Genomic DNA, 57671 nt, shown 5'->3' with positions numbered 1-57671 from the left:
TGGATACCGTATCCAGCGGGCATTGGAGCTTTTGCAATCAGGACATTATATGGTGTACGAAGTTAGTGAGATGACAGGGTTCCGTAATGCGACGTACTTTAGTCAGGTCTTTAAGATGTTAACCGGGAAAAGCCCATCTGAAGTCGGTTGAGGTGGAAGAATTGCCAGTTAAGTAAGATGAAGATTCGGGATTCTAAGTCAGACCAAGTTAGGTAAGCGTACCGAATAGAGCATTATATAGTGGAGATGAGGCAAGGCGGGTATGGAATATAGCCTAAACGGAGTAGATGGTGTTGTTCAATATTAAGTACGAAAGGTGTGAGAGGGGCAAGATGATCATTGATGACCAGGAGTATCGAGTCAAAGGGATGCAATATACTATTCGTTCAGCCGTGGAAAAGGATGCTGTTACCTTATGTTCACTTAATGTGCAGCTGGACGGGGAAACGGAAAACATGGATCGTGAAGCAGGAGAAGCATACATGGATGCTGCGGGTTTCAAAGAGCTCATTCGCATGGACACAGAAAAGCGCAACAATCTGTTTCTGGTTACTGTGACATCAGGTAACATTAAAGGTACTTGCAACGAAAGATAAGGCAGTACAATTTTATGAAGCAAATGGTTTTGAAAGAGAAGGTGTTCTAAAAAAGGATAGAAAGCATGCGGATGGGCTATATTACGATACGTTAATTATGGGAAGGTCTAACGATGGCATGAATCGGATAGAGGCATAAGAACGTCCGTTTTGAAGATTGGAATGTGAATCACGTATTAACGGAGATCGTGGTATCCATATCAATGGATGAGGGTGCACGATAAATTTAAGCCAGCGTAGGATGACTAGACGTATAGAATTTATTCTCATATATATGTCGGATACTTAGAGTAGATTTGAAACATGAATTTATTTAAGGTGGCTTCATATCGTTGAATGAGATACAAGTATGCGGAAGATGAGACTTTAGCAGAGATGAATAGGGATATTTTACAAGTTGTAAACAGGATCTGCGTATGATATATTCTAATTCCGGCCAAGAAAACACACTTTAAAAAGTGAGGCAAGCAAATGAAAACAAGCTTCGAAAGAAACTTAAAAAAAGAGCTTGCAAAGTTGGATCGGAAATGATATGATATAAAAGTTGTTGAGGGGAAATGAACTCGACTTCGAAACAAGTTTGATCTTTGAAAACTGAACAACGAGTGAGTAAACATTCTGCTTGCAGAATGAACGCGAAAGTATGAGACAAGCCTTGGCTTGGATCGACTGGAGCACAAATGAGATTTTAATCTCGTCAGATTCAAAATGAGCTTATCGCTCTTTTCAATACCCCGATGAGTTTGACAGCGTTTAACGACGCTGACCAAATTCATCTTCATTGGAGAGTTTGATCCTGGCTCAGGACGAACGCTGGCGGCATGCCTAATACATGCAAGTCGAGCGGACTTGAAGAGAAGCTTGCTTCTCGGACGGTTAGCGGCGGACGGGTGAGTAACACGTAGGCAACCTGCCCTCAAGCTTGGGACAACTACCGGAAACGGTAGCTAATACCGAATACTTGTTTTCTTCGCCTGAAGGGAACTGGAAAGACGGAGCAATCTGTCACTTGGGGATGGGCCTGCGGCGCATTAGCTAGTTGGTGAGGTAACGGCTCACCAAGGCGACGATGCGTAGCCGACCTGAGAGGGTGATCGGCCACACTGGGACTGAGACACGGCCCAGACTCCTACGGGAGGCAGCAGTAGGGAATCTTCCGCAATGGGCGAAAGCCTGACGGAGCAATGCCGCGTGAGTGATGAAGGTTTTCGGATCGTAAAGCTCTGTTGCCAGGGAAGAACGCTTGGGAGAGTAACTGCTCTCAAGGTGACGGTACCTGAGAAGAAAGCCCCGGCTAACTACGTGCCAGCAGCCGCGGTAATACGTAGGGGGCAAGCGTTGTCCGGAATTATTGGGCGTAAAGCGCGCGCAGGCGGTCATGTAAGTCTGGTGTTTAATCCCGGGGCTCAACCCCGGATCGCACTGGAAACTGTGTGACTTGAGTGCAGAAGAGGAGAGTGGAATTCCACGTGTAGCGGTGAAATGCGTAGATATGTGGAGGAACACCAGTGGCGAAGGCGACTCTCTGGGCTGTAACTGACGCTGAGGCGCGAAAGCGTGGGGAGCAAACAGGATTAGATACCCTGGTAGTCCACGCCGTAAACGATGAGTGCTAGGTGTTAGGGGTTTCGATACCCTTGGTGCCGAAGTTAACACATTAAGCACTCCGCCTGGGGAGTACGGTCGCAAGACTGAAACTCAAAGGAATTGACGGGGACCCGCACAAGCAGTGGAGTATGTGGTTTAATTCGAAGCAACGCGAAGAACCTTACCAGGTCTTGACATCCAACTAACGAAGCAGAGATGCATCAGGTGCCCTTCGGGGAAAGTTGAGACAGGTGGTGCATGGTTGTCGTCAGCTCGTGTCGTGAGATGTTGGGTTAAGTCCCGCAACGAGCGCAACCCTTATATTTAGTTGCCAGCACTTCGGGTGGGCACTCTAGATAGACTGCCGGTGACAAACCGGAGGAAGGTGGGGATGACGTCAAATCATCATGCCCCTTATGACCTGGGCTACACACGTACTACAATGGCCGGTACAACGGGCAGCGAAATCGCGAGATGGAGCCAATCCCAACAAAGCCGGTCTCAGTTCGGATTGCAGGCTGCAACTCGCCTGCATGAAGTCGGAATTGCTAGTAATCGCGGATCAGCATGCCGCGGTGAATACGTTCCCGGGTCTTGTACACACCGCCCGTCACACCACGAGAGTTTATAACACCCGAAGTCGGTGGGGTAACCGCAAGGAGCCAGCCGCCGAAGGTGGGATAGATGATTGGGGTGAAGTCGTAACAAGGTAGCCGTATCGGAAGGTGCGGCTGGATCACCTCCTTTCTATGGAGAATCGTTTCCCGCGTGGAAACATTCAAAAGTCTTCAGGAAGTATGCTTCCGAAGCGAGCTTTACTTCGTAAAGCTTTCAACTCACTCGTTGCTCAGTTTTGAGAGCTCAAACTCTCAACACTTCTCGTTTATTCGACCGACACTTCTTGTGAACGGCCCGAATGAAACGATTTGTTCTTTGAAAACTAGATATCGAAACGAAACAAACGCGAATTAGAACATTCCTTTAAGCTGATCTTGTGTAAACAAGTGAAGTGTTTTATAAGGTAGATTGCTGGAGCGAGTGATCGAAATAGAGCGACTTTTGGATTTGCGCAAGCAAACCAAGCGGAGCGACAGCTCGAACACGAGCGTCATGGTTAAGCTACTAAGAGCACACGGAGGATGCCTAGGCGCTAGGAGCCGATGAAGGACGTGGCGAACAACGAAACTGCCTCGGGGAGCTGTAAGCAAGCTTTGATCCGGGGATGTCCGAATGGGGAAACCCAGCTGGGGTAATATCCAGTTACTCACAACTGAATACATAGGTTGTGTAGAGGCATACCAAGGGAACTGAAACATCTAAGTACCTTGAGGAAGAGAAAACAATAGTGATTCCGTCAGTAGCGGCGAGCGAACGCGGAGAAGCCCAAACCAAGGGGCTTGCTCTTTGGGGTTGTGGGACGTCTCACATGGAGTTACAAAGGAACCGGTTAAGCGAAGAGGTCTGGAAAGGCCCGCCAAAGAAGGTAAAAGCCCTGTAGTTGAAAGTTGGTTCCCTCCGAGACGGATCCCGAGTAGTGCGGGGCACGTGAAACCCCGTATGAATCCGGCAGGACCATCTGCCAAGGCTAAATACTTCCTAGCGACCGATAGTGAAGCAGTACCGTGAGGGAAAGGTGAAAAGCACCCCGGAAGGGGAGTGAAATAGAACCTGAAACCGTGTGCTTACAAAAAGTCAGAGCCCGTTTTAGGGGTGATGGCGTGCCTTTTGTAGAATGAACCGGCGAGTTACGTTCCTGTGCAAGGTTAAGGTGAAGAGCCGGAGCCGCAGCGAAAGCGAGTCTGAATAGGGCGCCATAGTACGTGGACGTAGACCCGAAACCGGGTGATCTACCCCTGTCCAGGGTGAAGGTGCGGTAACACGCACTGGAGGCCCGAACCCACGCATGTTGAAAAATGCGGGGATGAGGTGGGGGTAGCGGAGAAATTCCAATCGAACTCGGAGATAGCTGGTTCTCCCCGAAATAGCTTTAGGGCTAGCCTCGGAAAACAGAGTCGTGGAGGTAGAGCACTGATTGGGTGCGGGGCCCGCAAGGGTTACCAAGCTCAGTCAAACTCCGAATGCCATAGACTTACTTCCGGGAGTCAGACAGTGAGTGCTAAGATCCATTGTCAAAAGGGAAACAGCCCAGACCATCAGCTAAGGTCCCCAAGTGTGTGTTAAGTGGGAAAGGATGTGGAGTTGCACAGACAACCAGGATGTTGGCTTAGAAGCAGCCACCATTGAAAGAGTGCGTAATAGCTCACTGGTCGAGTGACTCTGCGCCGAAAATGTAACGGGGCTAAACACACCACCGAAGCTATGGCTTGATGCATTGCATCAGGGGTAGGGGAGCGTTGTATAAGGGTTGAAGGTGTACCGTAAGGAGCGCTGGACATTATACAAGTGAGAATGCCGGTATGAGTAACGAAAAGATCAGTGAGAATCTGATCCGCCGAAAGCCTAAGGGTTCCTGAGGAAGGCTCGTCCGCTCAGGGTAAGTCGGGACCTAAGGCGAGGCCGAAAGGCGTAGTCGAAGGACAACAGGTCGAAATTCCTGTACCACCGTAAATCGTTACGAGCAATGGGGGGACGCAGTAGGGTAGTGACGCGGACTGATGGATGTCCGTCTAAGCAGTAAGGCTGATGTGTAGGCAAATCCGCACATCGTAAGGCTGAGCTGTGATGGGGAGCGAAAATTACAGTAGCGAAGGTCATGATCTCACACTGCCAAGAAAAGCCTCTAGCCAGATGAAGGTGCCCGTACCGCAAACCGACACAGGTAGGCGAGAAGAGAATTCTAAGGCGCGCGGAAGAACTCTCGTTAAGGAACTCGGCAAAATGACCCCGTAACTTCGGGAGAAGGGGTGCCCCGGTAGTGTGAATAGCACGAGGGGGCCGCAGTGAAAAGGCCCAAGCGACTGTTTAGCAAAAACACAGGTCTGTGCGAAGCCGTAAGGCGAAGTATACGGGCTGACGCCTGCCCGGTGCTGGAAGGTTAAGGGGAGTGGTTAGGAGTAATCCGAAGCTGTGAACCGAAGCCCCAGTAAACGGCGGCCGTAACTATAACGGTCCTAAGGTAGCGAAATTCCTTGTCAGGTAAATTCTGACCCGCACGAATGGCGTAACGACTTGGGCGCTGTCTCAACGAGAGATCCGGTGAAATTTTAATACCTGTGAAGATGCAGGTTACCCGCGACAAGACGGAAAGACCCCATGGAGCTTTACTGCAGCTTGATATTGAATTTGGGTACGATCTGTACAGGATAGGTGGGAGCCTTAGAAGCATGAGCGCCAGCTTGTGTGGAGGCACCGTTGGGATACCACCCTGATCGTATCTAGGTTCTAACCTGGTGCCCTCATCGGGTACGGGGACAGTGTCAGGTGGGCAGTTTGACTGGGGCGGTCGCCTCCTAAAGAGTAACGGAGGCGCCCAAAGGTTCCCTCAGAATGGTTGGAAATCATTCGAAGAGTGCAAAGGCATAAGGGAGCTTGACTGCGAGACCTACAAGTCGAGCAGGGACGAAAGTCGGGCTTAGTGATCCGGTGGTACCGCATGGAAGGGCCATCGCTCAACGGATAAAAGCTACCCTGGGGATAACAGGCTTATCTCCCCCAAGAGTCCACATCGACGGGGAGGTTTGGCACCTCGATGTCGGCTCATCGCATCCTGGGGCTGAAGTAGGTCCCAAGGGTTGGGCTGTTCGCCCATTAAAGCGGTACGCGAGCTGGGTTCAGAACGTCGTGAGACAGTTCGGTCCCTATCTGTCGTGGGCGTAGGAAATTTGAGAGGAGCTGTCCTTAGTACGAGAGGACCGGGATGGACGTACCGCTGGTGTACCAGTTGTTCCGCCAGGAGCACCGCTGGGTAGCTATGTACGGACGGGATAAGCGCTGAAAGCATCTAAGCGTGAAGCCCCCCTCAAGATGAGATTTCCCAGTATGTAAGACCCCTTGAAGACGACGAGGTAGATAGGCTGGGGGTGGAAGTGCAGCAATGCATGGAGCTGACCAGTACTAATCGGTCGAGGGCTTATCCAATAGCACGTTTGAGTTTGCGTAAGTTTCGTTTCGAATCTAGTTTTCAGAGAACAACACTCTGATGAATGGAAGAAGCTATGCTTCGACCAATCGCGTTTGGTGGCGATGGCGGAGGGGTTCCACACGTACCCATCCCGAACACGACCGTTAAGCCCTCTAGCGCCGATGGTACTTGGACCGCAGGGTCCTGGGAGAGTAGGACGCCGCCAAGCGGAACCCCAATGGGGTATTTTTTTTCGAAAGATAGGGGCCTTTAGCTCAGTTGGTTAGAGCGCACCTCTGATAAGGGTGAGGCCGGTGGTTCGAGTCCACCAAGGCCCATAGTAATCTAAATAAAAAGTACATGAATGGGGCCATAGCTCAGCTGGGAGAGCGCCTGCCTTGCAAGCAGGAGGTCAGCGGTTCGATCCCGCTTGGCTCCACCATTCCCTGATAGCTCAGTTGGTAGAGCACTCGACTGTTAATCGAGTTGTCACAGGTTCGAGTCCTGTTCGGGGAGCCATTAAGGCCCGTTGGTCAAGGGGTTAAGACACCTCCCTTTCACGGAGGTAACAGGGGTTCGAATCCCCTACGGGTCATAATTACGGAGGCTTAGCTCAGCTGGGAGAGCATCTGCCTTACAAGCAGAGGGTCGGGGGTTCGATCCCCTCAGCCTCCACCATATATATTTTAATGACGCGGGGTGGAGCAGCCCGGTAGCTCGTCGGGCTCATAACCCGAAGGCCGCAGGTTCAAATCCTGCCCCCGCAATTAACTTTCCTAAGCGAAAGTGATCTGGAACCGTGGTGTAGTTGGCCTAACATGCCTGCCTGTCACGCAGGAGATCGCGGGTTCGAATCCCGTCGGTTCCGCCATTTTTTACTAGCATCAACAATGGTAATCCATCTTGGAGTGAGTTTTAATATGGCTCGGTAGCTCAGTCGGTAGAGCAGAGGACTGAAAATCCTCGTGTCGGCGGTTCGATTCCGTCCCGAGCCACCATTAATACAACAATTTGATACGCCGGTGTAGCTCAACTGGTAGAGCAACTGACTTGTAATCAGTAGGTTGGGGGTTCAAGTCCTCTCGCCGGCACCACTTTATGGAGGATTAGCGAAGTGGCCAAACGCATCAGACTGTAAATCTGCTCCCGTACGGGTTCGGTGGTTCGAATCCATCATCCTCCACCAGTTTTAATATGAGTCATTAGCTCAGTTGGTAGAGCACCTGACTTTTAATCAGGGTGTCGAAGGTTCGAATCCTTCATGACTCACTTTTACCATATGCGCGTGTGGCGGAATTGGCAGACGCACTAGACTTAGGATCTAGCGTCTTTGACGTGGGGGTTCAAGTCCCTCCACGCGCATCCTTTATTTTTGCGGAAGTGGCTCAGCGGTAGAGCATCGCCTTGCCAAGGCGAGGGTCGCGGGTTCGATCCCCGTCTTCCGCTCCAATATTTTGCGCCCTTAGCTCAGCTGGATAGAGCGTTTGACTACGAATCAAAAGGCCGGGAGTTCGAATCTCTCAGGGCGCGCCATTATAACTAAATTTAAACTATGCCGGCGTGGCGGAATGGCAGACGCGCTCGACTCAAAATCGAGTGGGAAACCGTGGAGGTTCGAGTCCTCTCGCCGGTATTTATAACGGGATGTAGCTCAGCTTGGTAGAGCACCTGGTTTGGGACCAGGGGGTCGCATGTTCAAATCGTGTCATCCCGATTTTTTGTTTTATGCGGGTGTAGTTCAATGGTAGAACTTTAGCCTTCCAAGCTAATAGCGTGGGTTCGATTCCCATCACCCGCTTTATATGATGAAAGAAAAAGAGACGCTATATGCTGTCTCTTTTTTGTATTTAAGTAAAGTTATGCCTCAATCCTTATCTCGTAGGTTATCCTTCTTCTTCGGCTAGTTCTCTCCTAGTCAGGCTTCCTCATTACATTCAAGGTGAAATTCCCTTAACTTCTATAGCCTTTCATCCAGCAGTGCGTTTATGGGATTTATCTTATTTGAAAGGGCAACATAGTTTGTTTTCATTACTCTATACTCCAGATCTCCATAGAAAACAATACCATAGCAATCAACTTAGGTAAGCATATCCCCATCCTATTTGCTGGACATCTTTACGCAAATCATCCCCAAATTTAATAAAACGCTTACAAAAATAGCTTGCGAAATTGATTAGCCTGTAATAACATATAAATTAAGCGCTTAACCTTCAGGGGTAAGGCGCTTAAACTTAACTTAGATTAAGCGCTTAACCCGTAAAGGAAAGGATGACGATCAACTCATGACAACGATTCGATTAACGATGGCTCAGGCCTTGCTTCGATACCTGGATCAGCAATATATCTCGGTGGACGGGGTGGAAACCAAGTTTGTAAAAGGAATTATCGGAATATTTGGACACGGGAACGTAACGGGGATCGGTGAAGCCCTGGAACGCAGCCCTGGAAGTCTGACGTATATGCAGGGGAAAAACGAACAAGGTATGGTGCACACAGCTGCAGCTTATGCCAAGCAGAAGAACCGCAAACAGATCTATGCGTGTACCACGTCTATTGGCCCTGGTGCACTGAATATGATCACTGCAGCGGCAACGGCAACGGTGAACCGGATTCCGGTATTGCTTCTTCCTGGAGATAACTTTGCTACGCGGGAGCCGGATCCAGTTTTGCAACAACTTGAAGTAAGCAGTGACTATACGATATCTGCTACAGATCCGTTCAAAGCGGTCAGTAAATATTGGGATCGTATTGTGCGCCCAGAGCAGCTAATGGTTGCTGTTACACATGCTATGCGTGTGCTGACTGACCCAGCTGAGACTGGAGCCGTTACATTGGCGCTGCCTCAGGATGTGCAGGCAGAAGCGTACGATTACCCAGAATCATTCTTTGCGCGCAAGGTGCATTATCTGGATCGCCGACCTCCTGTTCCAGCAGCTATTGAACGGGCAATCCAGCAGATTGCTCGCGGCAGAAAGCCTCTACTCGTTGCAGGCGGCGGGGTGCTGTACTCTGAAGCATCTGCACAACTAATCGAGTTCGCGGAAGCCTTCGGTATTCCGATTGCCGAGACGCAAGCTGGAAAAAGCGCAGTATCTTGGGATCACCCGCTTAATGTGGGAGCCATCGGGGTAACTGGCTCTCTGGCAGCCAATCGTTTAGCTAAAGAGGCGGATGTCGTGATCGGCGTAGGAACAAGATTTTCAGATTTCACAACGGCGTCACATGCTGCTTTTCAGCATCCGGAAGTGAACTTTATTAATATTAACCTGAACAGTATGGATGCTGCGAAGTTAGGTGGGGAAGCCATCTTGGCAGATGCTCGTGAAGGGTTGCAGGCACTGCAACAAGGATTACAGGCACAGCAGTACCGTAATGCATATGGTGCATCTGAAGTGGCCGATCTCCGTGATCAATGGAATACAGAAGTGGATCGACTCTACGCTGCCGAGCATGAAGCTGGTTTGGCGCAGACGAAAGCTGTCGGTATCGTGAATCGCACGATCGATCCATCTTCAGTTATTGTATGTGCGGCGGGTAGTCTGCCAGGAGATTTGCATCGTTTGTGGCGGACTGCTGAACCGAAGACATACCACATGGAGTATGGATTCTCTTGCATGGGATACGAGGTTAGTGGTGCATTCGGCGCAGCCCTTGCGGAGCCGGATCGTGAAGTTTATGCCATGGTGGGTGATGGAAGTTACCTGATGCTGCATTCCGAACTGGTAACAAGCTTGCAGGAACAGAAGAAGATGACCATTCTTTTATTTAATAATAATGGATTCCAGTGCATTCATAATTTGCAACGTGAACACGGCAGTGATGGGTTTGGTAACGAGTTCCGTTATCGGGAAACGGAGAGCGACCGTTTGACAGGTGAGTACATGCCTATGGATTTTGCGGCTCACGCTCGCAGTATGGGGGCGAAAGCTTATCGAGCAGAAACTGCCGAGCAACTGGAGCAAGCGCTTCGGGACGCCAAGAACGAAACAGTAACAACGTTGATTGAAATTCCGGTTGTACCGGGAACCAACACAGGCGGATATGAGTCGTGGTGGAATGTCGGGGTACCTGAAGTATCTGTTGAGGAAAAAGTAGTTCGTGCCCACGAGACGATGAAATCGAATCGCGGTAAAGCAAAACTGGTTTGATAAACGCTGCTAATTTCATCTACTCATTTATTTTATCAATCATTCTCTTCTCATAAAGTCTGACAAAGCTGAACAACAAAAGGAGCCGTGGAACCATGAGCAAGCTACCATTCCAGCTTGGGATTCATCCGATCAATTGGGTCGGCGAAGATGTGAAGGAACATGGTGATGATACAACATGTGCCCAGATTCTGGACGATATTCAGCGTCTGGGTTTAACAGGTACTGAGATGGGACGCAAGTATCCGACCGATCCGGCTGCATTGCGTGAAGAGCTGAGCAAGCGGAATATTAATCTGATCTCCCAGTGGAAATCAGTACTATTCTCGGATCCGGCATATCGCCAAGCGGAACTGGACGACTATCGCAGACATGCTGAATTCCTGCAGTCCATGGGCAGTAAAGTCATTAGTACAGCCGAGGTTGGCGGGTCGCTTCATTTTGATCCAAGACGGACACCACATGAAAAAGAAGTACTCAGACTCAGCGAAGCCGAATGGCATGTTCTTGCTGAAGGTTTGAATCAAGCTGGAGCCATTGCCCAGGAATATGGGCTTAAGCTCACATATCACCATCACGGAGGCACGGTAGTTGAGCAACCGGAGGAAATTGATCGTTTGATGGAGCTCACAGACCCTTCACTGGTCTACTTACTCTTTGATACAGGCCATGCCTATTATGGCGGCGCTGATCCACTTGAGTTGCTGCGTAAACATTACGACCGGATTGCTTATATCCATCTGAAGGATATTCGACCGGATGTTCTGGATCAGGCACGAGCAGAGCAATCTGACTTTGTTGGCTGTATTCGCAGGGGCGTATTCACTGTACCAGGAGATGGTTGCATTGATTTTGCACCCATTCTGCAGGAACTGATCACTCGCGGATATAACGGCTGGGCGATGCTCGAAGGAGAACAAGATCCTTCCATTCATAATCCGTATGAGTATGCAAAACGTTCTCTGAGTTACATGAAGTCTCTATACTAGGGCAGTAAAAACAGCTCAATTAAAGACAGTTAACCACTCTAGCATCTATATGTGTAGCAAATAGAATGAGCCAATATGAATTCATATAAATGGAGTAGAAATCATCTCCTAACCAATCGAAATTCCAACATAGAAAGGGGCTCAACCGCAATGACTTACGTATCCTTTCCAGCATCGAGGAAAAAGGATTTCACCGCCATTGGCCGCTTGTGCATCGACTTGAATGCCAATGAGATCAACCGTCCGATGGAAGAGACGATGACGTTCACCAAGTACGTTGGCGGTTCTCCGGCCAATATTACGATCGGCATGTCCAGACTTGGAATGGAGACAGCTTTCATCGGCAAAATCGCAGGTGATCAGATGGGCAGATTTATCCAAAGTTATCTGGAGAAGAACGGGATCGACACCTCCAATGTGGTGACTGACAACACGGGGGCAGTAACTGGACTTGCTTTTACCGAAATTAAAAGCCCGACAGATTGCAGTATCCTCATGTACCGTGATAATGTAGCGGATCTGTTATTACAGGCCAGCGAGGTACAGGAGCAACTGATTGCAGATTCCAAAGTACTGTTGATTTCCGGTACGGCTCTCGCGCAGAGTCCATCACGGGAAGCCGTTATTCAAGCTCTGACTTATGCAAAAAAACATGGCACTGTCATCGTATTTGATTTGGACTACCGTCCATACACATGGACATCAGATGAAGAAACAGCGGTCTACTATAACCTCGCTGCCGAGAAATGCGATATCATCCTGGGTACACGGGAAGAGTTCGATATGATGGAGACGTTTGAGAATAACCCGGATCATAGTGATCAGGTGACGGCACAGAAATGGTTTGATTTTTCAGCCAATATCGTTGTGATCAAACACGGAAAAGAAGGCTCTATCGCATATACGCGTGAAGGGCTCTCACATCGGGCTAACAGTTACCCTGCTCGTGTTGTGAAAACGTTCGGTGCAGGTGACTCTTACGCTGCAGGTTTCCTCTATGGCTTAATGCAAGGCTGGACGATTGAGCGGAGTATGGGCTACGGAAGTGCTGCAGCAAGTATCGTTATCTCCAGCCACAGCTGTTCGGATGCGATGCCAACTGTGGAACAGGTGAATGAGTATATCGAACGCTGTGACCGGGGCGAAATAATTCCGTCCTAATGAGCTGCGTAGTCGATTATGAACCATAGAACTTCATAAACAAGTAATGCACATAAACGAGGGGAGACAGTACACATGGGAAAAGGGACTTCAGAAGCGTCTGCAACAGTGACGAATGTACAGAACTGGATCGGGGGTACTTGGGTAACCCCGACGACAACACGAACCGAAGCGGTTGTTAACCCGGCTACAGAAGAGATTATTGCATACGTGCCGCTGTCTGAACAAGCCGATGTCGATCAGGCAGTGCAGGCTGCACGGGTAGCATTCAAAGCATGGAGCACCACACCAGTTCCTCGCCGTGCCCGCATTCTATTCCGTTATCAGCAGCTGCTGGTAGAGCACTGGGAAGAGCTGGCCAAACTGGTGACACTGGAGAACGGTAAAAGTTATGCCGAAGCTTATGGCGAAGTATTGCGCGGCATTGAGTGCGTTGAGTTCGCAGCAGGTGCGCCGAACCTCATGATGGGCAAACAACTGCCTGACATTGCTACAGGACTGGAATCAGGTATGTATCGTTACCCAATCGGGGTTATTGGAGGAATCACTCCGTTCAACTTCCCGATGATGGTACCGTGCTGGATGTTCCCGCTGGCGATTGCCTGTGGTAACACCTTTGTCTTGAAACCGTCTGAACGTACACCGCTCCTGGCGGGACGTTTGGCAGAGCTTTTCAAAGAAGCGGGACTTCCAGACGGCGTACTCAACATCGTTCACGGTGCACATGACGTTGTAAACGGACTGCTTGAGCATAAAGAAGTGGCTGCCATTTCGTTTGTTGGCTCACAACCTGTTGCTGAATACATCTACAAAACAGCTTCAGCACACGGTAAACGTGTTCAGGCACTCGCTGGAGCGAAAAACCACTCCATCGTTATGCCGGATGCTGATCTTGATCTGACCGTAAAAGAGATCACAAGTGCAGCCTTTGGATCAGCTGGCGAACGTTGCATGGCTTGTTCTGTTGTTGTCGCTGTCGGTGATGTGGCGGATACCTTGGTGCAAAAGTTGGTGGAAGCTGCTGACCGGATCAACATTGGGAACGGTATGGACGAAGGCGTATTCCTCGGGCCGGTGATCCGCGGACCTCACAAAGAGCGTACACTGGGTTACATTGAGTCAGGTGAACAGGAAGGCGCAGCCTTGATTCGTGATGGACGCAAGGATCAGGCGACAGACGGATCCGGTTATTTTGTAGGACCAACTGTATTTGATCATGTAGATAGCACCATGAAAATCTGGAAAGATGAAATCTTTGCTCCTGTTCTTTCGGTGGCAAGAGTAGAAACGTTGGAGGAAGCAGTAGAGCTGGCTAATCGCTCGGACTTTGCCAACGGGGCTTGTCTGTTTACTCGCAGCGGTGCGAATATGCGCCAGTTCCGTGAAACCATTGAAGCGGGTATGCTGGGCGTGAACTTGGGTGTACCAGCGCCTATGGCCTTCTTCCCATTCTCCGGTTGGAAGAAATCGTTCTACGGTGATCTGCATGCCAACGGTACGGATGGTGTGGAGTTCTACACTCGTAAGAAAATGGTAACCACGCGCTGGTAATCGTTTAACGCACAGTGCGTATGTGCAATAAAGGGGCTGAGCAGGTGCTCAGCTCCTAGACACCATAGGGATGCAAATAGGGAGGATAACGGAATGGGCAAGGACAAAGTAAGAATTGGTATCATCGGTGCTGGACGTATCGGCAAAATCCATGCAGACAACCTGCTGCGTAACCCGCATGCCGAGATTGTTGCGATCAGTGATTTGTTTGCAGGGCCTGAACTGGAGGCTTGGGCTTCCGAACGGGGCATCCCTGTTGTGACTAAAGACAGCAGTGAGCTGATTGCAATGCCAAACATTGATGCAGTATTAATCTGTTCTTCAACAGATACACATGTACCTTTGATCGAGCAAGCAGCACAAGCGGGGAAACACATTTTCTGTGAAAAGCCGGTCAGCATGGACCTGTCCCAGACCGAAGCGGCTGTAGCGGCTGTAGCGAAGGCTGGCGTGAAGCTTCAGATCGGATTTAACCGCCGTTTCGATCATAATTTCAGAAGAGTACGCTCACATGTGCTGGAAGGCACCATTGGTGATCCACATATTCTCAAGATTACTTCCCGTGACCCAAGCCCACCACCTGCGGAATATATCCGGGTGTCCGGCGGAATCTTCATGGATATGATGATTCATGACTTCGATATGGCCCGTTTCCTGTCCGGCAGTGAAGTAGAGGAAGTTTACGCCAAAGGCAAGGTGCTCATTAACCCGGTATTCGCAGAACATGGCGATGTGGATACAGCCATCGTTACGTTGACATTTGCGAATGGAGCGATTGGGGTTATTGATAACAGCCGTCAGGCAGTGTACGGATATGATCAGCGTGTGGAAGTATTCGGTTCGCTGGGCAGTGCTTCGGCGGATAATGATCATCCGAATACAGCAGAAATTAGCACAGCAGCTGGACTGATGCGCGACAAACCACTGCACTTCTTCCTGGAACGTTACAATGAAGCATATGTGCAGGAGACAGCGCTCTTTATTGAGGCCATTATTCATGATAAATCGGTTATCGTAGATGGCAACGATGCAGTACAGGCAGAGCGGATCGCTTTGGCGGCCAAGATGTCTATGGAGCAGGGAAGACCTGTGAAGATGACAGAAGTTCCGGGTGCATCGCGTGAGACGCAACCAGCCAATTAAGTAGAAGTCATAGACAAATACGGAAGGAGTGGATGGTAACATGTCAGAACTTATCGTAAAACCTGCCGCAAACCCGAAGGAAGACGGAACAATATTAACCGTGACTCCGGAATCTGCTGGCTGGGAATATGTCGGATTTCAGGTTGCGAAACTAGCAGCAGGAGAGAAGTTAAGCCGGGAGAGCGGTGATCAGGAGCTGTGTGTAGTGCTTCTCAGCGGGCTTGCGAATGTAAGTACTCGGGAGCATACGTGGGAGAATATCGGGAAACGCATGAGTGTTTTCGAAAAAATTCCTCCGTACTCCGTCTATGTGTCCACATCAGATCAGGTGGAAGTTACAGCACTTACCGAGCTGGAGATTGCAATTTGTGTTGCCCCAGGGAAAGGTACGTATGCTTCGCGCCTGATTGCTCCCGAAGATGTAGGTGTGGAAGGCCGTGGTTACGGCAATCTGGAGCGTCATATCCACAACATTTTACCGGAGCAAAAAGATGCAGACAGCTTGCTGGTCGTTGAGGTGTTCACACCGGACGGGCACTGGTCGAGTTATCCGCCGCATAAACATGATCGGGATGCACTGCCAGATGAATCATTGCTGGAGGAAACGTATTATTTCCGTGTACAGCCGGAGCAAGGATTTGCTATACAACGTGTATATACCGATGATCGTTCTGTAGACGAGACGCTTGCGGTGAAGAACGGCGAAGTAGTACTTGTGCCGAATGGATACCATCCGGTGGGTGCTCCTCCGGGATATGAGGTTTATTATCTGAATGTGATGGCAGGCCCAACCCGGACTTGGAAGTTCCATAACGATCCTGACCATGAGTGGCTGTTCAAAAAATAAAATTCACAAGTAATTTTGTCTTCACATTGCGCAAGCAGTATTCCCCCTTCATAATAAGAAGAGAATAATCATCTATGTATAATGAATTTATATATAGCACAAATGGGGAAAAACAATGAAAGCAACCATTTACGATATAGCACGCGAGGCGGGGGTATCTATTGCCACCGTCTCGCAGGTGATTAACGGCAAAGGTAAGATCAGCGAGAAGCGCCGTGCCGAGATTATGGAGATCATGGAGCGTCTTCACTATCAACCAAGTGCGATTGCTGCTGCACTGACAGGCAAACAGACGTATACGCTGGGCCTGCTCGTACCGGATATATCTAATCCGTATTTTGCTGAGCTTGCCCGGGCAGTAGAGGATCGCAGCCGCCAGTTGGGATATAGCGTAGTGATCTGCAGTACGGATAACAAGGACGAGCGGGTAGAGCGATATCTGAATCTGTTGCAGCAAAAAAGAGTCGACGGCATGATGATCGGAACCGGGATCGATAATGCCGAAATTCTGTCACCGCTCTTGCAGCAGTCGATGCCTGTTGCGTTAATTGCCCGCCATATGCCTGCATTGTCGGTGCATACGGTCACAATCGACGATAAGCTTGGCGGTGCACTGGCTGCGCAACATCTGCTTGAACTTGGACATACTCGTGTGGCGGTCTTATCCGAGCCGTCCAAAGTTAGCAGTAGTCAGGAAAGGGTACGTGGATTCCGTGAAGCTTTACAACGAGCAGGACATGTACTGGAACCTGATCAGATCCGAGAATCAGCTGCAGACCTGAGTTCTGCCAAACAAGAGGCATTGCGGCTGCTCAGTGAACAGAACCATCCTACAGGTCTCTTCTGCTGCAATGACATACAGGCAATTGGTGCAATTCAGGCAGCCAAAGAACGTGGACTGCGTGTTCCTGAGGATGTATCCATTGTCGGATTCGACAACACGATTCTAGCTTCTGTGACCAGCCCACCACTGACAACGGTTGCTCAGCCTATTGAGGAGCTTGGGCGTTATGCGGTGGATATCCTTATCGAAGAATTAAAGAATAATAACACTGAACCACAGAAGCGAATACTGAAGCCGGAACTGGTGGTAAGGGAATCGACAGGCAACAGGTAAAGTTTTTTTGAAAATAGGGAAATACGGAGTTACAGAGACTGCTCTTGACCTCAAGTGAAATCGATACAAATAGAAGCCGCGTAATCCTTTACAGGAGACGCGGCTTGTTTGCATTCATAGAGATATGATGGTTATATTTTAAATTTCTTAACCTCATCAAATAAGGTGTTGGCAGAGTGGGTCAGCTCTTTGGAACGTTGTGAAATCGTTGTAATGTAATTGAATTGCTCTTGGGTCGAAGAAGCAACTTCCTCTGTAGAAGCGGCACTTTGCTCCGACATCGCGGCGACACTGGAGATAACTTCGGAAATTTTTCCAGCATTATTATCAAGTTCTGCAGTTGCCTCAGATACATGTCTGACCTGAAGATCGATGCCATCAACGGATTGTTTGATCCGTGCAAAGACATTCCGCATTTCGTGAACAGAAGTCACTTGCTGCTGGATGGCTTGTTCGGCAGAGTTTACTTCATTTACACTTTGCTCACTTGCGGTGTGAATTTCATCAAGCAAAACAATAATACTTTCAACAGACTGTGAGGATTGCTCGGCCAGTTTGCGTACCTCATTAGCAACAACAGCAAATCCATTGCCTTGTGTTCCCGCTCTGGCTGCTTCAATGGAAGCATTTAGTGCGAGCAGGTTGGTCTGTGCTGATATATCTCGAATCATGCTGGCGATGCTCTCAATTTTTTGAGATTTTTCTGCTAGTAAATGAATAGCTTCACCGACTCGATCAATGGAGCTGCGGTTATCTTCGGCCAGTTCCACCTGAGCATCAACAGATTGTAAACCTACTGACATCGCTTCTGTAACCTCCTGCATCATCATGACAGACTGCTCTACATTGTCATTGATACCATTCACAGTCTGGCTCATGGCGCTTAGACGGTTCGATCCCTCATAGACTGATTCTGCCTGACTGCTTGATCCTTGGGCAAGTTCATCTGTGGCAATAAAAATCTGTTCGGCAATACGCTGAGTGTTACCCGTATGATTTTCCATATCTATTGAAATGTCATGAACCTGATCAGCGGAGCTCCTCACTTTCTGCAATAGTATGCTGAGATGATCAGACATCGTATTGAAAGCAATCCCCAGTTCGGCAAATTCATCTTTGCCTTTAGCATCTACCCGGCCTGTAAAATCACCATGAGACATCTGACCGGACATCACTTGTAGTCGTTTAAGAGGTTTGATAAAGCGAGTGGCAACCCAATAAGCTATAGTTAGTACTGTTAATAATGTAACTACGATAATAAGGATATATTGATTTCGTAATTGGTAGTACTCGGCATAGGCCAGTTTCTCAGATATAACTGAGCCGACGATCCAACCTGTACTTGGGATTTGTTTATAATAGAGAAGCAGGTTTTCTCCATTGTATTGAAAAGACTTTTGTCCGGATGGATTAGCCTGCATATCTGCGAGCAAGGGGCCTAATTGACCATTATCCGCTGCTGAAGTACTTGCAAGATTAGCTTCTGGATGAGCGAGAATAACTCCCTTTTTGTCGAGCATGAAAGTATAGCCTAACCCATCCAGATCAATCTGATTCACTGTATCGGTTAGTTTGGAAAGGAGGATGTCAGAAGCCACCACCCCCTGTAATGTACCGCTCTTTGTTTTTACTGGCATAGCAATAGAAACCGTAAATTGTTTAGATTTGTTATCAATGTACGGGTCGGTAAAAATCAGTTTATCCGCTTGCACGGCTTCCTTGTACCAGGAACGTTTTCTAGGATCATAGTCTGCAGCCTGCTCAAAATCAGAACCATTCATAAACTGGCCGTCTTCATTGCCGTAATATAAGTCTTCTAAGTTATTGGGGTTAGTACCCTTATACATGATGGATAAATAATCTTCATTTAGATTAGAAGCAGGAACGGCTTCCTGAAACACCAGTCCTAACGTTTCTACTAATTTCTCATTTCCATGTAACCAACCATCCAATTGATACGTTGCGGTTGACACTAGCCCATTTAATTTATTATTCACACTTTGGGTTGCTTGTTTCTCGGTTTGAACTAAACCAAGAGGTGCGAGCGCACCTGCAGTTACCAGAACAGTGATGGAGAAGGCTAACATTAATTTCAATTTTAGTTTCATATTTTACTTTTCCCTCCAGATATAGTGCATATTAGGTATGGTAGAAGCTTATAGATTATATCGACAAATATTATTGAAACATTTACTAAATAAGCTTGTTATTAAATGGTATAGCAGAGGATCATGAAGGAAAACAAACATATAAATGGGTAAGATGGAAGAAGAGGTCGGAGTTTTATGTATCAAAATAGAGAGCGTTCTTTTGGCTAGTATGGCAGTTATGGGGGATAATGAGATAACTATCTGAAGGGGAGATAATATCGATGTTGGGTAAAGAAAAAGCGGCCTCTCACGAGAACCGCTCTAACTTTATTCCTACCTCGCATAATTTTCCTGAAATGTTCTGTCCAACTTGTAAAATTGCGTGCTTTTATTTCAATAAAAATTCCAATGCTTCATCATATGTTTCCCATTGGAATTCCGTCTGGTGCTCTGATTCTTTGGAGATCCGATTGAGCTGCATTTTGGCGATTGCCCCACCGACAGCTACGCTAGCTCGCTTCATGCCCATGTCCTTCAGTCGTTTTTGATGATCCACAATCTTCTCCTTGGTGTCCTGCGGGAAAGCTTTCATATGTGTCATATCAACCAGTACATCAAATGTGTTACCCAGTTGCGAAGCGATTTTTTCCATCTCCGCGTTGACTTGGTCGACCTGTTCTGGTGAGACGATCCCTTCCCAGACGATTTCAATAATCGGTTTTGTTGAATCCAAACGTCTGACAGACATAAAAGCAACTCCTCATTCATTATTTTATGTAGTTTATAAGTCTATTAGCCTATTAATTATACTGTTTCCTGCTATAAAAGAACATGGATTCCACATGATTGTAGTTCTTATGGACTATATAATCCTATTGGAGTAAAATTCAGGGAATGGAGGGATTTGAACCTGATAAATTCCACACTTTAATAGACAAAAGCCGCCCGAAATTAGATTTCGAACGGCATTAATCAGGTGTATATACTTGGATACCATAGACCACCATGAAGATTATAAGCTAATTTTCAGGCTTTCCGCTTCCGTCGCAATTCCCTTGGAACGAGTAATCCTTAGTTTCTGCTCTGCAGTGAATCCGAGAGTCTCCCCATCACGCAGGGTGACATCATTTTCGACCACATAGGTAGTGGTCATAAACATCATCTCAAAGACATCACTTAAGGGCTTAGATGACCCTATAATCTCCATCTCATCTTTCCCGAAGTTACGTAGACCGTATGTGTATGCTGAAGCACCTTCGGTACTTTGGTACAGGCCGATGAACACCCAGAGAGAGATGGGTAACTCGTCCTCCTTCAGTCCACGGCTTACCTCCACATACTTACCTGCTTCAACGACAAGTGGGGCCATGTAGATTGCCAGGGCGTGATCCAGTTGCAGTAAAGCTGATGCAGTTCGGGTGAAGAGGACATGTCCCAGGGTGGCATCCGTTGCATTCAGAACAGATACAATAATCTGAGACTTGTGACGTGAGGTCACCTGTTCAGCTTCAGGCCAGAGGATGTTTAACTTTGCATTCTCCTCAACCTCCCGATTGGGTACAGGAGCAGCAATGTGAGCACAGACAACCTGCATTCCATCTACTTCAAAGAAGAGATTGCCTTCCTCAGCATGTTCATCAATCGCAATGTTCTATTCCGTTTTCATATGGTGGATGAAAAGGTTAAAATCACAGTCTTCCCGTTCCAGTAGTACAAAACCGACAATGGTCTGACTTTGATCTGCCTGCAGGGCAGCATCGTTTAATGGTGTCTGTTCCTTTTTACGCCGACGCAGCTTGTCAAACAGTCCCATGACATGTTCCCCTTTCTGCTCCAGATTCTTTCTGGTGATATATATGCTTTATACTCCATACCTTACCATATTCGAGGGCTGGAGTCGCAGATTGCACCAGTTATCCGGAAGTTAGAGGAACAACACAAGCAGCAATGCTATGATTGCTGGCAATCCCTGTTTGAAAATAATGGAGCGTGAGGAAGTTGCACCGCCATAAAGAGCGGCAATAATCACACAGGCCAGGAAGAAAATCTGAATATGAAGCCCGACACTGGAATCCGGGTATAGAAGGCCCCAGATCAGACCTGCAGCAAGAAAACCATTGTACAGACCTTGGTTGGCTGCAAGAGCCTTGGTAGAGCTGGCAAACTCCGGAGTGGTGCCAAACGTTTTCATCGTGCGTGGACGCGTCCACATGAACATTTCCATAATCATAATATAGAAGTGTTCAACAGCTACAAGAGCAACAAAAATAGTACCGATCAAAAGAAACACCCTGCTTTCTATTATGTAATGAACCTCTAACATACCTGATATATAGATTATCACAAATAAAGAAAAGTTCAAATTAATTTTTCGCAATTAAATTGTGTATTATGTATTTAGGTTGCATTAGTGATATTTTACTGACTTCATAGAATGGGTAAGATATACCTAACAGCATCTGCTAATTATCAAAGATTCATACACAGGGTAATGATGATTATTCAAAATGGAAAAAGGACTTATTCAGAAAGGGAGGGAGATACGATGGGAACAGTTCAATTTGTTCTGCTAGCTGACGATCCATCCACATTTGTGACAAGGGTAGTGCCTTTCATTGATATTGAACTTGCTGGAATTCCGGGGGATCGGCATTATGGTCTGTTAAGACCGGCGGATTCTCGTCAGAAAATCTACAAACGAGGTACACCGATTGCAAATCGCCGGCAGATCAGTATCGTTTCAGAGGAAGAGTGTGCATTAATTGCTCAGAAGATGAACATTCCCGAAGTCCGCCCCGAGTGGCTTGGTGCCAATATCCTGGTTCGCGGCATAGAGAACTTGACTGAACTGCCCGCAGGAACAAGGCTTCTGTTTCCTGATGGAACAGGTTTGATCTGTGAAGGCGAGAATCTGCCTTGTGTACATCCGGGAAAAGTGATTGAACAGGTCTACGGACAGGAGGGGTTACGCAAAAGATTCGTGCCAGCCGCCCGCAAAAAGCGCGGTATCGTCTGTTCCGTTGAACGTGAGGGTGTCATCCACACAGGAGACACCATTGAAGTCATACGCCTGCCTTAGAACTGTGGCAGGCATATTTGCATTGATCGTCATTCTGCCTAGCTTCCGCCTCCACCTGAATCTGTTAGAAGAGACAAAGACAACTGCATATATTCTTCTGGCGTGCTGCCGATAATGGATTTAAAGTCTTTAATAAAATGGGATTGATCATGGTATCCCAGGTCTTGAGATAATTTGCCTAAGTCGCAGGCTAAGCCCCGTTCCATACATTCGGCTGCGTTTTGCAGACGATATAATTGGATTACCGTTTTGGGACTTATGCCAACATATTGTTTAAACAAACGTTGGAGCTTGCGTGTGTGCAGATTCCAGCGTGCAGACAGCTCATCTACTCTCAGTATATCCCTTTCCTGCTCGATCTGCTGTACGATGGTATGGATCAGGTTTGCTTCGGCATCCTCACCGGGAAGGTGCGCAGACAGTACTTGATCCATATAATTCACCTTTTCTTTCATGATGTGTTCATCCTCGGCTGGAAGCGCTCGTGTCAGTTGATATTGCTGCTTGCCTTCTTCCAGATGAGGCAGTCCCATGGGGGGAGATGCCGGAATGTCTGTTCTTTTCATCCCTGTGCCTCTCTTTCTCTTTGGATATGCTGATGAGTAATTTCAGTTCATTCGTTCCCCTTCAGTATAACTGAAATTTAGTTGTTGTCGCGTTTTTACAATACGAGCATGGGGTATAACGATAGGATAGAAATGCGGGAGAACGACCGCACCTTGAATGCATAAAAGGAGTGAGGCTCATGGATCTAAAATATGAATTTTATATCAATGCAGGACGGGAGGAAGTGTGGAATGCCCTTATTTCCTCTGATGGTACACGCAGCAGCTTCTTTGGCAGCGAGCTTCGCTCAAATTTTCAACCAGGACAACCGTTTGCTTATGTTGGGCCAGGTAATGATGGCGAAGAAACAGTCCATGTATATGGCGAGATTTTGGAATTCGAACCGCTCTCCAGACTTAGCTATCGGGAACATCCAGGGCCCTCGTATCATTCCAATCATGCAGAACTTCAATCGAGAGTGCTTTTTCAGTTAGAGACCATGGGGGAGTGTACCAAGCTGACGTTAATTAATGATCAGTTTACGGAAAATCATCCTTCCTTCTCGAATGCGCAGACTAGCTGGTGGATGATTCTAAGCAGCATCAAGACATGGGCAGAGACGGGGAAAACGCTAGATTTCGGGTGGTAACAGAAGAAGCGATAGTTTACGCGAATCGAAATGTTTAAAAATTTATGAAGTCATCTAACAACGTGAAATTTCTCCTAATAGGCGAAATTTTGCGTTTTTTTTTACAATAGAGACTTTAGACCTACACTTCTTGTATTTTTATGTCGAAGTATATATAAAGACACCTGACATAAGAGGGGATATTGCGATGTTTCTTAAACGTAGTGAAGTAAGTAAATCAAATCGTGTAGATTCCCATGAGCAATTGCTGAGTTACAGTCGTCATTTGCTTGAGAACGCTCAGAAGGGCCAGTTCTGGATTGGGACAAATGCCGATGTACAAGGAAATAATGAAATTCTGGAAAATATCCGGAAAGCTGTACAACTAATGCAATCACAGCATGAGGTTGCACAAATGCGTCTTACCCTGTTGAATCAGGCGCTACATGCGGGAATATGGGAGGCAGAGATTGTTGCAGGCAATCCGTTGGATAACAATAACGTCGTTTCGTTCTCCGAAGAGTTCCGCAAGATACTAGGCTACAATAATTCGAAGGACTTTCCCAATGAGTTCGCGAGTTGGGCTAAATCCGTACATCCTGAGGACAGACCGCAGCTCGTGCAGGGGATTACGAGTCATGTGAATGATCCGAGTGATCGAGCAGGATATAACATTGTAGGGCGTATGCTTTTGAAGAATGGAGAAGCCCGCTGGTTCAGATGTCTTGGACGACTTGTGAGAGATGATGCAGGTGCTCCGGTTAAATTAATCGGAGTAATGTTTGATATTCATGATGAGAAGAGCAAGTCCGATGAATTGGAAGCTCTTGTAACCCGTTATGATCTGGTCAACCGTGCGCTCGTGGAGGCGCCGTGGGATATGACAGTTGTTGCTGGAGATGTGGTGAATACAAACAATGAATTCTGGTGGTCACCACAATTCCGCAGAGAGCTGGGATTCAAGAATGAAGAAGACTTCCCGAACGTATTCAGCAGTTGGAGCAGTCGTCTTCACCCAGAAGACCATGATCGAACAATCAATGAATTTGCCAAACATTTGAATGACTACAGCGGCAGAACACCGTATGATCTCGATTACCGTTTGCAACGGAAAGATGGGGAGTATCGTTGGTATCATGCCGGAGGTGAAACCATTCGTGATGAGAACGGAGTACCGCTTCGTGTTGCTGGAACGATTCGGGATGTGACTCATCAGAAGAATAAAGAAGTGATTGTTGAAGCGATGAATTTGAAAACAAAACAGTTGTCCGAGTCCATTGAAGAGATGGTTCGCGGTATTAACTCGATTACGGATCAGGCACAGGAGCTCGTCAACGCTCAGGAGTTATCTGCTGATGCGGCAACGCAGGTGCGGGATAGTGTAGATGGTACGAAGAGTATTACAGCGTTTATTCGGGAGATTGCCGGCCAGACGAATCTGCTTGGTTTGAATGCAGCCATTGAAGCTGCACGTGCAGGTGAACTGGGCTTAGGTTTCGGCGTTGTAGCTGGAGAAGTGCGGAAACTGGCCGATCATAGTTCGGAGGCCACCGTCAACATTGAAGATAGCATGCAGAAAATGAAAACGTTGATTGATCATATTTTGCAGCATATCGGCAACATGTCCACACTGACTCAGAATCAGGCAGCCCTGACGCAGCAGGTCAACGCCTCAATGGATGAGATTAACAACATGTCGCAGGATCTGGTTAACTATTCGCGTAATTTGTAGAACATCAAAAAATCCACCGGATTTCATATCCCGGTGGATTTTTTGAATTTCACACTTTTTATAGAACCACTATGCCGTGATTCGTAATTATACTTGCAATACCTTGATCAGGTTTGTGTTACCGGATTGACCAATTGGAACACCAGCGGACAATACGATGATGTCTCCTTTTTCAACATAACCTGTTTTGATGGCATTGCGCGTAGCGGATTCGAACATTTCATCTGTTGTTGTCACTTTGTCGCCCATAACCGGAACGACACCGGAGAGCAGGCAAATTTTAGCCAGCACTTCTTCATGTTGAGTAACTGCGATAATCGGTGCTTTTGGACGATACTTGGAGATCATACGAGCCGTGAATCCACTCTCGGTGGATGTGATGATTGCTTTGGCATTCAAGACGAGCGATGAACTTACCGCACCTTGACTGATAACTTCGGTAATGTCAGCTACTTGTTGTGCGGATTTTTGATTGAACTGTTCTTTATAATCGATCATGGTTTCTGCGCGGCGTGCAACAGCAGCCATCGTGCGCACGGATTGGATCGGATATTTACCGGCAGCAGATTCGCCAGACAACATCACTACGTCTGCGCCTTGAAGTACAGCATTTGCTACGTCACTTACCTCGGACCGTGTTGGACGAGGGTTTACTTGCATGGATTCCAGCATATGCGTAGCGACGATAACCGGTTTGCCGGCTTTGTTACATTTATCGATCATTTCTTTCTGCATCATCGGTACATCTTCGATGGGAACTTCGACCCCGAGATCACCACGAGCTACCATAATGCCGTCGGATGCTTCGATGATATCATCAAGGTTTGTCATGCCTTCCTGATTCTCGATTTTGGAGATGATTTGCACATGCTCCTGACCGCGTTCTTTCAAAATGCTGCGGATTTCACGAATGTCATCACCTTTACGAACAAAGGAAGCCGCGATAATTTCGATGTTGTTCTCGATTCCGAATCCAATATGCATAACGTCACGCTCAGTTACGCCTGGCAGTGTCGTTTTGATTCCAGGCAGGTTCACGCCTTTGCGTGGTTTAAGGATACCGCCGCTAATGATTTTGCAATGAATCTCTGAACCTTCAACAGACAATACAGTGAGATCAACCAAGCCATCGTCAATCAGAATGCGATCTCCCGGTTTAACAACCAGATTCAATTCAGGGTAGTTTACGGAGATGCGCTCTACGTCGCCAAGAATATCCTCAGTGGTCAACGTAAGTTCTTTACCTGCCTGCAGATGAACCGAAGCCTCTTGTAGTTTACCAATCCGTACTTCCGGTCCTTTGATGTCCATCATGATTGGGATATATTTGTTCAGTTCAGCAGCCGCTGTACGGATGTTGTTGATCCGTCCCACATGATCTTCCAGCTCGCCATGAGCCATATTCAGACGGGCAACGGTCATCCCTTCCTGAATCATTACTTTCAACGTTTCGATTGAGTCACAAGCAGGTCCCATGGTACAGATAATTTTTGTTTTCAACATGCTAATATCCTCCTCATATTTAGTTCTTATGTGTATATTGTAGCGTTTCCTGTCGAATCAAGATATGAACTATAGTACAATGATTAGAATATAGTCCGATAACGAGGTGCATTATGTTTACTCCACTTGAAGTACATCATGTGAATGGCGTGGGTTGGTACGAAGAAGCCACGCAACCACAAGGCATTTGGCGTCTTAGCTTGGTTACATATGGAAATTGTGTATATTGGGTGAACGGAGATAAACAGATCATGGAAAAGGGTGAATTGCTGCTTATTCCTGGTGGGATACCCTATTACGGAAAAAGTATTCCTACGGTTACACACACCCAAATTGTTGTTTTATTGAAGCAAAACGAGATGGAAGAGCTACCTGCGATTAAACGGTGTGAACCATTGAGGCATAAACCAGGTTGTTATGAACTGATTCATCAGCGAATGAAGGCAATCCAGCAACAATGGGAAGAACGTCCTTCTTATTATGTCATGATGAGCCAAGCGTTATTGATGGAAGTAGTAATTTATATTAACCGGGAACTTGATCGAGGTATCATCCCGCCAGAGAGGCATCGGTACGTGGAACGGATGAAAAGATACATTGAGCAGCATTATCGAGAGAAAGTGACAAAGGAAGATCTTGGAGATGAAATCGGAAAGTCACCTAACTATGCGGCCTCCCTGTTCAAAGGTGTAACCAATCAGACGATTAGCGAATACGTTCATGACCAGCGGATGAAAAGAGCACTGTACCTGCTCACCGAGTCGCAGCTCTCCATTCAGGAAATTGCCGAATTTCTCGGTTACCGGGACTTGTCTTATTTTTACCGCATATTCAAACGACTCATGGGCAGTCCGCCATCCGATCTGCTGCACGAGCGTCCACCGATAGTCTAGGGCGTGTCTTAAAACTCGCAATTGATTTTCTTGAGGAAAAGATTCTGATTCATTTATGAATATAAAAAAGAGGGCTCCTGAGCCCTCTTTCATTGTGGTTGCATGTGTGATGTGCCACGCCATCATTGTAAATCGCTTTTCATGAACCGTGTTATGCATTTTGGCTTGGTTGTGTAGCTCTAAGCGGCTGCTTGCTGCCCTTCCGAGCCTGCCCCAGACGTTTGGCAAAGACATGGACTGTCCAGTAGGCTGCTTCAGCAAATGCAATGCCGCCAACGACATCCAGCAGGGAATGCTGTTTAACGAACACAGTTGAAGCAATAATCAGCCATAACCAGACCGAGCCAAAGATCCGCACTGCAGGCTTGACGTTCAGATGTCTGTTGAGAATGATGAACAACATATAGCTTGTAAGACAGTGTACGCTTGGGAAACAGTTCACAGGCGCATCATTGGAATAGATGAATTGCACAAGTAGACTACTTAGATCTGTACCACTCACTTCCGGGCGAGGTACATACGAAGGGAAAAGCACAAAACAAACATTGGCTGCCATCACCCCTACGTTATAAATGATCAATGTGCGCCAAAACAGCGACTTGTTCGTTAGACCCAGATATAGAAAGCTCAGATATAGAATAGGCATCCAGCTGACATATGGAATAATAAATTCTTTAATGAAAGGAATCTGTGTATCAATCCAGGCATAATTGTAAAATACATCATCTCCCGCTTGGCTGCCCAGGAACATATAAATCGAGCCTTGAAGCGGTATACATAGAATGGCCAGCAGATGTCCCCAGCGTTGAAAGAATGCTCTCATAAAATCCTCCCTGATTTAATAAGCTATATAGAAATCAATTCATAATTCTCCAAGTCTCATAGTCATTTGACGCTAAATAGATCAAGCGCCCCTGCATCCAAAAACTTAAGTATTACTATAATGGACAGGCAGGGGGGAAAGCCATACCTGATTTTAGGGTAAAACACAATTCGATAAGTCTCTTTTTTGTTACTTTTTATGTTTTTATCCAAATGGAGAAGCTGATCATGCAAAGTATTATATTATGATCGCTGTGGATTGGGTACACTTGCCTTGTGAGATTTTGAAAGGCTGGTCTGCATCCCATGTTCTAATATTCATGTCTGTTTGTTTACCCTCTATCCAGCTTGCGTGGTATACTTCAGACAGGTGCAAGACAGGTAAGTGAGGTCTGACCACCGTGTAACGAAAGAACGGCAGGTGAAATAATGGAAAAGACAGCACAGGAAGTGGCTGAATGGATGGTTGGTGAGATTAAGTTTACGGGCACGCTTCGTCAGGAGGCAGCAATCGAATATGTAAGAACTCATTTTGGAGAGCAGTTCGTTTTTGTTAACGAAAATGGCAATGCTTCCTTGTCCAAAGAGGTGAAAAAAGCGTTTCGCAAGCTGCATGGCGGGCGAGTTGCTTGGGACCGTGATGCGTTTATTTGGGCATGGACCTAGATGGAATGGTTGCTTGGTAGCTTGGCTTTTTGTGAATTTTAAATTAGTATAGACGTAGTTCTAGCTTGAACATGTTGGATATGCACGGACAGAACTTTTTCGCAAATCATGTATAAGTTGGATTGGAACTGCATATCCTTTCATAAGACCGCACACATAAGATCGCTTTGAGGGAATAACACAGATCGTTTTGTTCAGGGAGTTAAATAAACATGTATTTCCAAAGCTGTTTGAAAAGAAAATACAATGATTTGCTTTTTGAACGGATTAGAGGTATACTAAGAATCAAGTTGTACGGAGTTGAAAACCTAATTCATATATTGTAAAGGGCGATCACTTATAGTTTATGACTGGTACCTTTTTCAATGTGTGAATTTTTATTTGCTTGCTGCAAAGAACAAAGGAACATGTTAATCTTTATTTGGAGGTGTAATTCACATGCAAAACGGAACAGTAAAATGGTTCAACGCTGATAAAGGCTTCGGTTTCATCGAAGTTGAAGGCGGAGAAGATGTATTCGTACACTTCAGCGCTATTACAGGCGATGGCTTCAAAACGCTGGACGAAGGTCAACGCGTGCAATTTAAAATTGTACAAGGAAACCGTGGTCCTCAAGCAGAAGAAGTTGTAAAACTGTAATTAAAGCATAGCTGCCTTTAACATGTCATAATGGTAAAGGCAGCTTCTTTTTTTTGATTAAATAGATGAAAACTGGCCCAAAAGTTGTCGAGGCAGAAGTCCGATGGATGTTATACTTCCGCTAAGTATTGGCTTCTGTGCAATAACGTCGGTAAGATGTTTTTCCATAACAAAGGGGGTAGAAGTCATGTATAATCGCAAAAAACCGTTGGAAGAGATTCCACAAGCAGATGCAGCAATCTGGGAATGTACGAGTGATACGTGCAAAGGATGGATGCGGGACAATTTTGCGTTTGATAACGTACCTACTTGTCCAATATGTGCTTCTGAAATGGTTAGTACGACTAGGATGCTGCCATTGCTTGAGAATTCGAATAGTAACCTGAAAACGATGTCTAAAGGAAATCGGATTTAATATAGCTTACCCGCCTCTCACGAGGTGTTTTTTTTTAGATAAATTGCACATCTGGTACAGAGGTATGGGATTAAATATGAAGTTCCTGGCATTCGTTTAAGGCGGATGCCTTTTTTGTTACAAGAAAAAGGAACCTCTTCGTGTTCTATGAGCGAACATGAAGAGGTTTTTTTGTCGTTTGTTAATATTATTGCAACAGCTTTCCGTTATGGAAATCTAGATGAACAGGAACGGAAGAAGGAATAATGTAGCGATCAGGGCGACATCATAACCTGCCCCGTATCCGTAACCACCACCATAACCGCCGTATCCACCACCATATGGGTAGCCACCATAAGCTGAAGATTTGGCTTTTCTGGCTGATGATAATTTCTTTTTACTGACTCTGCGAAGTTGTTGCTTGGATTGGACAGAACACAAGCGTGGACCTTGAAAGGATTCATTCAGGTATACCTTTCCATCCCGGCAACCTCCAAGTGTGCCATACATATGCTTGCCGTCTTTCATGACAAGACAGACTGGACGTCCCACATGCGGTGATACGTTTTCTTCACATACCGGATGAATTCTGTGCATGCATATCCCCCTCGTAATTGCGGTTTGCCGCCTGAAATCAACGGTTTGTATATCATAGTAGGAATAGAGTGAATTGGTATGGACGAGTACCCGGTTATCTTCATAGTCAGGAGCCGTTTTTCGGTTTATTCCATAGACTGGAGGGAGAGGGGAGGAGGGGGAGTCGTGGATTATCATGATTTGCTTGCTCGTTTGGGGGAAGGGAGTGCTCATCCTGGCGGATTCTCGGCAACTCTGCAGCTGCTCGATACGTTATCAATACCGGCAGGGGTCCATATTCTGGAGATTGGATGTGGCACAGGAAGAACAGCGTGTCATTTAGCTCGGCATGGCTGCCGTGTAACGGCAGTTGATCTTCACCGTCACATGTTGGATAAAGCGGTAAGGCGTGCTCGTAAAGAGCGGGTTGATGTGCGTTTTATTCAAGCCGATGTTGCCGCACTGCCTTTACCAGATAACCATGTAGACGTGGTATTTATCGAATCAGTTACGATCTTTACACCGTGGCGTAAGGCACTGTCCGAGTATTCGAGAGTACTGAAGCCTGGAGGGCTGCTTGTAGATCGCGAAATGATCCTGTCGGGAAGAAAAACGGATCTGATGAGCCGAAAGCTGAAACAATTTTATGGGATACGAACACTCGCCACTGTATTGGGCTGGAAGAAACGACTGAGGGAATACGGATTTTCTAACATTGAAGTTAAAGAGCACTCACGTAAGATGGGGAAGTGGGGTGTCGATCATGACCCTTTGCGTGAGATGGATATGAACTGGCTGGAGGATGAAAATGTACAGCGGATGAGTCGTACCAATGACCGGTTGCTTATGAAATACGGCAAAAGGCTGGGATATGCCGTATTCACGGCGAGAGTTCCTTCTGAAGCTAAGCATAAATAAAAAAAGGCAACTCACATTCGTTATGATGTGAGTTGCCTCATTTGGTATGGGTATGGTGCCGTAGAGAGATGTGCCAAGTAAATCTATGTTTAACAAAGGTGATATGTTACAGCATGTCGTTATCAATGATACGCCAGTGATGTTTGAGAAGTGCTTCGAGCTGTGGTTGGTCCTTGGCACGAAACGCATTTAAAATCTGCCGGTGCTCTTCATTGACTTCGTGCAGCACTTCGGATAATTTTGGCTTGTTATCGCTGACATACGACTGGCGAATAAAGCTGTTCTTAAGTGTGTTTAACATTTCAATAACGGTCGCATTGCCGCAGCGTTGAATGTACAGGTTGTGAAACAAATACTGATGTTTGCTGTATGCAGCAAGATCAAGCTGGTTGATGTCTTCATCCATGTGGTTGACCAGAGCTTCCATTTCTTTAAGTTCGGATGGTTTGAGATGATCCACTGCCAGCGTGGCGGCCAGTGCCTCCAGCACACCAATCGCTTGTGAGAATTCAAGTTTCTTGCTTGTGTCAAAAGGCGCAACAATAAATCCCCTGCGTGGAATATATTGCAGCAGATTGTCCGAGGTCAACTGAAATAAAGCTTCCCGGGTAGGGGTGCGGCTGATGTCCAGCTTTTTGCAGATCTCGGCTTCGTTAATCTTCTGGTTGGGAAGAAGTGTCCCGTTTTGGATCTTCTGGGCGATGTAATCATAGACGTGATCTTTCAAGGAACGGTATTTAGGTACCTCCATACCAAGTTCTCCCTTCTATATGTATGGTGATGATAAATGGTTATAAAGCTATACAGGACGCGCCGTTCGAGGTGTTTCAAGTTTTTATCATCTTACCATCGAGGGGGGAGTTGGGCAAGCGAGTTTGTTCCTGGATTGATGTATGATGAGAGTTGAAACGAAAAACATTTTATGGAATTAAAGTGTAAAAATGTTCTAAAAAGCGTTGTCATACACGTATAGGTTTGCTAGTATTGTTGGTGTATCCATGTATATCATAGTATGTATATTGTATACAGATTTAATAGTAATACATTCCGAAATCTTTTATATGGGGTGTGCGTTTCATCTTCAGAGGATACTAATGTTGGTTGTCAAATGTTGACCCAAGAGTTTTCAGACTGGGTGATTGCGGAAAAAGTGGAATCAAGTCGTAAACGCAGATCAGCTTGCATACACTGTTACTGTATTTTGTATACAATATTATGCGGAAGGTTGTGAAGGAATGCCGGATACCGAGATGTTCATCCAATGGTCGGAAACGTATGCTGCACCTAACTATCATCCACTTCCTATTGTTATTGAACGGGCAGAAGGAGTATGGGTAGAAGATCCTGAAGGCCGCCGTTATATGGATATGTTAAGTGCCTATTCTGCACTGAATCATGGGCACAGACATCCTGTCATTATTCAAGCGTTGAAAGATCAGGCGGATAAGGTCACATTGACATCGCGGGCATTTCACAGCCATTCTGCAGCAATTTTTTATCAAAGACTATCTGCATTTACGGGCAAATCCAAAATATTAGCCATGAACACGGGTGCAGAAGCAGTCGAGACAGCAATAAAGGCTGTGCGAAGATGGGCATATCGTTGCAAAGGAGTACCCGAAAATCAGGCTGAAATCATTGTGTGCTCTGGCAACTTTCATGGCAGAACTTTGACGGTTACTTCTTTTTCATCATCTTCTGAATATAAAAAGGACTTCGGGCCGTTCACACCAGGATTTCGAATCATTCCTTACGGTGATCTGGAGGCATTAAAACAAGCCATCACACCGAATACGGCAGGTTTCCTGGTTGAACCGATTCAGGGCGAAGCAGGGATTATTATCCCACCGGATGGATACTTGGCAGAGGCGTTTGCGATATGCAGACAGCAGCGAGTCTTGACTATGGCGGACGAGATTCAAACTGGATTCGGAAGAACGGGACGCCGATTTGCCTCCGATTGGGATCATGTTGAACCGGATATCTGGATTATGGGCAAAGCACTTGGAGGCGGTGTGATGCCGATTTCGGCAATTGCTGCCGAAGCGGACATCCTGGACCTGTTTGAACCGGGTTCACACGGTTCCACATTTGGGGGTAATCCGCTCGCTTGTGCAGTAGCCGTTGCCGCTCTGGATGTTCTGGAAGATGAGAAACTTGCGGAGCGCTCAGAGGAACTGGGAAATTATTTTATGGAACAACTTGCAGGTATCAAGAGCACTGCTATTCGGGAAATTCGGGGCAGAGGTTTATTCATCGGGGTTGAGCTCCATGGCTCTGCCCGACCTTACTGTGAACGCCTGATGTCTGCTGGTCTGCTTTGCAAGGAAACCCACGAAACCACGATTCGTCTTGCACCTCCGCTAACCATTAAGAAATCTGAGATTGATTGGGCTATAGAGATCATCAGAGAGGTGCTGCATGATGTTTGAGTTGTAAGGACTTCATAGTTGTAGTTCCATAATGATGAAAAGGGAGCTGATACCGGTGAAGAATGAGGATATTTTGGCTGCAGGGGAGCGAGTGGTGCATGATGATTTGTCTCGTCAGTATACCCGCCACGTAAGGACTCGTTACAATGAGGTAGCTCTTATCAAAGTTCCTTTTGGATTAGCTGGTGCGAGAAATGGAGCCGAGTTGGGTCCGGATGAACTGATCACCGCCGGGTTGAAGCGAGAAATTGCGAGTTTAGGGTTTCTCTTGTCCAAGGAAGTGCGTGTGGATTGCCCTACACAGCCCGCTATTCCAGCGGGGCGCAAGACAGTAAAGTATCTGAGTGAGGTTCGGCAGGTAAGTGAATTCGTTTGTCATGAAATATCGGCTGCTTTAGAAGATGGAGCCTTTCCGCTTGTGCTTGGGGGAGACCATAGTGTAGCCATTGGTACTCTGGCAGGATTAACTGCACATTACAGCAATCTAGGTGTGATCTGGTTTGATGCTCATGCAGACTTAAATACGGAAGAACATAGCCTGACAGGTAATATGCATGGAATGAGTGTGGCTGCATTTTTGGGACATTCGGCCTTTAACTTGTCAAAGATCAAAGGTGCAGGTGCTTTTGTTAAACCGTCTAATTTGGTATATGTCGGGCTTCGTGATCTGGATGACTATGAGAAAGAGCAGATACGAGCTTTGGGTATTCGGGCTTTTACGATGCATGATATTGATCGGATGGGTATGCAGCAAGTCATGGATCAAGCCATGGTTATCGCAGGAGAGGGAACGGACGGTATTCATGTCAGTTTTGATATGGATTGCCTTGATCCTCGTGAAGCGCCAGGGGTAGGGACACCTGTGCCGGGTGGGTTGAGTTATCGGGAAGCGCACTTTGCGATGGAGTGTTTAGCTTCAAGCAATCAAGTGGTATCCATGGAACTGGTTGAGGTAAATCCACTGCTTGATCAGAACCGGCATACGGCGAGACTTGGTGTTGGATTGATATCATCCTTGTTAGGCAAGTCTATTCTATAGAAGAAAGATAAAAGTTGAGAGGGAAAAAAGAGCAGTATGATCTATAAACTATGTAAGGCAGGGGAGTTACGTTAAAGGTCGAAGATTACGGTAGATCGTATACGTGACTCCTTTGTTGTTTTGATATGTTGAGATATGTCTGTATTAATGTTGGGTCCGTTGAGGAGGGGGAGTTAATGTTAGAAAGAATCATAGTAGTTCTGTAGAGAAGTGGGCCCTTGAGGAAAATTATGATGATTATAAAATAAAGTCTTGCATTGAGATATCATACATGGTATATTCTAATTCCGGCCAAGAAAACACACTTTAAAAAGTGAGGCAAGCAACTGAAAACAAGCTTCGAAAGAAACTTAAAAAAAGAGCTTGCAAAGTTGGTTTGGAAATGATATGATATAAAAGTTGCTGAAACGAATTGATGAAAGCAACTGAACAAGTTTGATCTTTGAAAACTGAACAACGAGTGAGTAAACATTCTGCTTGCAGAATGAACGCGAAAGTATGAGACAAGCCTTGGCTTGGATCGACTGGAGCACAAATGAGATTTTTAATCTCGTCAGATTCAAAATGAGCTTATCGCTCTTTTCAATACTTTATTGGAGAGTTTGATCCTGGCTCAGGACGAACGCTGGCGGCATGCCTAATACATGCAAGTCGAGCGGGCTTGAAGAGAAGCTTGCTTCTCGGACGGTTAGCGGCGGACGGGTGAGTAACACGTAGGCAACCTGCCCTCAAGCTTGGGACAACTACCGGAAACGGTAGCTAATACCGAATACTTGTTTTCTTCGCCTGAAGGGAACTGGAAAGACGGAGCAATCTGTCACTTGGGGATGGGCCTGCGGCGCATTAGCTAGTTGGTGAGGTAACGGCTCACCAAGGCGACGATGCGTAGCCGACCTGAGAGGGTGATCGGCCACACTGGGACTGAGACACGGCCCAGACTCCTACGGGAGGCAGCAGTAGGGAATCTTCCGCAATGGGCGAAAGCCTGACGGAGCAATGCCGCGTGAGTGATGAAGGTTTTCGGATCGTAAAGCTCTGTTGCCAGGGAAGAACGCTTGGGAGAGTAACTGCTCTCAAGGTGACGGTACCTGAGAAGAAAGCCCCGGCTAACTACGTGCCAGCAGCCGCGGTAATACGTAGGGGGCAAGCGTTGTCCGGAATTATTGGGCGTAAAGCGCGCGCAGGCGGTCATGTAAGTCTGGTGTTTAATCCCGGGGCTCAACCCCGGATCGCACTGGAAACTGTGTGACTTGAGTGCAGAAGAGGAGAGTGGAATTCCACGTGTAGCGGTGAAATGCGTAGATATGTGGAGGAACACCAGTGGCGAAGGCGACTCTCTGGGCTGTAACTGACGCTGAGGCGCGAAAGCGTGGGGAGCAAACAGGATTAGATACCCTGGTAGTCCACGCCGTAAACGATGAGTGCTAGGTGTTAGGGGTTTCGATACCCTTGGTGCCGAAGTTAACACATTAAGCACTCCGCCTGGGGAGTACGGTCGCAAGACTGAAACTCAAAGGAATTGACGGGGACCCGCACAAGCAGTGGAGTATGTGGTTTAATTCGAAGCAACGCGAAGAACCTTACCAGGTCTTGACATCCAACTAACGAAGCAGAGATGCATCAGGTGCCCTTCGGGGAAAGTTGAGACAGGTGGTGCATGGTTGTCGTCAGCTCGTGTCGTGAGATGTTGGGTTAAGTCCCGCAACGAGCGCAACCCTTATATTTAGTTGCCAGCACTTCGGGTGGGCACTCTAGATAGACTGCCGGTGACAAACCGGAGGAAGGTGGGGATGACGTCAAATCATCATGCCCCTTATGACCTGGGCTACACACGTACTACAATGGCCGGTACAACGGGCAGCGAAATCGCGAGATGGAGCCAATCCCAGCAAAGCCGGTCTCAGTTCGGATTGCAGGCTGCAACTCGCCTGCATGAAGTCGGAATTGCTAGTAATCGCGGATCAGCATGCCGCGGTGAATACGTTCCCGGGTCTTGTACACACCGCCCGTCACACCACGAGAGTTTATAACACCCGAAGTCGGTGGGGTAACCGCAAGGAGCCAGCCGCCGAAGGTGGGATAGATGATTGGGGTGAAGTCGTAACAAGGTAGCCGTATCGGAAGGTGCGGCTGGATCACCTCCTTTCTATGGAGAATCGTTTCCCGCGTGGAAACATTCAAAAAGTCTTCAGGAAGTATACTTCCGAAGCGAGCTTTACTTCGTAAAGCTTTCAACTCACTCGTTGCTCAGTTTTGAGAGCTCAAACTCTCAACACTTCTCGTTTATTCGACCGACACTTCTTGTGAACGGCCCGAATGAAACGATTTGTTCTTTGAAAACTAGATATCGAAACGAAACAAACGCGAATTAGAACATTCCTTTAAGCTGATCTTGTGCAAACAAGTGAAGTGTTTTATAAGGTAGATTGCTGGAGCGAGTGATCGAAATGGAGCGACTTTTGGATTTGCGCAAGCAAACCAAGCGGAGCGACAACTCGAACACGAGCGTCATGGTTAAGCTACTAAGAGCACACGGAGGATGCCTAGGCGCTAGGAGCCGATGAAGGACGTGGCGAACAACGAAACTGCCTCGGGGAGCTGTAAGCAAGCTTTGATCCGGGGATGTCCGAATGGGGAAACCCAGCTGGGGTAATATCCAGTTACTCACAACTGAATACATAGGTTGTGTAGAGGCATACCAAGGGAACTGAAACATCTAAGTACCTTGAGGAAGAGAAAACAATAGTGATTCCGTCAGTAGCGGCGAGCGAACGCGGAGAAGCCCAAACCAAGGAGCTTGCTCTTTGGGGTTGTGGGACGTCTCACATGGAGTTACAAAGGAACCGGTTAAGCGAAGAGGTCTGGAAAGGCCCGCCAAAGAAGGTAAAAGCCCTGTAGTTGAAAGTTGGTTCCCTCCGAGACGGATCCCGAGTAGTGCGGGGCACGTGAAACCCCGTATGAATCCGGCAGGACCATCTGCCAAGGCTAAATACTTCCTAGCGACCGATAGTGAAGCAGTACCGTGAGGGAAAGGTGAAAAGCACCCCGGAAGGGGAGTGAAATAGAACCTGAAACCGTGTGCTTACAAAAAGTCAGAGCCCGTTTTAGGGGTGATGGCGTGCCTTTTGTAGAATGAACCGGCGAGTTACGTTCCCGTGCAAGGTTAAGGTGAAGAGCCGGAGCCGCAGCGAAAGCGAGTCTGAATAGGGCGCCATAGTACGTGGACGTAGACCCGAAACCGGGTGATCTACCCCTGTCCAGGGTGAAGGTGCGGTAACACGCACTGGAGGCCCGAACCCACGCATGTTGAAAAATGCGGGGATGAGGTGGGGGTAGCGGAGAAATTCCAATCGAACTCGGAGATAGCTGGTTCTCCCCGAAATAGCTTTAGGGCTAGCCTCGGAAAACAGAGTCGTGGAGGTAGAGCACTGATTGGGTGCGGGGCCCGCAAGGGTTACCAAGCTCAGTCAAACTCCGAATGCCATAGACTTACTTCCGGGAGTCAGACAGTGAGTGCTAAGATCCATTGTCAAAAGGGAAACAGCCCAGACCATCAGCTAAGGTCCCCAAGTGTGTGTTAAGTGGGAAAGGATGTGGAGTTGCACAGACAACCAGGATGTTGGCTTAGAAGCAGCCACCATTGAAAGAGTGCGTAATAGCTCACTGGTCGAGTGACTCTGCGCCGAAAATGTAACGGGGCTAAACACACCACCGAAGCTATGGCTTGATGCATTGCATCAGGGGTAGGGGAGCGTTGTATAAGGGTTGAAGGTGTACCGTAAGGAGCGCTGGACATTATACAAGTGAGAATGCCGGTATGAGTAACGAAAAGATCAGTGAGAATCTGATCCGCCGAAAGCCTAAGGGTTCCTGAGGAAGGCTCGTCCGCTCAGGGTAAGTCGGGACCTAAGGCGAGGCCGAAAGGCGTAGTCGAAGGACAACAGGTCGAAATTCCTGTACCACCGTAAATCGTTACGAGCAATGGGGGGACGCAGTAGGGTAGTGACGCGGACTGATGGATGTCCGTCTAAGCAGTAAGGCTGATGTGTAGGCAAATCCGCACATCGTAAGGCTGAGCTGTGATGGGGAGCGAAAATTACAGTAGCGAAGGTCATGATCTCACACTGCCAAGAAAAGCCTCTAGCCAGATGAAGGTGCCCGTACCGCAAACCGACACAGGTAGGCGAGAAGAGAATTCTAAGGCGCGCGGAAGAACTCTCGTTAAGGAACTCGGCAAAATGACCCCGTAACTTCGGGAGAAGGGGTGCCCCGGTAGTGTGAATAGCACGAGGGGGCCGCAGTGAAAAGGCCCAAGCGACTGTTTAGCAAAAACACAGGTCTGTGCGAAGCCGTAAGGCGAAGTATACGGGCTGACGCCTGCCCGGTGCTGGAAGGTTAAGGGGAGTGGTTAGGAGTAATCCGAAGCTGTGAACCGAAGCCCCAGTAAACGGCGGCCGTAACTATAACGGTCCTAAGGTAGCGAAATTCCTTGTCAGGTAAATTCTGACCCGCACGAATGGCGTAACGACTTGGGCGCTGTCTCAACGAGAGATCCGGTGAAATTTTAATACCTGTGAAGATGCAGGTTACCCGCGACAAGACGGAAAGACCCCATGGAGCTTTACTGCAGCTTGATATTGAATTTGGGTACGATCTGTACAGGATAGGTGGGAGCCTTAGAAGCATGAGCGCCAGCTTGTGTGGAGGCACCGTTGGGATACCACCCTGATCGTATCTAGGTTCTAACCTGGTGCCCTCATCGGGTACGGGGACAGTGTCAGGTGGGCAGTTTGACTGGGGCGGTCGCCTCCTAAAGAGTAACGGAGGCGCCCAAAGGTTCCCTCAGAATGGTTGGAAATCATTCGAAGAGTGCAAAGGCATAAGGGAGCTTGACTGCGAGACCTACAAGTCGAGCAGGGACGAAAGTCGGGCTTAGTGATCCGGTGGTACCGCATGGAAGGGCCATCGCTCAACGGATAAAAGCTACCCTGGGGATAACAGGCTTATCTCCCCCAAGAGTCCACATCGACGGGGAGGTTTGGCACCTCGATGTCGGCTCATCGCATCCTGGGGCTGAAGTAGGTCCCAAGGGTTGGGCTGTTCGCCCATTAAAGCGGTACGCGAGCTGGGTTCAGAACGTCGTGAGACAGTTCGGTCCCTATCTGTCGTGGGCGTAGGAAATTTGAGAGGAGCTGTCCTTAGTACGAGAGGACCGGGATGGACGTACCGCTGGTGTACCAGTTGTTCCGCCAGGAGCACCGCTGGGTAGCTATGTACGGACGGGATAAGCGCTGAAAGCATCTAAGCGTGAAGCCCCCCTCAAGATGAGATTTCCCAGTATGTAAGACCCCTTGAAGACGACGAGGTAGATAGGCTGGGGGTGGAAGTGCAGCAATGCATGGAGCTGACCAGTACTAATCGGTCGAGGGCTTATCCAATAGCACGTTTGAGTTTGCGTAAGTTTCGTTTCGAATCTAGTTTTCAGAGAACAACACTCTGATGAATGGAAGAAGCTATGCTTCGACCAATCGCGTTTGGTGGCGATGGCGGAGGGGTTCCACACGTACCCATCCCGAACACGACCGTTAAGCCCTCTAGCGCCGATGGTACTTGGACCGCAGGGTCCTGGGAGAGTAGGACGCCGCCAAGCGATTCCCTTTGGGGTATTTTTTTTGCCCCCAATGATAGGGAAATAGGATGAACATACGGGCCTTTAGCTCAGTTGGTTAGAGCGCACCTCTGATAAGGGTGAGGCCGGTGGTTCGAGTCCACCAAGGCCCATAGTAATTAAATAAGAAGTACATGAATGGGGCCATAGCTCAGCTGGGAGAGCGCCTGCCTTGCAAGCAGGAGGTCAGCGGTTCGATCCCGCTTGGCTCCACCATTCCCTGATAGCTCAGTTGGTAGAGCACTCGACTGTTAATCGAGTTGTCACAGGTTCGAGTCCTGTTCGGGGAGCCATGGAGAGGTGTCCGAGCTGGCCGAAGGAGCACGATTGGAAATCGTGTAGGCGTCACAAGCGTCTCGAGGGTTCGAATCCCTCTCTCTCCGCCATAATACTTTTTTAGCAAGGCCCGTTGGTCAAGGGGTTAAGACACCTCCCTTTCACGGAGGTAACAGGGGTTCGAATCCCCTACGGGTCATAATTACGGAGGCTTAGCTCAGCTGGGAGAGCATCTGCCTTACAAGCAGAGGGTCGGGGGTTCGATCCCCTCAGCCTCCACCATATATATTTTAATGACGCGGGGTGGAGCAGCCCGGTAGCTCGTCGGGCTCATAACCCGAAGGCCGCAGGTTCAAATCCTGCCCCCGCAATTAAACTTTCCTAAGCGAAAGTGATCTGGAACCGTGGTGTAGTTGGCCTAACATGCCTGCCTGTCACGCAGGAGATCGCGGGTTCGAATCCCGTCGGTTCCGCCATTTTTTAATACTTTACACCATGCCGGTGTAGCTCAACTGGTAGAGCAACTGACTTGTAATCAGTAGGTTGGGGGTTCAAGTCCTCTCGCCGGCACCATTTTAGTATTTTGCATTAAGCTGTTTATACAGTGTATAATATAAGCTCTGGTGGTAATACTAAAAACTCATGCATGTATGTTTAACTCTTATGGCGATCGTGGCGAAGTGGTTAACGCACCGGTTTGTGGATCCGGCATTCGGGGGTTCAATTCCCCTCGATCGCCCCATAGTTTTCTATATTGGGGATTAGCCAAGCGGTAAGGCAACGGACTTTGACTCCGTCATGCATAGGTTCAAATCCTATATCCCCAGCCATTTATCATGAGTCATTAGCTCAGTTGGTAGAGCACCTGACTTTTAATCAGGGTGTCGAAGGTTCGAATCCTTCATGACTCACTTTCATATTTTGCGGTCGTGGCGGAATTGGCAGACGCGCACGGTTCAGGTCCGTGTGGGCTAACCCCCCGTGGAGGTTCGAGTCCTCTCGACCGCACCAATATTTATGCGGAAGTGGCTCAGCGGTAGAGCATCGCCTTGCCAAGGCGAGGGTCGCGGGTTCGATTCCCGTCTTCCGCTCCAATATTTGCGCCCTTAGCTCAGCTGGATAGAGCGTTTGACTACGAATCAAAAGGCCGGGAGTTCGAATCTCTCAGGGCGCGCCATTATTTCGTTCATATCGGGATGTAGCTCAGCTTGGTAGAGCACCTGGTTTGGGACCAGGGGGTCGCATGTTCAAATCGTGTCATCCCGATTTTTGTTTATGCGGGTGTAGTTCAATGGTAGAACTTTAGCCTTCCAAGCTAATAGCGTGGGTTCGATTCCCATCACCCGCTTAATGATTCAGTAAAAAGCCCGCAATGTGCAGGGCTTTTTTTATATTTGACCTAAGTGTTAGATCTGTTTGTTTGAAAGGCTACAGCAGTGCTGAGGCTGAAGGAACAACGTTTTTGAAAACGTGTTCGATTAACCTCATAAAACATCATTAAGGATAGACAAAAAGCTCCTTTTCTGTTTTGGCAGATAGGAGCTTATTTGTCTTTGATCGACTATTTATATGCGATTTACAAAATGGAATTTCTGGTATTAATATCTTTCCAAGATTGTCTGAGTCTTCAGGCCATCGGCGGGGATTAGCCAATTTTTGTTTTGAAGAAGTTGCAGCAACTGGCTACGTAGTCCTGAAACGGCTGCTGAGTCGTCTGTTTTGAATGAAACCTCGACGATATTTTCAATACCCGTACCTGCTGCGTTGCGGATTGGCCATACTTCCAGGGTAAGCTCCTGACCGTTCCATGTACCTTCATACCGTTGGAAGGTGATTGGGCCATAGGCACGGGCCTGTGTAAGCTGTTGTTTGCCCCAGTTGGAGGCAGACCAGTTTTTCAATTTACCGGGCAGCTTGTCCAAAAGCAGGTTCAAAGCGTTTTTCTCTGAAGGCAGCTGGGTACCTGTCGTTGTAGTATCTACTTTTTTCGTATTGGAGAAGCTTAGGGTCTGTTTGCTATATCCCCAGTCAATTTCGGCCTCATAGTTATCGTCTGATTTATCAAAGCCTTCCTGGTTGGCAAGGGTCAATGCTGCATCAATATCTCCGTTAATGACAGGATAACGTTTTTTGTAGGTTAACTCATAGTTGTTTTTGTCATCCTTTTTACGAAAACGAACATTCCAACCCTGGGCATCTAATCCGAGAGCGTTGGTGTCAAAGTACTCCACGTTGATGTTTCGTGGTGTGGCATTCAGGCCAAGAGTCTGGATAACCTCACTGCGTGGTGTTCCATTCGTGTTTAATACAAGCTCCGGCTTCGCCATGAACTTCACTTCGTATGCGGGAACGGCGTTGGCAGCAGCGGAAGCCTGCGGCGTGTCCAGAAATGTCAATCCACTTCCCAGGGTGACGATGCTTAGCATCAACGAGGCAGTTACCTTTTTCCACTTTTTCAAAACCAATCACTCTCCTAATCTGGATTAACGTACAGACCCCACTTTACCGTCCGAGAATATGAGCGCGATTAACGGGGAGTGCAAATTACGTTAACCCTGCATAGATTTCATGAATGGCCAGTGATAGTTTATATAGGTTCAAGCGATAGGCTGATGCATCACAGGCGGCGTGACCCTGACCTCTCGCAGCACTTCGATGAACCGATTGACTTGAACAGAAGGGTGGCGATCCCTGTTGTGCACGGTGTAGATATGACGTGGTGCTTGCTCTCCCGGAATGGGAAGCACCTGAATGATGCCTTGCCGCTCCTCCCACTGTACGGCCATCCTAGACATGAACGAGATATGACCGCCGAGTAGAACGAGCTGTTTGATGGCTTCCAGAGAGTCCATCTCCACGGTGCTCCGTAGCCGGATATCATGCTGTGCAAGCCATTGATTGGTCAGTCTTCGCGTACTGGACTCATCCCCGTGTAAAGCAAAAGGCACCTGTGCGATATCTTCAGGTTGCAACGATTCTTTCTGGGCCAGCCCATGCTGTGGGGAGCAGATGAGCACAAGATCATCCTCGCCCAGCGTTTCTGCGTGCAAAACCGGGCCAACAAATGGCTCGGATGAGATGATGCCCAGATCAAGTTGATGTCGGATTACCATCTCGCGGATGACAGGAGCGGGTTTGACGGACAACACAATTTGAATGCCAGGGAATTCTTGAGAAAACGTATGAAACATGGCCGGTAGCAGGTATGTAGCTGGAACATAACTTGCTCCAATATGGAGCGTGCCTCGGTAAAGGCTGTCGTATTCCTTGACTACACGGCGAGCCTCCTGGGTCAAGGCGTTGATTTTGACGCAATAATGAAGCAAAGCTTGTCCAGCTTCGGTCAGAAATGTTTTTCCACTGCGCGATTCAAATAAACGTACCCCCATCTCTTCCTCCAGTGACTTCATATGAAAGGTAACGGTAGGCTGCTTGATGCCAAGTACCTCGGCCACACTTGTCATATGATGATGCTTGTCGATCAGCTCGACAATTTGCAATTTGATCAGGTTCAAGCTCTCCACACTCCTCTCGTTTCTAAAACTACCCGGTCAATCAAGATGATCTCAAACTTTCGATGTAGGATCATATCATGCCTATCTATAGATTTAATCTATGAATATCAACAGAATTCATCTAAAAAGTTAATTCTCATTTTACAAACATAACAAACAACTCACGAAGGCGGGCATTAGACTGAGAACAGTACAAGAGAGGCGACAAGTAAGTAACACATAATCAACACATGGAAGCATTACAAGCACACTACAAGAAAGCTATACATCAAGGTATTACAAGAGCAGTGCAAAGGGAATAAGCTCAAACAGAGCAACATAAACGAGATATGTTAAAGCCAGAGCGACAGAAGAAATCGAAATAAGAGAGAAACATAATAACAGAGTAAAACAAGAGATTAGTCCAAGAGGTACGCAAAAAGTTTAGTAAAGAGGACAGGCAGGGGTGCTTATGAAACTGGAGTTAACAGGAATTCAAAAATCATTTCATCAAACGCCTGCACTATTGCCCACCGATCTGACGCTTGAACACGGGAAATTCACTACTTTGCTTGGCCCTTCGGGCTGTGGCAAAACGACTTTACTCCGCATGATCGCCGGGCTGGAACAGCCGGATGCGGGGGAGATTCGTGCAGATGGTGAGTATATTTACTCGGCGGCAAAGCGGATCGATACACCGACACACAAGCGCAATTTGGGCATGGTGTTTCAGGATTTTGCATTATGGCCGCATATGACGGTATATGAAAATGTTGCATTTGGTCTGAAAGCCGGGAAACAGAAGTCTGATCTGCGACAAAAGGTGAACGAAGCACTTGGCATGGTTCGCCTGCAAGGCATGGAGGATCGTTATCCTCATCAGCTGTCGGGTGGACAGCAGCAGCGGGTTGCTTTTGCTAGAGCGGTAGCTGTGAAGCCGGGTGTCATTCTGTTTGATGAGCCACTCAGTGCACTGGATGCAGTGCTTCGGGAAGAGATGCGAATTGAGATGATGTCACTGGTGCGAGATATGGGACTGACTGCCTTGTATGTGACGCATGATCAGATTGAGGCCATGTCGATGTCGGATGAGATTGTGGTGATGCAGAAGGGGCGCATTTTGCAAAAAGGGACCCCGGAAACGATCTACTCCGCGCCAAGCGATCCTTATGTCGCGTCGTTTATCGGAAAGTCGAACTGGCTTACGCCGAATGAATCCATGGTTCGCCCGGAACATGTCACCTGGAACAAAACAGGTCAGGATGATCTGGGATACCCCGGAATGATCCTCAGCGTTAGTTATGTGGGAGAACGCTACGAGGTACGTGTGCAGATGGAAGGGCTGAGTGTGTGGACGGTGTATACGAACCAAAGAGTACGCGTTGGCGAGAGAGTGCAGCTCTATGTATCGCCGGAACGCATCTGCCGGATGTTTGATCGGCAGCGGGAAAGTAATTCTGTGCTGGATACACACCAAGTGAATCCAAAGTCGGGAGAGAAACAACAACGAGAAATCATCGCCGCCGCCAACTAAAGGGTATCGCCAAAGCGAACTAAAGTGCTAAGTAGTACTGTTTATGTGCAGATATAAGTGATAAGAAAATGGAACAGAAGATGTAGAAAATAGAACAGACATTAGCGACTTTTCTAATACGAATCTAAGGGAGATGGCGTAGACATGTTCGGTATGACAACACGTAAAAAGAGTGCAACGCTTTTATTAACAGCAGTGATGAGTCTGAGTTTATTTGGATGCAGCACGGGGAACACAACAACTGGAAACGCAGCACAGCCCGCAGGGGAAGGAAATGCAGCAGCTGCAGCGGAAGCACCGACCAAAGCCGCAGGCGGTAAATTAGTATTGTACAGCGCAGGACCGCAGAAGCTGGCAGACAATATCGTAAATGGATTTACAGCCAAGACAGGTATTGAAGTAGAGATGTTCCAAGGCACGACAGGCAAAATTCTGGCTCGTATGGAGGCAGAGAAAGCAAATCCGGTTGCAGATGTGGTTATTCTGGCATCCTTGCCTTCGGCACAAGCGTTGAAAGCAGATGGACTCACCCTGCCTTACCCGGAAGCGGCTAATGCGGACAAGCTGAACAAGGATTGGTCGGATGCAGAAGGGAACTATTTTAGCAGCAGTGCATCGGCACTGGGTATCGTGTATAACAGCAAACTGGTGACTACACCGCCGAAGAGCTGGGCTGACCTGGCAACACCGGCATGGAAAGATGCCGTGAACATTCCTGATCCAACATTGTCCGGCTCCGCACTTGATTTCATCACGGGTTACCTGAGTGCCAATGGTGAAAAGGGATGGGATCTGCTGAACGCCTATAAAGCGAATGGTGTAGCGATGGCAGGAGCGAATCAGGAAGCACTTGATCCAGTCATTACGGGCGCAAAAAGCATTGTGGCAGCAGGTGTGGACTACATGGCCTATTCCGCCAAAGCCAAAGGTGAACCACTGGATATCGTTTATCCTGAAGAAGGTACAGTGATTAGCCCGAGACCGGCAGCCATTCTGAAATCCAGTCCTAATGTGGAAAATGCCAAAGCCTTTATTGATTACCTGTTGTCGGATGAGGCACAGAAGCTGGTTACAAAAGCATACCTGATTCCAGGTCGCGAGGATATTGAAGCAACGAATCGTGCCAATGTAAAGGATATCCCACAATTGAAAGTGGATTGGACCTGGATGAGCGAGCACGGTGCTGAGACCGCAGCCCGTTTCTCCGAAACCTTTAAATAAGTGAACACAAATACAGAAACGGTAGGCAACAGGAGATTCTGCTGTCTTGACGTGGAAAATCATGTGAGGTGAGCGTGGTGAAACCTGTTGTAATGGATAACAACCGTATATTTCGGAGAGTGGGCGTAGTGCTGGCCCTCTTTCTGCTGACGATTAGCATTGGGATGCCGCTTCTGCTGATCTTCTGGCAAAGTGTGTACCCGAACGGGCAGTGGGACTGGATGGCCCCGATTCGTACGATTACCGGGCATCATCTATCCGGCGTGTTGCTGAATTCCGTATGGCTGGGTATCTGCGTGGTGGCGGTTACGACCCTGCTCGCTCTGCCACTCGCCTGGATGATGGCCAAAACCCGGATGGGAGAACATCGCTGGGTGGATGTCATTCTGATGATTCCGTTCATGACCCCGCCGTATATCTGCTCCATGGGCTGGATTCTGTTTATGCAAAAAGGGGGATACCTCCAGCAATGGGTGCCCTCATCCACGAACTGGAGTGAGCTGTTCTTCAGCTTTTGGGGCATGGTGATGATCATGAGTCTGCACCTGTTCCCCTTCCTCTATTTGTTGCTGCGGGATGCATTGATTCGCATCGGCGGCAATTTGGAAGAAGCGGGAGCCGTGCACGGTGCGCGTGCAGGATACCGATTCAGACGTATTATTTTACCCTTGCTGCTATCGTCTTACGGGATGGGGATCATGCTTGTTTTTGTTAAAACGATTGCGGAATTCGGCACACCAGCGACCTTTGGCCGCAAGATTGGTTATTATGTCATGACCTCTGAAATTCACAAATACATCTCCAGTTGGCCGATTGATTTTGGGAAGGCGACTTCGCTGGCGTCCGTGCTACTGTCCGTCTGTCTGGTAATGTGGTATATGCAGTCGGCGATCAGCCGGAAATTCACGTATCGTCTCGTGGGTGGCAAAGGGCAGCGCTCGAAGCGCTACTCCCTGCGCGGCTGGGCTGGATGGTTGTGCGGCGCATATCTGGCCATTCTTCTAATTCTGTCGATTGGCATTCCGTACTTCTCGATCATTGCAGCTTCCACGATGAAGCTGCGTGGAGCAGGGTTGGCTCTGGATAATCTGACATTGGAGCACTACCGGGAGCTTTTATCCTGGGGTTCGGTGAGCATGAAAGCAATCGGTAACAGTCTGGGATTATCGTTGGCGGCCTCCACGGTGGCTGTGATCATTGGCACGGGGTTCGCGCTGGCGATTGGCAAGTCGTCTTCGTTCATGCAGCGGGTCATCGACCTGTTTAGTTTGTTGCCCAACACTGTGCCAGGCATTGTTATGGTGGTTGGTCTGATTCTGTTCTGGAACTCCCCGTGGATGCCTGTGACGTTGTACAACACATACGGTATGGTGGTGCTCACCTATGTTGTGCTGTTCCTGCCATACACGGTGCAATATGTAAAATCAAGCTTTACCCAGATTGACGGCACGTTGTTTCAGGCGGGTCAGGTGTTTGGCGGCAAGCCGCTGTACATTTTGCGGCGCATCCTTGTTCCGTTGATCCTGCCGGGCATGCTGGCCGGCTGGATGATGACCTTTACGATCGCAACGAGGGAATTGGTCGGCTCGCTGCTTATTCTTCCGCCGTCGATGCAGACGTCGGCGACGTATATTTTTGCCCAGTTTGAACAGGGTCAGGTATCACTTGGTATGGCAATGGCTGTGGTAACCGTCGGCATGACGGTGCTGATGCTGCTGGGGATTGAGATGCTGAATTCAAAGAGAAAGTGGAATGCTTCATGATCAAACTGAACGTATGGGGCGGTGCGGGCGAGCACGGACGTTCCGCCTATTTGCTTAGGGGGAGCCGTTATCGACTGCTGTTGGATTGTGGTGTGAAAAAAGAGGGCAACGGCGAATATCCACTCATCGAACCGGAGGTTGTGCCACAATTGGATGCGGTGCTGTTGTCCCATGCGCATGAAGATCATTCGGTTGCGATCCCGCTGCTCTATAAGCTGGGGTATACGGGTGAAGTATGGACAACACGCGAGACCAAAGAGCAGCTTACAACATATTTTCGAGCGTGGCGTGCGAATATGGAACGTTTAGGTCAACCCCTGCCATATGATGAAGTCGATGAGCAGCGCGTTCGCTACCGATTTTTGGAGGATGAGGCCGAGCGTGAATGCTGGTTCGAATTGCTGCCCGGTGTGTCGATCATTTGGGGACGCAGTGGACATTTGGCTGGATCAGTCTGGTTCGGGCTGGAGATGGAAGGCAAGCGAATACTGTACTCGGGCGATTACACCTCGGAGTCTATGCTGTTGCAGGCAGACGATGTGGCTGACGGATTCAGACAGGCCGATCTTAGGAGGCAGAGATGGGGGGAGTTAACGTCTGTTGCATCTGTTATTGGCGGAACCAGGACTGGGAATGGAACGCAAGGTCGAGGAATGCCTTTACCTAATAAGGTGTCCATTGCGGGAAGCACACAAGTCGTTGGGCTTGCACCACTCCAAGCAGGAATGCAGTTGATGGAGCAGGGTGAGGACAGATACAGTAATGGGCGTTTGGAAACGGCACAGGAACAGGATGGCAGTGAGAGTAAGTACAAGCATAAAGAAATTGAAATGGAAATAGAAAGGGACAAGTATAGGGATACACATAAGGGAAGGAATAAAGATAAAGATAAGGATATCCTCGTTAAGCTGGATCTAGCCATTGTTGACGCTGCTTATGGAACAGACCGTGACACACAGGCAGAGAAAATGCTGCAGCTGGAAAGTGCTATTAGGAAGGCACTTCCTCATGGTGGCAAGGTGCTCTTACCGATGCCTGCGGTTGGTAGGGGACAGGAACTGATTTTGTGGGCACAGCAACGTTTTTCAGATGTACCGCTGATTGTGGAACAGAAGCTTGTGGATGGTATGAAGCAATTGCATCGTGCATCTTTCTGGCTTAGAGAGCGGGAAGGGGAGATCACCGGAGATATGCCTGCGGCCAGGATTGCAAGATTCCTGAATGGAGAAGGATGGAATAGAGTCAGTACGGTGGAAGGGCGGACAAGGCTGCTGGAAGAACACAAAGCTTCGCTCTGGTTCATTCCGGATGGCATGATGCAGTCTTCACTAGCACGCTGGTATTACGAGATGTGGGCGCTTGAAGCTGAGAATTTAATTTTGCTTACTGGACATACGGCTGCAGGTACATTTGCACATCAATTGCTCGAAGACCCGGAGAAGTACGGCGTATGCAAGGTGGAGAAGGTTCGTTACAAGGTTCATCAAGGCTGGGCTGATGTGGAGCAGATGTTGAACGGGGTTCATGCCCGGCACAACGTGCTCGTGCATACGGATTTGGCAGAGACGGAACGGCTGAGACAAGGTTTACTTGGTGGACACGTTCGACCTGGAACAGATATTGATCTGCTGTCCCCAGGGGATGGGTTATTCTTTTGAAGAATGGATTTGAAGCTATTGGTTTAAAAAAGAATAATCAAGGCGCTTAATGCGTCTTTTTTGCTTTTCTGTCATAGTATCTTGATGTTATTCTCGGCTCTAACGTGCTTGATTATGTGAGGCTGAGAGATGCAGGGCATTACCAGGGTTCGTTTGAGATAGCGAGCTGCTCAAGGAGTGTAATTAAATTTCATAATATAATTGACTGGTGAAATTTTATGCCATATACTGATTTAAATATGTACAGGACTGGTTGGGATCATAAGTACCCGGTTTAGAGGAGGTTGGCAAACGTATGGATACACACAGGTGTACTGGCAGTTATCCCATGTGGGAAAAGTATCGTTCCAAGCGGGAGCATCTTGTGATTGGATTGATGTCCGGAACCTCGCTGGATGGAACGGATGCAGCACTAGTGCATATACAGACAGATGAGCACGGAACGATACAGCACCTGGAACTGGTTGATTTCATCTGTACTCCGTATACGAATGAGCTTAGAGAGGCTCTAATTCGGCTGTGTTCCCCGGATACGGCACGAGTAGATGAGCTGACAACAGCACATTTTGGTGTATCGGAATGGTACGCACATAGTGTACAGGAACTGCTGGGTTCAGCTGGTGTCTCAACCGGGCAGGTGGATGTGATCAGTATGCATGGGCAGACGATCTGGCATGCCCCTGTACCTTCTGCTTTTCCAAGCCCGTTTGGTAAGGGCAATCTGAGTGTAAGCTCCACACTGCAGATTGGCGAATGTGCTGTAGTGAGTGAGCGAACCGGACTGCCGGTTATCGGCAATCTACGTGCCCGGGATATGGCGGCAGGCGGGGAAGGAGCACCACTGACCCCCTATGCGGATGCGTTGATGTTCCGCAGTGCTGCAGAGGGACGTCTGGTACAGAATATCGGGGGGATCGGCAATGTGACGGTTCTTCCGGCAGGAACATCTGAGGCAGAGGTTTCAGCTTTTGACACAGGCCCGGGGAATATGGTGATGGATGCGCTGGTTCGATATGCTACGGAAGGACGACAACACTATGATCCCAATGGAAGCATGGCAGCCAAGGGAACCGTGCATCCGGAACTGGCGGAGTTTTGCCTCAAGGACGAATATTTCCGCCGACAACCCCCTAAGAGCACAGGACGTGAAGTCTATGGTGCAGATTATACGAAGCGACTGATGGAATATGGAGTAGCGCGTTCCTTATCGCTGGAAGATATGCTGGCTACAGCAACCTGGTTTACAGCAGAAACGATTGTACGTGCCGTGGAGGATCTTGTACTGCCCAAGATGTCGATCTCTGCAATGCTTACCTGTGGCGGTGGTACTTCTAATGACACACTAATGAAGATGATTCGCCAAAGACTGCCTGAATCCATACGCTTGGAGCGTACAGCAGATTATGGTATTCCAGATGATGCCAGAGAAGCGATGGGATTTGCACTGCTTGGGCATGAGGCCTTGATGGGCAGGACGAATACCCTTCCTGGTGTTACAGGGGCGAAGCGTGCGGTAGTCTCGGGACATCTGACCCTTTAGTGGCTATCCTATGGCCATATCCGTTGTATTTCTAATTAGACGCGACAATTATTATAGGATAAAATGCTTGTACAAGATGACAGTACGGAAAGGAGGAGCGGATGGAAGGCATGAAAGGTGGGCTTATACGTTTACGTGCATTGCTGGATGATCTGACTCCGTCAGAACGAAAGATTGGAGTTTACATTCTGGAACATCCCCAAGAGACGGTGCAGTCGTCCGTTGCACAGCTGTCCGAACGAAGCGGGGGCAGCCCTGCTGCTATTATCCGCTTGTGTAAATCACTTGGTGTAACAGGGTTTCAGGAGCTGAAACTCAAAATTGCCGGGGATTTACAGACCGATGAGCAGTATCAATATACGGAGATTCGACCTCAGGATTCGATGGAGAGTATTATCCAGCATGTATCTACAAACAATATTCAATCGATCAAGGACACGGTTCATATTTTGGACCCAAGGCTTGTAGAGCAGGCGGTTAATATGTTAAATGAGGCAAATCGCATTTTTTTCTACGGTGTGGGGGCGTCCAACCTGATTGCACTGGATGCTCATTACAAGTTTATGCGGATCAACCGTACCAGCTTTTCGTTCGCCGATCCACATATGCAGATTTCTTCTGCAACGACACTGCGCGAAGATGATGTCGTAGTCTGCATCTCGTATTCAGGCGAGACCTCCAATGTGATCTCCTGCTTGAAGCATGCCCGTGAAGGCGGTGCAGGGACAATCAGCATTACCAAGTGGGGTAGCAATACGCTCAGCAGTCTCGCGGATGTTCCTCTCATGATTACGTCGACAGAGAGTGATATTCGTAGCGGAGCAACATCTTCACGGATTGCACAGCTTAACGTCATTGATATTTTGTATCTGGCTATTGCCAGTCGGGATTATCATCAGTCGGTGCAGTATCTGGAGAAGAGCAGACAGGCCATCCTGGAGCACAAGTGAGTGCTGAGCTAGAATGGATGGATAACAGCAGCATAAATCATAAGGAAATCCCTTGCAGTCACATGCATCAGGGATTTTTTTGATGAGAAGTACAAGTGTACGATGGGAAAAATAAAACAAGAGAAATCCCCGCCTGTCGGCACGGCTTCTCTCATGTTATAACCCTATATCGGCGCCCAGAAAGCACGCCTATAACTATCATGTGACTTGTTGATCCTGCTTCTCGAATCACAAGCTCTCGTTCTTTATTGATGCTCCATCAGGTAGAAGGCAGGTAGCAGGTGGCAGATGTGGTGGTACCCGTCTCGATTAACCTGAGCTGTTAATGGCATGGCGAACAAAACCGTCTGCATGCTCCAGTCTGCGCGCGGCTTCAGTTGCGTCAACATCAGCCATTAACATGACGATGGCTGTTTTGACATGTCCATCGGCTGCGGTGAAGGCATGTTCGATTTCATTTTCATTCGCCCCGGTGGCAAGCTGAATCATTCGTTTCGCACGATGCACAAGCTTTTCATTCGATGGATTGAGATCTACCATGAAATTACGGTAAACCTTACCCAGACGGATCATTGCCGTAGTTGTCAGCATGTTCAGAATCATTTTCTGCGCGGTACCCGCTTTCATGCGGGTTGATCCCATCACCACTTCCGGTCCCATCACCGCTTCAATGCTCACATCCGATAGTGTGCTCATAGGTGTATCCGCATTGTTACTCAGACCGATCACTACAGCACCGATCTGACGAGCGTATTTCATCGCTCCGAGCACATACGGCGTACGTCCACTGGCTGCAATGCCAACGATAATATCATTCGCATGGAGTCCGTGCTGCTGCAGGTCAATGCCTCCGGCTTCCTCACTGTCTTCCGCACCTTCCACCGGGTCTTTGACCGCCCGAAATCCGCCAGCGATAATGCCCTGTACCATGGAAGATGGAGTGCCATAAGTAGGCGGGCACTCCGATGCGTCCAGAATACCCAGTCGACCACTCGTGCCTGCACCTACATAGAACAATCTGCCACCAGATTGAAAACTGACTACAATACGGTCGGCTGCTTGGGCAATGACTGGAATCAACGGCTGAATAAGCTCGCCGATCTGGCGATCCTCGCGATTGATTAATTCCATGATCTCCGCTGAAGGCAGCTGATCGATATGATCTGTCTGCGGGTTAGGCTGTTCCGTCACTAAAGAGTTAAGTGTATGATTCATCCGTAAGTCCTCCTTTTCTTGTTAACATCATTCTGCCAAATGGCATTTCTTTCTTGCTAGCAGTGCTGCACCCACTGCCGGAGCAGGAGTATCTTCCGGACAGACGATCTGCTGTGAATCGTATATTTCGGCAAGCTGTTGCACAAAGGTATTTCGAAATTGGGAAGAGTTGCGGAATATGGACCCGGAAAGCGCCATAGGAGCAGTGTGAAAGGAAACATGTTGCCGGATGAGTGCTTTGGCTGTTTCTGCCAGTTGGCAAGCCTCTTCTATAAGAAGTACAAGGGCAGTCTGATCCCCTGCGGAGGCAGCCTCTATCGTCAGGCGAGCTATGGATGCTGTACTCGATTTGGTCCAATCGGGCTGGTAGACAAGCTGCTTCAGGTCTGGCGCATGCTTCACTTGAAGTTCTTGCTGCACAAGCGATGTCAGCGTGGTTGGCGGTAGAACGCCATCGTAGCTCTGCATAACCGTCTGCAGGGTTCGCTGGCCAATTCGGTATCCACTCCCTTCATCACCGAGTAGATGTCCCCACCCGCCTGCTCGACATACCTCACCTTCCGGTGTAATGCCATAGATGATGGAGCCAGTTCCTGAAATAGCGAGCAGACCGTGCGGTTGCCCGAGAGATGCCATCAGTGCAATTTCTCCCTCTGTAACAACCCAGACAGTACATGTCTTGCTACCGGAGTCCAACGTATCTTTCTTATTTTTCATATAATCCTGTACATGAGAAGCAATCCAATGCCGCTCTTGGTTTTCGGCGATACCTGACATCCCAAGACAGATACTATCACAATGAGATAAAAAATTTATATTGGATGAAAATAGAAGATCCAATATACGTAGTAACTCCATTATGGCTTCTTGAGGCGATACACTATGTGGGTTTGTTGCACCGCCACGGGCTGTTGCCAGAATGTCCCCAAATTCAGAAATGATTGCTGCATCAGTTTTGGTACCGCCTCCATCAATTCCTGCGTATACTCGCAACGTGCTCACCTCGTTAGGGCTTATTTTCTTTTTTTTCATAGTATAGAGGGTGAATTTGAAAAAGTAAAATTAAATTTTATGATAAAAATTATTGTTGAATTTTTATTTTACAGCTCATATAATAAATTCAATCAGCAATTTTGGAAGGGTTCAATACGATTTGTGTCAATAAAACTGACGTAGAAGTTGCATTCAGTATGATCAGACTTTCTCAACAGGTCGATCTCTAAGGAGGTGCAGATTCCGGGTTCCACGTTAACCGCGAGGAGACGGTAAGGGAATGCAAGGAGCAACAGGAGGCACCAGAGGAGCATTGTTACGAATGAGTCAGTAAGAATCGTCAGAAAACATCATCAAGACGCATCATCAAAAAGCTTCATCGGTAAGGAATCATGACAAGGGGCATGGGACGAGAGAAGACGATATGCAAAAGGAGATGAAGGATATGAAGAGGAAGGGTCTTGTTTTGGCAATGGTGTTAATGATGGTCTGGATTACAGCCTGTGGCAACAGCGGCGGAGCAGCATCAAATGATCCCAACGCGAATGACACAGTAACGGTGTGGACATACCCGGTACATGGCACATATGAGGATGAATTGAAGGGTTTGATTACCGATTTCAATAAGGAACACCCGAATATCACCGTTAAAACAGAAATGCTCTCCTGGGCTGAAGGCCCCAAGAAATTTGATGTTGCATTAAACGCGGGGAATCCGCCGGATCTGTACTTCCATAGTGTGGACGGTACATATGTGAATACCGGACTGGCTCTGGAGCTGGGTAGTTACCTGACACCTGAGATCAAAGATGACTATTTGCCTGGTACGCTGGAGCTTGGTCAGATTCAAGGGAAACAGTACGGACTGCCTCTCTACCAGTTCCAGTGGGCTTGGGGCGGTAACAAACGCATTCTCGAAGAAGCCGGCATTGACTGGCAGGCGATCCAAAAGAACGGCTGGACCTGGTCAGAGTTTAACGAAGCGGCTGCTAAGTTAACGAAGACACTCGACACTGGAAGCAAACAGTATGCACTGGTAACCGATGGCACTTCTCTTGATTTTATTGAAATGTTAACCCGTAACAATGGCATGATTGATGTGCTGGACGAAAGCGGAAAATTCCAGTGGAACGATGGGCGCATTCTGGACACACTCTCTTTTATTAAAAATCTGATGGATCAGGGATATATGCCGAAGGAAACGGCAGCACTTGCTCCGGCGAAGCGGACAGACATGTTCTATGCGGGTGAAACGGCAATCATCTCGAAGGCAATTCCTTATTACGATGTTATGATTCAAAACCGTAACAAAGATATTGATGCAGGGAAGGTGCAGGGGGAAAAGATTGATTTTGTATTGCTGCCTGTGCCGCACAATGACAATCAGCCTGCAGCAACAACGATGGGTGGCGAAGGATATGTGGCCTTTAAACAGAAGAAGGACAAAGGCGAGCAGCATGCCAAAAATACGTTCCTCGTGATGGAGGCACTAAGTGGTGCCAAAGCAGGTAACTCAGCTAACGAGCTGGCGCTTCCTTTTGTAAGACAGTCTCAAGCTGAGCTGTTCAAAGGAAAGGAGCTAGGGCAGCAGGTCAACTTGGATGCAGCTAAAGAGATGGCGAAACACATCGCGATGCCCGTCGTGCTCAAGCTGGACATCGACAAGGCTTCACAGCAGAAACAGTTCAAGGAACAGGTCGTGAAACCTAACATTCAGGCTCTGTTCTCCGGTGAGAAAACACCCGAGCAGATTGCAGAAGACTTCAAAGGCAAAGGTCAGCAGATGTTTGGCCAATAATGGGCAATAAGTTGAAACCATCTCATCATCAGGCAACAACAGATTGATTCAGAGAGGAGGATTCGCCATGCAGACCGCCCTTGCGCCGGAACCTGCACCCCGGCATTCACGGGTTGTTCGGTTCTGGCGAGATTACGGGTGGGCGTATTTGTTTATTTTGGCGCCTGTCCTGCTGTTTCTCATTTTTACATTGTATCCCGTATTAACAGCTCTTGTTATGAGCTTTCAGAAATACAACATCATGAGCTCCACGTGGGTGGGACTGGACAATTACGAACGTCTGGTGAAGGACGAAACCTTCTGGAAGTCGATTAAAAATACAGTCATTTTCACAGTCAGTACAGTACCAGTCAACATCCTGATAACATTTGTGCTCTCGTATTTCATCTTCCAGATGAAAAGCAAATGGCAGACGTTCTTCAAGGCCACACTTTATCTGCCTGC

General features: G+C 47.9%; 40 protein-coding genes, 34 tRNA genes, 6 rRNA genes and 1 pseudogene (2 of these 81 running past the window's edge). 67 read left to right on the top strand and 14 right to left on the bottom strand.

The genetic code is table 11. The annotated features are described in order from the left end of the window. From ACR8BL_RS15240 to ACR8BL_RS15100, 29 genes and pseudogenes are all read left to right on the top strand, one after another. Window positions 1-151 carry the 3' portion of a response regulator gene (locus ACR8BL_RS15240; RefSeq protein ID WP_434748423.1) on the top strand. Its footprint begins 1457 nt before the window's first position, so the window shows 151 of its 1608 coding nt (coding positions 1458-1608); the start codon falls outside the window, past its left edge; the stop codon is at window positions 149-151. 181 nt (window positions 152-332) lie between these two features. Further along, window positions 333-735, top strand: a pseudogene (locus tag ACR8BL_RS15235) (hypothetical protein). A 639-nt stretch (window positions 736-1374) separates the two neighbouring features. Beyond that, a 16S ribosomal RNA gene (locus ACR8BL_RS15230) occupies window positions 1375-2930 on the top strand. 365 nt (window positions 2931-3295) lie between these two features. After that, window positions 3296-6221, top strand: a 23S ribosomal RNA gene (locus ACR8BL_RS15225). Window positions 6222-6316: 95 nt separating this feature from the next. Next, window positions 6317-6433 (top strand): 5S ribosomal RNA (gene rrf, locus ACR8BL_RS15220). Together the 16S, 23S and 5S rRNA genes with 17 tRNA genes alongside form the textbook arrangement of a ribosomal RNA operon. Window positions 6434-6468: 35 nt before the next feature. Beyond that, window positions 6469-6542 (top strand) — tRNA-Ile (locus ACR8BL_RS15215). Window positions 6543-6570: 28 nt separating this feature from the next. Further along, window positions 6571-6646, top strand: a tRNA-Ala gene (locus ACR8BL_RS15210). A 1-nt stretch (window position 6647) separates the two neighbouring features. Continuing rightward, window positions 6648-6723 (top strand) — tRNA-Asn (locus tag ACR8BL_RS15205). A 4-nt stretch (window positions 6724-6727) separates the two neighbouring features. Next, window positions 6728-6799 (top strand) — tRNA-Glu (locus tag ACR8BL_RS15200). A gap of 7 nt (window positions 6800-6806) precedes the next feature. After that, window positions 6807-6882 (top strand) — tRNA-Val (locus ACR8BL_RS15195). A 15-nt stretch (window positions 6883-6897) separates the two neighbouring features. Continuing rightward, window positions 6898-6971 (top strand) — tRNA-Met (locus ACR8BL_RS15190). A 26-nt stretch (window positions 6972-6997) separates the two neighbouring features. Further along, window positions 6998-7075, top strand: a tRNA-Asp gene (locus ACR8BL_RS15185). A gap of 51 nt (window positions 7076-7126) precedes the next feature. Continuing rightward, a tRNA-Phe gene (locus ACR8BL_RS15180) sits at window positions 7127-7202 on the top strand. Between the two features lie 20 nt (window positions 7203-7222). After that, a tRNA-Thr gene (locus ACR8BL_RS15175) sits at window positions 7223-7298 on the top strand. A gap of 6 nt (window positions 7299-7304) precedes the next feature. Continuing rightward, window positions 7305-7390: transfer RNA gene (locus ACR8BL_RS15170), tRNA-Tyr, on the top strand. Between the two features lie 10 nt (window positions 7391-7400). After that, window positions 7401-7473: transfer RNA gene (locus ACR8BL_RS15165), tRNA-Lys, on the top strand. A 12-nt stretch (window positions 7474-7485) separates the two neighbouring features. Then, window positions 7486-7566: transfer RNA gene (locus tag ACR8BL_RS15160), tRNA-Leu, on the top strand. Window positions 7567-7578: 12 nt separating this feature from the next. Next, window positions 7579-7653: transfer RNA gene (locus ACR8BL_RS15155), tRNA-Gly, on the top strand. Window positions 7654-7660: 7 nt separating this feature from the next. Beyond that, window positions 7661-7737 (top strand) — tRNA-Arg (locus ACR8BL_RS15150). Between the two features lie 21 nt (window positions 7738-7758). Continuing rightward, window positions 7759-7837: transfer RNA gene (locus ACR8BL_RS15145), tRNA-Leu, on the top strand. Window positions 7838-7844: 7 nt separating this feature from the next. Continuing rightward, window positions 7845-7918: transfer RNA gene (locus ACR8BL_RS15140), tRNA-Pro, on the top strand. A gap of 13 nt (window positions 7919-7931) precedes the next feature. Continuing rightward, window positions 7932-8002 (top strand) — tRNA-Gly (locus ACR8BL_RS15135). 484 nt (window positions 8003-8486) lie between these two features. Next, window positions 8487-10352 (top strand): 3D-(3,5/4)-trihydroxycyclohexane-1,2-dione acylhydrolase (decyclizing), encoded by a 1866-nt coding sequence (iolD, locus tag ACR8BL_RS15130; RefSeq protein WP_434748422.1) that lies wholly within the window; start codon window positions 8487-8489, stop codon window positions 10350-10352. A gap of 95 nt (window positions 10353-10447) precedes the next feature. Beyond that, the gene (gene iolE / locus ACR8BL_RS15125; protein ID WP_434748421.1) at window positions 10448-11341 is read left to right on the top strand and encodes a myo-inosose-2 dehydratase; all 894 of its coding nucleotides are present in this window, start codon (window positions 10448-10450) and stop codon (window positions 11339-11341) included. 150 nt (window positions 11342-11491) lie between these two features. Next, window positions 11492-12502, top strand: coding sequence for a 5-dehydro-2-deoxygluconokinase (gene iolC / locus ACR8BL_RS15120; RefSeq protein ID WP_434748420.1), 1011 nt, complete (start codon window positions 11492-11494; stop codon window positions 12500-12502). Window positions 12503-12577: 75 nt separating this feature from the next. Next, on the top strand, window positions 12578-14053 hold the full coding sequence (locus ACR8BL_RS15115) for a CoA-acylating methylmalonate-semialdehyde dehydrogenase (protein ID WP_434748419.1): 1476 nt from the start codon (window positions 12578-12580) through the stop codon (window positions 14051-14053). Between the two features lie 93 nt (window positions 14054-14146). After that, entirely contained in the window at window positions 14147-15196 is a 1050-nt protein-coding gene (gene iolG, locus ACR8BL_RS15110; RefSeq protein ID WP_434748418.1) for an inositol 2-dehydrogenase, read from the top strand. Between the two features lie 40 nt (window positions 15197-15236). Further along, a complete protein-coding gene (gene iolB, locus ACR8BL_RS15105; RefSeq protein WP_434748417.1) occupies window positions 15237-16043 on the top strand; it encodes a 5-deoxy-glucuronate isomerase in 807 nt (268 codons plus the stop codon). 115 nt (window positions 16044-16158) lie between these two features. After that, complete coding sequence (locus ACR8BL_RS15100) at window positions 16159-17160, top strand: LacI family DNA-binding transcriptional regulator (protein ID WP_434748416.1); 1002 nt, start codon at window positions 16159-16161, stop codon at window positions 17158-17160. A 131-nt stretch (window positions 17161-17291) separates the two neighbouring features. Here ACR8BL_RS15100 and ACR8BL_RS15095 read toward each other — a convergent pair whose 3' ends face one another. The 5 genes from ACR8BL_RS15095 to ACR8BL_RS15075 all read right to left on the bottom strand — a co-directional run bounded on the left by ACR8BL_RS15095 (window position 17292) and on the right by ACR8BL_RS15075 (window position 21573). Beyond that, entirely contained in the window at window positions 17292-19268 is a 1977-nt protein-coding gene (locus ACR8BL_RS15095) for a methyl-accepting chemotaxis protein (protein ID WP_434748415.1), read from the bottom strand. Between the two features lie 370 nt (window positions 19269-19638). After that, complete coding sequence (locus tag ACR8BL_RS15090) at window positions 19639-19998, bottom strand: hypothetical protein (RefSeq protein ID WP_434748414.1); 360 nt, start codon at window positions 19996-19998, stop codon at window positions 19639-19641. Window positions 19999-20262: 264 nt separating this feature from the next. Further along, window positions 20263-20844 (bottom strand): DUF4261 domain-containing protein, encoded by a 582-nt coding sequence (locus tag ACR8BL_RS15085; RefSeq protein ID WP_434748413.1) that lies wholly within the window; start codon window positions 20842-20844, stop codon window positions 20263-20265. A 57-nt stretch (window positions 20845-20901) separates the two neighbouring features. Continuing rightward, entirely contained in the window at window positions 20902-21063 is a 162-nt protein-coding gene (locus tag ACR8BL_RS15080) for a hypothetical protein (RefSeq protein WP_434748412.1), read from the bottom strand. A 111-nt stretch (window positions 21064-21174) separates the two neighbouring features. Next, window positions 21175-21573, bottom strand: coding sequence for a DUF1304 domain-containing protein (locus ACR8BL_RS15075; protein WP_434756732.1), 399 nt, complete (start codon window positions 21571-21573; stop codon window positions 21175-21177). 222 nt (window positions 21574-21795) lie between these two features. Here ACR8BL_RS15075 and ACR8BL_RS15070 point away from each other — a divergent pair, with 222 nt between their 5' ends. Then, window positions 21796-22329, top strand: coding sequence for an MOSC domain-containing protein (locus tag ACR8BL_RS15070; protein ID WP_434748411.1), 534 nt, complete (start codon window positions 21796-21798; stop codon window positions 22327-22329). Between the two features lie 38 nt (window positions 22330-22367). Here ACR8BL_RS15070 and ACR8BL_RS15065 read toward each other — a convergent pair whose 3' ends face one another. Beyond that, window positions 22368-22895 carry a helix-turn-helix domain-containing protein gene (locus ACR8BL_RS15065; protein WP_434748410.1) on the bottom strand — a complete coding sequence of 176 codons (528 nt, stop codon included), beginning with the start codon at window positions 22893-22895 and terminating at the stop codon, window positions 22368-22370. Window positions 22896-23074: 179 nt separating this feature from the next. Between ACR8BL_RS15065 and ACR8BL_RS15060 the strand changes: the two genes are divergently transcribed. Beyond that, entirely contained in the window at window positions 23075-23524 is a 450-nt protein-coding gene (locus ACR8BL_RS15060; protein WP_434748409.1) for an SRPBCC family protein, read from the top strand. A 187-nt stretch (window positions 23525-23711) separates the two neighbouring features. Further along, window positions 23712-25235, top strand: a complete 1524-nt coding sequence (locus ACR8BL_RS15055) for a PAS domain-containing protein (protein ID WP_434748408.1) — start codon at window positions 23712-23714, stop codon at window positions 25233-25235. Between the two features lie 87 nt (window positions 25236-25322). On the opposite strand, the gene pyk is transcribed toward ACR8BL_RS15055, so the two are convergent. Next, window positions 25323-26738, bottom strand: a complete 1416-nt coding sequence (gene pyk, locus ACR8BL_RS15050; protein ID WP_434748407.1) for a pyruvate kinase — start codon at window positions 26736-26738, stop codon at window positions 25323-25325. A gap of 113 nt (window positions 26739-26851) precedes the next feature. Between pyk and ACR8BL_RS15045 the strand changes: the two genes are divergently transcribed. After that, window positions 26852-27631, top strand: a complete 780-nt coding sequence (locus ACR8BL_RS15045; RefSeq protein ID WP_434748406.1) for a helix-turn-helix transcriptional regulator — start codon at window positions 26852-26854, stop codon at window positions 27629-27631. A gap of 151 nt (window positions 27632-27782) precedes the next feature. Here the strand turns inward: ACR8BL_RS15045 and ACR8BL_RS15040 are convergent, their stop codons facing one another. Beyond that, entirely contained in the window at window positions 27783-28454 is a 672-nt protein-coding gene (locus tag ACR8BL_RS15040; RefSeq protein ID WP_434748405.1) for a phosphatase PAP2 family protein, read from the bottom strand. Window positions 28455-28882: 428 nt separating this feature from the next. Here ACR8BL_RS15040 and ACR8BL_RS15035 point away from each other — a divergent pair, with 428 nt between their 5' ends. The 3 genes from ACR8BL_RS15035 to ACR8BL_RS15025 all read left to right on the top strand — a co-directional run bounded on the left by ACR8BL_RS15035 (window position 28883) and on the right by ACR8BL_RS15025 (window position 30173). Continuing rightward, complete coding sequence (locus ACR8BL_RS15035) at window positions 28883-29119, top strand: DUF6953 family protein (protein WP_434748404.1); 237 nt, start codon at window positions 28883-28885, stop codon at window positions 29117-29119. A 438-nt stretch (window positions 29120-29557) separates the two neighbouring features. Further along, entirely contained in the window at window positions 29558-29758 is a 201-nt protein-coding gene (locus tag ACR8BL_RS15030) for a cold-shock protein (protein WP_017691122.1), read from the top strand. 187 nt (window positions 29759-29945) lie between these two features. Further along, entirely contained in the window at window positions 29946-30173 is a 228-nt protein-coding gene (locus ACR8BL_RS15025) for a cold-shock protein (protein WP_434748403.1), read from the top strand. A gap of 216 nt (window positions 30174-30389) precedes the next feature. Here ACR8BL_RS15025 and ACR8BL_RS15020 read toward each other — a convergent pair whose 3' ends face one another. After that, window positions 30390-30749, bottom strand: a complete 360-nt coding sequence (locus tag ACR8BL_RS15020; RefSeq protein WP_434748402.1) for a hypothetical protein — start codon at window positions 30747-30749, stop codon at window positions 30390-30392. Between the two features lie 165 nt (window positions 30750-30914). On the opposite strand from ACR8BL_RS15020, the gene ACR8BL_RS15015 reads away from it, so the two are divergent. Then, on the top strand, window positions 30915-31646 hold the full coding sequence (locus ACR8BL_RS15015; protein ID WP_434748401.1) for a class I SAM-dependent methyltransferase: 732 nt from the start codon (window positions 30915-30917) through the stop codon (window positions 31644-31646). Between the two features lie 106 nt (window positions 31647-31752). Here the strand turns inward: ACR8BL_RS15015 and ACR8BL_RS15010 are convergent, their stop codons facing one another. Beyond that, the gene (locus ACR8BL_RS15010; protein WP_434748400.1) at window positions 31753-32397 is read right to left on the bottom strand and encodes a GntR family transcriptional regulator; all 645 of its coding nucleotides are present in this window, start codon (window positions 32395-32397) and stop codon (window positions 31753-31755) included. Window positions 32398-32881: 484 nt separating this feature from the next. Between ACR8BL_RS15010 and ACR8BL_RS15005 the strand changes: the two genes are divergently transcribed. The 22 genes from ACR8BL_RS15005 to ACR8BL_RS14900 all read left to right on the top strand — a co-directional run bounded on the left by ACR8BL_RS15005 (window position 32882) and on the right by ACR8BL_RS14900 (window position 42409). Further along, a complete protein-coding gene (locus ACR8BL_RS15005; RefSeq protein WP_434748399.1) occupies window positions 32882-34078 on the top strand; it encodes an ornithine--oxo-acid transaminase in 1197 nt (398 codons plus the stop codon). A 55-nt stretch (window positions 34079-34133) separates the two neighbouring features. After that, window positions 34134-35117 carry an arginase gene (gene rocF / locus ACR8BL_RS15000; protein ID WP_434748398.1) on the top strand — a complete coding sequence of 328 codons (984 nt, stop codon included), beginning with the start codon at window positions 34134-34136 and terminating at the stop codon, window positions 35115-35117. Window positions 35118-35707: 590 nt separating this feature from the next. Beyond that, window positions 35708-37263, top strand: a 16S ribosomal RNA gene (locus tag ACR8BL_RS14995). 366 nt (window positions 37264-37629) lie between these two features. Then, window positions 37630-40555 (top strand): 23S ribosomal RNA (locus tag ACR8BL_RS14990). Window positions 40556-40650: 95 nt separating this feature from the next. Beyond that, window positions 40651-40767 (top strand): 5S ribosomal RNA (gene rrf / locus ACR8BL_RS14985). 57 nt (window positions 40768-40824) lie between these two features. After that, window positions 40825-40898: transfer RNA gene (locus ACR8BL_RS14980), tRNA-Ile, on the top strand. A gap of 27 nt (window positions 40899-40925) precedes the next feature. Next, window positions 40926-41001, top strand: a tRNA-Ala gene (locus tag ACR8BL_RS14975). Between the two features lies 1 nt (window position 41002). Further along, window positions 41003-41078: transfer RNA gene (locus ACR8BL_RS14970), tRNA-Asn, on the top strand. Between the two features lies 1 nt (window position 41079). Further along, a tRNA-Ser gene (locus ACR8BL_RS14965) sits at window positions 41080-41171 on the top strand. Window positions 41172-41188: 17 nt separating this feature from the next. Beyond that, a tRNA-Glu gene (locus ACR8BL_RS14960) sits at window positions 41189-41260 on the top strand. A gap of 7 nt (window positions 41261-41267) precedes the next feature. After that, window positions 41268-41343, top strand: a tRNA-Val gene (locus ACR8BL_RS14955). A 15-nt stretch (window positions 41344-41358) separates the two neighbouring features. Continuing rightward, window positions 41359-41432, top strand: a tRNA-Met gene (locus ACR8BL_RS14950). 27 nt (window positions 41433-41459) lie between these two features. Next, window positions 41460-41537: transfer RNA gene (locus tag ACR8BL_RS14945), tRNA-Asp, on the top strand. A 21-nt stretch (window positions 41538-41558) separates the two neighbouring features. Continuing rightward, window positions 41559-41634 (top strand) — tRNA-Thr (locus ACR8BL_RS14940). A 93-nt stretch (window positions 41635-41727) separates the two neighbouring features. After that, a tRNA-His gene (locus ACR8BL_RS14935) sits at window positions 41728-41803 on the top strand. A gap of 13 nt (window positions 41804-41816) precedes the next feature. After that, window positions 41817-41891, top strand: a tRNA-Gln gene (locus ACR8BL_RS14930). An 8-nt stretch (window positions 41892-41899) separates the two neighbouring features. Then, window positions 41900-41972, top strand: a tRNA-Lys gene (locus ACR8BL_RS14925). Window positions 41973-41984: 12 nt separating this feature from the next. Continuing rightward, a tRNA-Leu gene (locus tag ACR8BL_RS14920) sits at window positions 41985-42072 on the top strand. A gap of 8 nt (window positions 42073-42080) precedes the next feature. Then, a tRNA-Gly gene (locus tag ACR8BL_RS14915) sits at window positions 42081-42155 on the top strand. 6 nt (window positions 42156-42161) lie between these two features. Continuing rightward, window positions 42162-42238: transfer RNA gene (locus tag ACR8BL_RS14910), tRNA-Arg, on the top strand. A gap of 15 nt (window positions 42239-42253) precedes the next feature. Next, window positions 42254-42327: transfer RNA gene (locus tag ACR8BL_RS14905), tRNA-Pro, on the top strand. An 11-nt stretch (window positions 42328-42338) separates the two neighbouring features. Next, window positions 42339-42409, top strand: a tRNA-Gly gene (locus tag ACR8BL_RS14900). Window positions 42410-42659: 250 nt separating this feature from the next. Here ACR8BL_RS14900 and ACR8BL_RS14895 read toward each other — a convergent pair. Then, a complete protein-coding gene (locus ACR8BL_RS14895) occupies window positions 42660-43520 on the bottom strand; it encodes a hypothetical protein (RefSeq protein ID WP_434748397.1) in 861 nt (286 codons plus the stop codon). A gap of 138 nt (window positions 43521-43658) precedes the next feature. After that, window positions 43659-44576 (bottom strand): LysR family transcriptional regulator, encoded by a 918-nt coding sequence (locus ACR8BL_RS14890; RefSeq protein ID WP_434748396.1) that lies wholly within the window; start codon window positions 44574-44576, stop codon window positions 43659-43661. A 451-nt stretch (window positions 44577-45027) separates the two neighbouring features. Between ACR8BL_RS14890 and ACR8BL_RS14885 the strand changes: the two genes are divergently transcribed. From ACR8BL_RS14885 to ACR8BL_RS14860, 6 genes are all read left to right on the top strand, one after another. Next, window positions 45028-46089, top strand: coding sequence for an ABC transporter ATP-binding protein (locus ACR8BL_RS14885; RefSeq protein WP_434748395.1), 1062 nt, complete (start codon window positions 45028-45030; stop codon window positions 46087-46089). Window positions 46090-46233: 144 nt separating this feature from the next. After that, a complete protein-coding gene (locus tag ACR8BL_RS14880) occupies window positions 46234-47310 on the top strand; it encodes an ABC transporter substrate-binding protein (RefSeq protein ID WP_434748394.1) in 1077 nt (358 codons plus the stop codon). Between the two features lie 92 nt (window positions 47311-47402). Beyond that, complete coding sequence (locus ACR8BL_RS14875) at window positions 47403-49073, top strand: ABC transporter permease (RefSeq protein WP_434748393.1); 1671 nt, start codon at window positions 47403-47405, stop codon at window positions 49071-49073. Then, on the top strand, window positions 49070-50731 hold the full coding sequence (locus ACR8BL_RS14870) for an MBL fold metallo-hydrolase (protein ID WP_434748392.1): 1662 nt from the start codon (window positions 49070-49072) through the stop codon (window positions 50729-50731). The genes ACR8BL_RS14875 and ACR8BL_RS14870 overlap by 4 nt, the downstream gene beginning before the upstream one ends. 295 nt (window positions 50732-51026) lie before the next feature. Continuing rightward, the gene (locus ACR8BL_RS14865) at window positions 51027-52271 is read left to right on the top strand and encodes an anhydro-N-acetylmuramic acid kinase (RefSeq protein WP_434748391.1); all 1245 of its coding nucleotides are present in this window, start codon (window positions 51027-51029) and stop codon (window positions 52269-52271) included. A gap of 110 nt (window positions 52272-52381) precedes the next feature. Further along, entirely contained in the window at window positions 52382-53221 is an 840-nt protein-coding gene (locus tag ACR8BL_RS14860) for a MurR/RpiR family transcriptional regulator (protein WP_434753132.1), read from the top strand. A gap of 309 nt (window positions 53222-53530) precedes the next feature. Here ACR8BL_RS14860 and murQ read toward each other — a convergent pair whose 3' ends face one another. After that, window positions 53531-54436 carry an N-acetylmuramic acid 6-phosphate etherase gene (murQ, locus tag ACR8BL_RS14855; protein WP_434748390.1) on the bottom strand — a complete coding sequence of 302 codons (906 nt, stop codon included), beginning with the start codon at window positions 54434-54436 and terminating at the stop codon, window positions 53531-53533. Between the two features lie 27 nt (window positions 54437-54463). Continuing rightward, window positions 54464-55429 (bottom strand): BadF/BadG/BcrA/BcrD ATPase family protein, encoded by a 966-nt coding sequence (locus ACR8BL_RS14850; protein ID WP_434748389.1) that lies wholly within the window; start codon window positions 55427-55429, stop codon window positions 54464-54466. Window positions 55430-55874: 445 nt separating this feature from the next. Here ACR8BL_RS14850 and ACR8BL_RS14845 point away from each other — a divergent pair, with 445 nt between their 5' ends. Continuing rightward, entirely contained in the window at window positions 55875-57227 is a 1353-nt protein-coding gene (locus tag ACR8BL_RS14845; RefSeq protein WP_434748388.1) for an ABC transporter substrate-binding protein, read from the top strand. Window positions 57228-57294: 67 nt separating this feature from the next. After that, window positions 57295-57671, top strand: the beginning of a protein-coding gene (locus ACR8BL_RS14840; RefSeq protein WP_434748387.1) for a carbohydrate ABC transporter permease. The gene runs 544 nt beyond the window's last position; 377 of the gene's 921 nt are visible here — the first part of the coding sequence; its start codon is at window positions 57295-57297; the stop codon falls past the right edge of the window.

Source organism: Paenibacillus amylolyticus (assembly GCF_051136285.1).
GTDB classification, from domain to species: domain Bacteria; phylum Bacillota; class Bacilli; order Paenibacillales; family Paenibacillaceae; genus Paenibacillus; species Paenibacillus amylolyticus_F.
The sequence above is the reverse complement of the archived record's forward strand: the minus strand, read 5'-3'. Positions and strand labels throughout refer to the sequence as shown.

What these genes read in the sequence shown, in the direction of transcription:
- ACR8BL_RS15055 (WP_434748408.1), top strand. Translation starts at nt 23,712, where the DNA reads ATGTTTCTTAAACGTAGTGAAGTAAGTAAATCAAATCGTGTAGATTCC.
- ACR8BL_RS15095 (WP_434748415.1), bottom strand. Translation starts at nt 19,268, where the DNA reads ATGAAACTAAAATTGAAATTAATGTTAGCCTTCTCCATCACTGTTCTG.
- ACR8BL_RS15060 (WP_434748409.1), top strand. Translation starts at nt 23,075, where the DNA reads ATGGATCTAAAATATGAATTTTATATCAATGCAGGACGGGAGGAAGTG.
- ACR8BL_RS15075 (WP_434756732.1), bottom strand. Translation starts at nt 21,573, where the DNA reads ATGTTAGAGGTTCATTACATAATAGAAAGCAGGGTGTTTCTTTTGATC.
- pyk (WP_434748407.1), bottom strand. Translation starts at nt 26,738, where the DNA reads ATGTTGAAAACAAAAATTATCTGTACCATGGGACCTGCTTGTGACTCA.
- iolG (WP_434748418.1), top strand. Translation starts at nt 14,147, where the DNA reads ATGGGCAAGGACAAAGTAAGAATTGGTATCATCGGTGCTGGACGTATC.
- iolB (WP_434748417.1), top strand. Translation starts at nt 15,237, where the DNA reads ATGTCAGAACTTATCGTAAAACCTGCCGCAAACCCGAAGGAAGACGGA.
- ACR8BL_RS15070 (WP_434748411.1), top strand. Translation starts at nt 21,796, where the DNA reads ATGGGAACAGTTCAATTTGTTCTGCTAGCTGACGATCCATCCACATTT.
- ACR8BL_RS15005 (WP_434748399.1), top strand. Translation starts at nt 32,882, where the DNA reads ATGCCGGATACCGAGATGTTCATCCAATGGTCGGAAACGTATGCTGCA.
- ACR8BL_RS15020 (WP_434748402.1), bottom strand. Translation starts at nt 30,749, where the DNA reads ATGCACAGAATTCATCCGGTATGTGAAGAAAACGTATCACCGCATGTG.
- ACR8BL_RS15030 (WP_017691122.1), top strand. Translation starts at nt 29,558, where the DNA reads ATGCAAAACGGAACAGTAAAATGGTTCAACGCTGATAAAGGCTTCGGT.
- ACR8BL_RS15090 (WP_434748414.1), bottom strand. Translation starts at nt 19,998, where the DNA reads ATGTCTGTCAGACGTTTGGATTCAACAAAACCGATTATTGAAATCGTC.
- ACR8BL_RS14880 (WP_434748394.1), top strand. Translation starts at nt 46,234, where the DNA reads ATGTTCGGTATGACAACACGTAAAAAGAGTGCAACGCTTTTATTAACA.
- ACR8BL_RS15085 (WP_434748413.1), bottom strand. Translation starts at nt 20,844, where the DNA reads ATGCAGGTTGTCTGTGCTCACATTGCTGCTCCTGTACCCAATCGGGAG.
- ACR8BL_RS14845 (WP_434748388.1), top strand. Translation starts at nt 55,875, where the DNA reads ATGAAGAGGAAGGGTCTTGTTTTGGCAATGGTGTTAATGATGGTCTGG.
- iolE (WP_434748421.1), top strand. Translation starts at nt 10,448, where the DNA reads ATGAGCAAGCTACCATTCCAGCTTGGGATTCATCCGATCAATTGGGTC.
- iolC (WP_434748420.1), top strand. Translation starts at nt 11,492, where the DNA reads ATGACTTACGTATCCTTTCCAGCATCGAGGAAAAAGGATTTCACCGCC.
- ACR8BL_RS15065 (WP_434748410.1), bottom strand. Translation starts at nt 22,895, where the DNA reads ATGAAAAGAACAGACATTCCGGCATCTCCCCCCATGGGACTGCCTCAT.
- ACR8BL_RS15010 (WP_434748400.1), bottom strand. Translation starts at nt 32,397, where the DNA reads ATGGAGGTACCTAAATACCGTTCCTTGAAAGATCACGTCTATGATTAC.
- ACR8BL_RS14875 (WP_434748393.1), top strand. Translation starts at nt 47,403, where the DNA reads ATGGATAACAACCGTATATTTCGGAGAGTGGGCGTAGTGCTGGCCCTC.
- ACR8BL_RS14870 (WP_434748392.1), top strand. Translation starts at nt 49,070, where the DNA reads ATGATCAAACTGAACGTATGGGGCGGTGCGGGCGAGCACGGACGTTCC.
- ACR8BL_RS15040 (WP_434748405.1), bottom strand. Translation starts at nt 28,454, where the DNA reads ATGAGAGCATTCTTTCAACGCTGGGGACATCTGCTGGCCATTCTATGT.
- murQ (WP_434748390.1), bottom strand. Translation starts at nt 54,436, where the DNA reads ATGAATCATACACTTAACTCTTTAGTGACGGAACAGCCTAACCCGCAG.
- iolD (WP_434748422.1), top strand. Translation starts at nt 8,487, where the DNA reads ATGACAACGATTCGATTAACGATGGCTCAGGCCTTGCTTCGATACCTG.
- ACR8BL_RS15035 (WP_434748404.1), top strand. Translation starts at nt 28,883, where the DNA reads ATGGAAAAGACAGCACAGGAAGTGGCTGAATGGATGGTTGGTGAGATT.
- ACR8BL_RS15080 (WP_434748412.1), bottom strand. Translation starts at nt 21,063, where the DNA reads ATGGGACTGTTTGACAAGCTGCGTCGGCGTAAAAAGGAACAGACACCA.
- ACR8BL_RS15025 (WP_434748403.1), top strand. Translation starts at nt 29,946, where the DNA reads ATGTATAATCGCAAAAAACCGTTGGAAGAGATTCCACAAGCAGATGCA.
- ACR8BL_RS14860 (WP_434753132.1), top strand. Translation starts at nt 52,382, where the DNA reads ATGAAAGGTGGGCTTATACGTTTACGTGCATTGCTGGATGATCTGACT.
- ACR8BL_RS14865 (WP_434748391.1), top strand. Translation starts at nt 51,027, where the DNA reads ATGGATACACACAGGTGTACTGGCAGTTATCCCATGTGGGAAAAGTAT.
- ACR8BL_RS14885 (WP_434748395.1), top strand. Translation starts at nt 45,028, where the DNA reads ATGAAACTGGAGTTAACAGGAATTCAAAAATCATTTCATCAAACGCCT.
- ACR8BL_RS15115 (WP_434748419.1), top strand. Translation starts at nt 12,578, where the DNA reads ATGGGAAAAGGGACTTCAGAAGCGTCTGCAACAGTGACGAATGTACAG.
- ACR8BL_RS15100 (WP_434748416.1), top strand. Translation starts at nt 16,159, where the DNA reads ATGAAAGCAACCATTTACGATATAGCACGCGAGGCGGGGGTATCTATT.
- ACR8BL_RS15045 (WP_434748406.1), top strand. Translation starts at nt 26,852, where the DNA reads ATGTTTACTCCACTTGAAGTACATCATGTGAATGGCGTGGGTTGGTAC.